The organism is Lysinibacillus sp. Bpr_S20 (genome assembly GCF_023337835.1).
Lineage (GTDB): Bacteria > Bacillota > Bacilli > Bacillales_A > Planococcaceae > Lysinibacillus.
This window is the reverse complement of sequence record NZ_JALNLQ010000001.1, coordinates 86,703-144,373: the sequence shown is the minus strand read 5'-3', so window position 1 is coordinate 144,373 and position 57,671 is coordinate 86,703. Positions and strand designations below refer to the sequence as shown.

Annotated in this window: 57 protein-coding genes and 6 pseudogenes (1 of these 63 only partly in view); 19 read left to right on the top strand and 44 right to left on the bottom strand. The window is 35.1% G+C overall.

The annotated features are described in order from the left end of the window. A protein-coding gene (locus MWJ95_RS00725) for a methyl-accepting chemotaxis protein (RefSeq protein ID WP_249103681.1) crosses the window boundary here: on the top strand, nucleotides 1-632 show its 3' end. The gene continues 1,030 nt to the left of window position 1, outside the view; the window shows 632 of its 1,662 coding nt (coding positions 1,031-1,662); the start codon falls outside the window, past its left edge; its stop codon occupies nucleotides 630-632. A gap of 175 nt (nucleotides 633-807) precedes the next feature. Here the strand turns inward: MWJ95_RS00725 and menC are convergent, their stop codons facing one another. Genes menC through MWJ95_RS00695 form a run of 6 tightly spaced genes read right to left on the bottom strand, consistent with a single transcriptional unit; the run spans nucleotide 808 to nucleotide 7,362 of the window. Next, entirely contained in the window at nucleotides 808-1,917 is a 1,110-nt protein-coding gene (gene menC / locus MWJ95_RS00720) for an o-succinylbenzoate synthase (protein WP_249103679.1), read from the bottom strand. Nucleotides 1,918-1,931: 14 nt separating this feature from the next. Beyond that, a complete protein-coding gene (locus MWJ95_RS00715; RefSeq protein ID WP_249074231.1) occupies nucleotides 1,932-2,906 on the bottom strand; it encodes an ABC transporter ATP-binding protein in 975 nt (324 codons plus the stop codon). Next, nucleotides 2,899-3,900 carry an ABC transporter ATP-binding protein gene (locus tag MWJ95_RS00710; RefSeq protein WP_249074232.1) on the bottom strand — a complete coding sequence of 334 codons (1,002 nt, stop codon included), beginning with the start codon at nucleotides 3,898-3,900 and terminating at the stop codon, nucleotides 2,899-2,901. The genes MWJ95_RS00715 and MWJ95_RS00710 overlap by 8 nt, the downstream gene beginning before the upstream one ends. Before the next feature lie 18 nt (nucleotides 3,901-3,918). Then, entirely contained in the window at nucleotides 3,919-4,815 is an 897-nt protein-coding gene (locus MWJ95_RS00705; protein WP_374110155.1) for an ABC transporter permease, read from the bottom strand. An 11-nt stretch (nucleotides 4,816-4,826) separates the two neighbouring features. Further along, complete coding sequence (locus MWJ95_RS00700) at nucleotides 4,827-5,777, bottom strand: ABC transporter permease (RefSeq protein WP_249103676.1); 951 nt, start codon at nucleotides 5,775-5,777, stop codon at nucleotides 4,827-4,829. 22 nt (nucleotides 5,778-5,799) lie between these two features. Continuing rightward, a complete protein-coding gene (locus MWJ95_RS00695) occupies nucleotides 5,800-7,362 on the bottom strand; it encodes an ABC transporter substrate-binding protein (protein ID WP_249074234.1) in 1,563 nt (520 codons plus the stop codon). Nucleotides 7,363-7,595: 233 nt separating this feature from the next. Between MWJ95_RS00695 and MWJ95_RS00690 the strand changes: the two genes are divergently transcribed. After that, nucleotides 7,596-8,456 carry a MurR/RpiR family transcriptional regulator gene (locus MWJ95_RS00690; protein WP_249074235.1) on the top strand — a complete coding sequence of 287 codons (861 nt, stop codon included), beginning with the start codon at nucleotides 7,596-7,598 and terminating at the stop codon, nucleotides 8,454-8,456. Beyond that, a complete protein-coding gene (locus tag MWJ95_RS00685; RefSeq protein ID WP_249074236.1) occupies nucleotides 8,446-9,552 on the top strand; it encodes a M20 peptidase aminoacylase family protein in 1,107 nt (368 codons plus the stop codon). The genes MWJ95_RS00690 and MWJ95_RS00685 overlap by 11 nt, the downstream gene beginning before the upstream one ends. A 289-nt stretch (nucleotides 9,553-9,841) precedes the next feature. On the opposite strand, the gene MWJ95_RS00680 is transcribed toward MWJ95_RS00685, so the two are convergent. Beyond that, on the bottom strand, nucleotides 9,842-10,414 hold the full coding sequence (locus MWJ95_RS00680) for a helix-turn-helix domain-containing protein (protein WP_249074237.1): 573 nt from the start codon (nucleotides 10,412-10,414) through the stop codon (nucleotides 9,842-9,844). Nucleotides 10,415-10,506: 92 nt separating this feature from the next. On the opposite strand from MWJ95_RS00680, the gene MWJ95_RS00675 reads away from it, so the two are divergent. After that, nucleotides 10,507-11,472 carry a DMT family transporter gene (locus tag MWJ95_RS00675; protein WP_249074238.1) on the top strand — a complete coding sequence of 322 codons (966 nt, stop codon included), beginning with the start codon at nucleotides 10,507-10,509 and terminating at the stop codon, nucleotides 11,470-11,472. Nucleotides 11,473-11,570: 98 nt separating this feature from the next. Here MWJ95_RS00675 and MWJ95_RS00670 read toward each other — a convergent pair whose 3' ends face one another. The 12 genes from MWJ95_RS00670 to MWJ95_RS00615 all read right to left on the bottom strand — a co-directional run bounded on the left by MWJ95_RS00670 (nucleotide 11,571) and on the right by MWJ95_RS00615 (nucleotide 22,493). Continuing rightward, complete coding sequence (locus tag MWJ95_RS00670; RefSeq protein WP_249074239.1) at nucleotides 11,571-11,867, bottom strand: hypothetical protein; 297 nt, start codon at nucleotides 11,865-11,867, stop codon at nucleotides 11,571-11,573. Next, on the bottom strand, nucleotides 11,849-12,841 hold the full coding sequence (locus MWJ95_RS00665; RefSeq protein ID WP_249074240.1) for an anti-sigma factor: 993 nt from the start codon (nucleotides 12,839-12,841) through the stop codon (nucleotides 11,849-11,851). The genes MWJ95_RS00670 and MWJ95_RS00665 overlap by 19 nt, the downstream gene beginning before the upstream one ends. Then, the gene (locus MWJ95_RS00660; protein WP_249074241.1) at nucleotides 12,834-13,322 is read right to left on the bottom strand and encodes a sigma-70 family RNA polymerase sigma factor; all 489 of its coding nucleotides are present in this window, start codon (nucleotides 13,320-13,322) and stop codon (nucleotides 12,834-12,836) included. Before MWJ95_RS00660 ends, MWJ95_RS00665 begins: the two co-directional genes overlap by 8 nt. A 389-nt stretch (nucleotides 13,323-13,711) precedes the next feature. Continuing rightward, a complete protein-coding gene (locus MWJ95_RS00655; RefSeq protein WP_249074242.1) occupies nucleotides 13,712-14,125 on the bottom strand; it encodes a DUF350 domain-containing protein in 414 nt (137 codons plus the stop codon). A 57-nt stretch (nucleotides 14,126-14,182) separates the two neighbouring features. Beyond that, a complete protein-coding gene (locus MWJ95_RS00650) occupies nucleotides 14,183-15,448 on the bottom strand; it encodes a glutathionylspermidine synthase family protein (RefSeq protein ID WP_249074243.1) in 1,266 nt (421 codons plus the stop codon). 2 nt (nucleotides 15,449-15,450) lie between these two features. Next, nucleotides 15,451-15,759, bottom strand: a complete 309-nt coding sequence (locus MWJ95_RS00645) for a hypothetical protein (RefSeq protein WP_249074244.1) — start codon at nucleotides 15,757-15,759, stop codon at nucleotides 15,451-15,453. Between the two features lie 16 nt (nucleotides 15,760-15,775). Beyond that, on the bottom strand, nucleotides 15,776-16,237 hold the full coding sequence (locus tag MWJ95_RS00640) for a hypothetical protein (RefSeq protein ID WP_249074245.1): 462 nt from the start codon (nucleotides 16,235-16,237) through the stop codon (nucleotides 15,776-15,778). Between the two features lie 325 nt (nucleotides 16,238-16,562). Next, on the bottom strand, nucleotides 16,563-17,000 hold the full coding sequence (locus MWJ95_RS00635; protein ID WP_249074246.1) for a response regulator: 438 nt from the start codon (nucleotides 16,998-17,000) through the stop codon (nucleotides 16,563-16,565). 33 nt (nucleotides 17,001-17,033) lie between these two features. Further along, nucleotides 17,034-17,891 (bottom strand): ethanolamine ammonia-lyase subunit EutC, encoded by an 858-nt coding sequence (gene eutC, locus MWJ95_RS00630; RefSeq protein ID WP_249074247.1) that lies wholly within the window; start codon nucleotides 17,889-17,891, stop codon nucleotides 17,034-17,036. A gap of 15 nt (nucleotides 17,892-17,906) precedes the next feature. Beyond that, the gene (locus tag MWJ95_RS00625; RefSeq protein WP_249074248.1) at nucleotides 17,907-19,268 is read right to left on the bottom strand and encodes an ethanolamine ammonia-lyase subunit EutB; all 1,362 of its coding nucleotides are present in this window, start codon (nucleotides 19,266-19,268) and stop codon (nucleotides 17,907-17,909) included. Between the two features lie 232 nt (nucleotides 19,269-19,500). Continuing rightward, nucleotides 19,501-20,595, bottom strand: coding sequence for a sensor histidine kinase (locus tag MWJ95_RS00620; RefSeq protein ID WP_249103673.1), 1,095 nt, complete (start codon nucleotides 20,593-20,595; stop codon nucleotides 19,501-19,503). A gap of 953 nt (nucleotides 20,596-21,548) precedes the next feature. Then, on the bottom strand, nucleotides 21,549-22,493 hold the full coding sequence (locus MWJ95_RS00615) for a DMT family transporter (protein WP_249074250.1): 945 nt from the start codon (nucleotides 22,491-22,493) through the stop codon (nucleotides 21,549-21,551). Nucleotides 22,494-22,627: 134 nt separating this feature from the next. Here MWJ95_RS00615 and MWJ95_RS00610 point away from each other — a divergent pair, with 134 nt between their 5' ends. After that, nucleotides 22,628-23,485, top strand: coding sequence for a LysR family transcriptional regulator (locus tag MWJ95_RS00610; protein ID WP_249074251.1), 858 nt, complete (start codon nucleotides 22,628-22,630; stop codon nucleotides 23,483-23,485). A 143-nt stretch (nucleotides 23,486-23,628) separates the two neighbouring features. Here MWJ95_RS00610 and MWJ95_RS00605 read toward each other — a convergent pair whose 3' ends face one another. Both MWJ95_RS00605 and MWJ95_RS00600 read right to left on the bottom strand, forming a co-directional pair. Beyond that, nucleotides 23,629-24,024: a VOC family protein gene (locus MWJ95_RS00605; protein WP_249074252.1), complete on the bottom strand. Its 396-nt coding sequence runs from the start codon at nucleotides 24,022-24,024 to the stop codon at nucleotides 23,629-23,631. Between the two features lie 138 nt (nucleotides 24,025-24,162). Then, entirely contained in the window at nucleotides 24,163-25,056 is an 894-nt protein-coding gene (locus MWJ95_RS00600; RefSeq protein WP_249074253.1) for a LysR family transcriptional regulator, read from the bottom strand. Nucleotides 25,057-25,160: 104 nt separating this feature from the next. On the opposite strand from MWJ95_RS00600, the gene MWJ95_RS00595 reads away from it, so the two are divergent. Continuing rightward, on the top strand, nucleotides 25,161-25,928 hold the full coding sequence (locus MWJ95_RS00595) for a sulfite exporter TauE/SafE family protein (protein ID WP_249074254.1): 768 nt from the start codon (nucleotides 25,161-25,163) through the stop codon (nucleotides 25,926-25,928). A 204-nt stretch (nucleotides 25,929-26,132) separates the two neighbouring features. Here MWJ95_RS00595 and MWJ95_RS00590 read toward each other — a convergent pair whose 3' ends face one another. The 5 genes from MWJ95_RS00590 to MWJ95_RS00570 form a co-directional block, all read right to left on the bottom strand. After that, on the bottom strand, nucleotides 26,133-27,185 hold the full coding sequence (locus tag MWJ95_RS00590) for a Fic family protein (protein WP_249074255.1): 1,053 nt from the start codon (nucleotides 27,183-27,185) through the stop codon (nucleotides 26,133-26,135). A 545-nt stretch (nucleotides 27,186-27,730) separates the two neighbouring features. Continuing rightward, nucleotides 27,731-28,627, bottom strand: coding sequence for a sensor domain-containing diguanylate cyclase (locus MWJ95_RS00585; RefSeq protein ID WP_249074257.1), 897 nt, complete (start codon nucleotides 28,625-28,627; stop codon nucleotides 27,731-27,733). Beyond that, complete coding sequence (locus tag MWJ95_RS00580; RefSeq protein WP_249074258.1) at nucleotides 28,620-29,249, bottom strand: hypothetical protein; 630 nt, start codon at nucleotides 29,247-29,249, stop codon at nucleotides 28,620-28,622. Before MWJ95_RS00580 ends, MWJ95_RS00585 begins: the two co-directional genes overlap by 8 nt. 8 nt (nucleotides 29,250-29,257) lie before the next feature. Beyond that, nucleotides 29,258-29,617 carry a response regulator gene (locus tag MWJ95_RS00575; protein WP_249074259.1) on the bottom strand — a complete coding sequence of 120 codons (360 nt, stop codon included), beginning with the start codon at nucleotides 29,615-29,617 and terminating at the stop codon, nucleotides 29,258-29,260. A 445-nt stretch (nucleotides 29,618-30,062) separates the two neighbouring features. Beyond that, entirely contained in the window at nucleotides 30,063-30,788 is a 726-nt protein-coding gene (locus MWJ95_RS00570) for an HAD-IIB family hydrolase (protein WP_249074260.1), read from the bottom strand. Between the two features lie 84 nt (nucleotides 30,789-30,872). Here MWJ95_RS00570 and MWJ95_RS00565 point away from each other — a divergent pair, with 84 nt between their 5' ends. Next, nucleotides 30,873-31,535, top strand: a complete 663-nt coding sequence (locus tag MWJ95_RS00565; protein WP_249074261.1) for a Crp/Fnr family transcriptional regulator — start codon at nucleotides 30,873-30,875, stop codon at nucleotides 31,533-31,535. 96 nt (nucleotides 31,536-31,631) lie between these two features. Further along, nucleotides 31,632-31,829 (top strand): annotated as a pseudogene (locus tag MWJ95_RS00560) (YjcZ family sporulation protein); the annotation flags it as partial. A gap of 202 nt (nucleotides 31,830-32,031) precedes the next feature. Here the strand turns inward: MWJ95_RS00560 and MWJ95_RS00555 are convergent. Then, entirely contained in the window at nucleotides 32,032-32,703 is a 672-nt protein-coding gene (locus tag MWJ95_RS00555; RefSeq protein WP_249074263.1) for a CPBP family intramembrane glutamic endopeptidase, read from the bottom strand. A gap of 241 nt (nucleotides 32,704-32,944) precedes the next feature. On the opposite strand from MWJ95_RS00555, the pseudogene MWJ95_RS00550 reads away from it, so the two are divergent. Beyond that, a pseudogene (locus MWJ95_RS00550) lies at nucleotides 32,945-33,396 on the top strand (hypothetical protein); the annotation flags it as partial. A 281-nt stretch (nucleotides 33,397-33,677) separates the two neighbouring features. Here the strand turns inward: MWJ95_RS00550 and MWJ95_RS00545 are convergent. Next, entirely contained in the window at nucleotides 33,678-34,193 is a 516-nt protein-coding gene (locus MWJ95_RS00545) for a DUF4871 domain-containing protein (RefSeq protein ID WP_249074264.1), read from the bottom strand. Nucleotides 34,194-34,886: 693 nt separating this feature from the next. Beyond that, nucleotides 34,887-35,186 carry a hypothetical protein gene (locus MWJ95_RS00540; protein ID WP_249074265.1) on the bottom strand — a complete coding sequence of 100 codons (300 nt, stop codon included), beginning with the start codon at nucleotides 35,184-35,186 and terminating at the stop codon, nucleotides 34,887-34,889. Between the two features lie 418 nt (nucleotides 35,187-35,604). On the opposite strand from MWJ95_RS00540, the gene MWJ95_RS00535 reads away from it, so the two are divergent. Both MWJ95_RS00535 and MWJ95_RS00530 read left to right on the top strand, forming a co-directional pair. Beyond that, nucleotides 35,605-36,111: a DinB family protein gene (locus tag MWJ95_RS00535; RefSeq protein ID WP_249074266.1), complete on the top strand. Its 507-nt coding sequence runs from the start codon at nucleotides 35,605-35,607 to the stop codon at nucleotides 36,109-36,111. Nucleotides 36,112-36,370: 259 nt separating this feature from the next. Continuing rightward, nucleotides 36,371-37,210: pseudogene (locus MWJ95_RS00530) on the top strand (tyrosine-type recombinase/integrase). 161 nt (nucleotides 37,211-37,371) lie between these two features. Here the strand turns inward: MWJ95_RS00530 and MWJ95_RS00525 are convergent. From MWJ95_RS00525 to MWJ95_RS00500, 6 genes and pseudogenes are all read right to left on the bottom strand, one after another. Continuing rightward, complete coding sequence (locus MWJ95_RS00525) at nucleotides 37,372-37,917, bottom strand: GNAT family N-acetyltransferase (RefSeq protein WP_249074267.1); 546 nt, start codon at nucleotides 37,915-37,917, stop codon at nucleotides 37,372-37,374. 176 nt (nucleotides 37,918-38,093) lie between these two features. Then, complete coding sequence (locus tag MWJ95_RS00520; protein WP_249074268.1) at nucleotides 38,094-38,798, bottom strand: class I SAM-dependent methyltransferase; 705 nt, start codon at nucleotides 38,796-38,798, stop codon at nucleotides 38,094-38,096. A gap of 1,297 nt (nucleotides 38,799-40,095) precedes the next feature. Further along, a complete protein-coding gene (locus tag MWJ95_RS00515) occupies nucleotides 40,096-40,629 on the bottom strand; it encodes a VanZ family protein (protein WP_249074269.1) in 534 nt (177 codons plus the stop codon). A 152-nt stretch (nucleotides 40,630-40,781) separates the two neighbouring features. Beyond that, complete coding sequence (gene vanY / locus MWJ95_RS00510) at nucleotides 40,782-41,681, bottom strand: VanY-A/VanY-F/VanY-M family D-Ala-D-Ala carboxypeptidase (RefSeq protein WP_249074271.1); 900 nt, start codon at nucleotides 41,679-41,681, stop codon at nucleotides 40,782-40,784. 656 nt (nucleotides 41,682-42,337) lie between these two features. After that, nucleotides 42,338-42,555 (bottom strand): annotated as a pseudogene (locus MWJ95_RS00505) (helix-turn-helix domain-containing protein). Between the two features lie 10 nt (nucleotides 42,556-42,565). Then, nucleotides 42,566-43,051, bottom strand: a complete 486-nt coding sequence (locus MWJ95_RS00500; RefSeq protein ID WP_249074275.1) for a DUF2975 domain-containing protein — start codon at nucleotides 43,049-43,051, stop codon at nucleotides 42,566-42,568. A 609-nt stretch (nucleotides 43,052-43,660) separates the two neighbouring features. Here MWJ95_RS00500 and MWJ95_RS00495 point away from each other — a divergent pair. The 3 genes and pseudogenes from MWJ95_RS00495 to MWJ95_RS00485 all read left to right on the top strand — a co-directional run bounded on the left by MWJ95_RS00495 (nucleotide 43,661) and on the right by MWJ95_RS00485 (nucleotide 45,054). Further along, on the top strand, nucleotides 43,661-43,810 hold the full coding sequence (locus tag MWJ95_RS00495; RefSeq protein ID WP_249074276.1) for a YjcZ family sporulation protein: 150 nt from the start codon (nucleotides 43,661-43,663) through the stop codon (nucleotides 43,808-43,810). 217 nt (nucleotides 43,811-44,027) lie between these two features. Beyond that, nucleotides 44,028-44,417 (top strand): spore coat protein, encoded by a 390-nt coding sequence (locus MWJ95_RS00490; protein ID WP_249074278.1) that lies wholly within the window; start codon nucleotides 44,028-44,030, stop codon nucleotides 44,415-44,417. 320 nt (nucleotides 44,418-44,737) lie between these two features. Then, nucleotides 44,738-45,054, top strand: a pseudogene (locus tag MWJ95_RS00485) (YkvA family protein). Nucleotides 45,055-45,247: 193 nt separating this feature from the next. Here the strand turns inward: MWJ95_RS00485 and MWJ95_RS00480 are convergent. After that, a complete protein-coding gene (locus MWJ95_RS00480; RefSeq protein WP_249074279.1) occupies nucleotides 45,248-45,562 on the bottom strand; it encodes a hypothetical protein in 315 nt (104 codons plus the stop codon). A 720-nt stretch (nucleotides 45,563-46,282) separates the two neighbouring features. On the opposite strand from MWJ95_RS00480, the pseudogene MWJ95_RS00475 reads away from it, so the two are divergent. Next, nucleotides 46,283-47,248 (top strand): annotated as a pseudogene (locus MWJ95_RS00475) (hypothetical protein); the annotation flags it as partial. A 106-nt stretch (nucleotides 47,249-47,354) separates the two neighbouring features. Then, nucleotides 47,355-47,906: a GNAT family N-acetyltransferase gene (locus tag MWJ95_RS00470; RefSeq protein ID WP_249103670.1), complete on the top strand. Its 552-nt coding sequence runs from the start codon at nucleotides 47,355-47,357 to the stop codon at nucleotides 47,904-47,906. Nucleotides 47,907-47,946: 40 nt separating this feature from the next. Here the strand turns inward: MWJ95_RS00470 and MWJ95_RS00465 are convergent, their stop codons facing one another. The 6 genes from MWJ95_RS00465 to MWJ95_RS00440 are packed head-to-tail and all read right to left on the bottom strand — an operon-like array spanning nucleotide 47,947 to nucleotide 52,543. Next, complete coding sequence (locus MWJ95_RS00465) at nucleotides 47,947-48,327, bottom strand: GntR family transcriptional regulator (protein ID WP_249074281.1); 381 nt, start codon at nucleotides 48,325-48,327, stop codon at nucleotides 47,947-47,949. Continuing rightward, on the bottom strand, nucleotides 48,324-49,910 hold the full coding sequence (locus MWJ95_RS00460; protein WP_249074282.1) for a hypothetical protein: 1,587 nt from the start codon (nucleotides 49,908-49,910) through the stop codon (nucleotides 48,324-48,326). The genes MWJ95_RS00465 and MWJ95_RS00460 overlap by 4 nt, the downstream gene beginning before the upstream one ends. Next, entirely contained in the window at nucleotides 49,900-50,601 is a 702-nt protein-coding gene (locus MWJ95_RS00455; protein ID WP_249074283.1) for an ABC transporter ATP-binding protein, read from the bottom strand. Before MWJ95_RS00455 ends, MWJ95_RS00460 begins: the two co-directional genes overlap by 11 nt. Before the next feature lie 20 nt (nucleotides 50,602-50,621). Continuing rightward, the gene (locus MWJ95_RS00450) at nucleotides 50,622-51,401 is read right to left on the bottom strand and encodes an ABC transporter permease (RefSeq protein WP_249074284.1); all 780 of its coding nucleotides are present in this window, start codon (nucleotides 51,399-51,401) and stop codon (nucleotides 50,622-50,624) included. A 4-nt stretch (nucleotides 51,402-51,405) separates the two neighbouring features. Beyond that, entirely contained in the window at nucleotides 51,406-52,308 is a 903-nt protein-coding gene (locus MWJ95_RS00445; protein ID WP_249103666.1) for an ABC transporter ATP-binding protein, read from the bottom strand. Next, nucleotides 52,292-52,543 carry a PLD nuclease N-terminal domain-containing protein gene (locus MWJ95_RS00440; RefSeq protein ID WP_249074286.1) on the bottom strand — a complete coding sequence of 84 codons (252 nt, stop codon included), beginning with the start codon at nucleotides 52,541-52,543 and terminating at the stop codon, nucleotides 52,292-52,294. The genes MWJ95_RS00445 and MWJ95_RS00440 overlap by 17 nt, the downstream gene beginning before the upstream one ends. A gap of 176 nt (nucleotides 52,544-52,719) precedes the next feature. Between MWJ95_RS00440 and MWJ95_RS00435 the strand changes: the two genes are divergently transcribed. Continuing rightward, the gene (locus MWJ95_RS00435; RefSeq protein WP_249074287.1) at nucleotides 52,720-53,256 is read left to right on the top strand and encodes a helix-turn-helix domain-containing protein; all 537 of its coding nucleotides are present in this window, start codon (nucleotides 52,720-52,722) and stop codon (nucleotides 53,254-53,256) included. A 34-nt stretch (nucleotides 53,257-53,290) separates the two neighbouring features. Continuing rightward, complete coding sequence (locus tag MWJ95_RS00430; protein ID WP_249074289.1) at nucleotides 53,291-54,151, top strand: YitT family protein; 861 nt, start codon at nucleotides 53,291-53,293, stop codon at nucleotides 54,149-54,151. Between the two features lie 81 nt (nucleotides 54,152-54,232). Here MWJ95_RS00430 and MWJ95_RS00425 read toward each other — a convergent pair whose 3' ends face one another. Both MWJ95_RS00425 and MWJ95_RS00420 read right to left on the bottom strand, forming a co-directional pair. Continuing rightward, nucleotides 54,233-55,078 (bottom strand): hypothetical protein, encoded by an 846-nt coding sequence (locus tag MWJ95_RS00425; protein ID WP_249074290.1) that lies wholly within the window; start codon nucleotides 55,076-55,078, stop codon nucleotides 54,233-54,235. A gap of 125 nt (nucleotides 55,079-55,203) precedes the next feature. Beyond that, complete coding sequence (locus MWJ95_RS00420; RefSeq protein WP_249103664.1) at nucleotides 55,204-56,400, bottom strand: YbfB/YjiJ family MFS transporter; 1,197 nt, start codon at nucleotides 56,398-56,400, stop codon at nucleotides 55,204-55,206. A 103-nt stretch (nucleotides 56,401-56,503) separates the two neighbouring features. On the opposite strand from MWJ95_RS00420, the gene MWJ95_RS00415 reads away from it, so the two are divergent. After that, nucleotides 56,504-57,382, top strand: a complete 879-nt coding sequence (locus MWJ95_RS00415; protein WP_249074293.1) for a LysR family transcriptional regulator — start codon at nucleotides 56,504-56,506, stop codon at nucleotides 57,380-57,382. Nucleotides 57,383-57,671: the final 289 nt, after the last annotated feature.

Here is a 57,671-nt window from a genome sequence, read left to right as displayed (position 1 = left end):
TCGCGAATGATATTTCATCCACTTCGATTAGTATCAAAGAGGCTGTTACGCAATTCTCTCAATTCACAACAGAAATTGAAGGTGCCGCGAATGCAGTCCACGCTATTGCGGATCAAACAAACCTCCTAGCATTAAATGCTGCCATCGAAGCGGCACGTGCAGGAGAAGCCGGAAAAGGATTTGCCATCGTAGCAAAGGAAGTCAAAAAACTATCTCATGAAACAGAAAAAGCTACTACTTTAATCTCCTCGATGGTGACGCATATACATGATGGCATTACGCTCATCCTTTCTACCGCTGACCGTGGACATCAGCTTTCAAAAGAACAATTACAATCGATGACCGATACAGAAAAGTCATTTGAGGCGATTGCCACACATGTTTTAGACATTAATGATCAGTTACAGCACCTTACGAGGGATATGGAGCAAACTAGCGCAATGAGCCAGCAGATGAACAGTGCCATTGAAAACATCTCCGCTATTACGGAAGAAACCGCAGCAGGAACAGAAGAAATATCCGCATCTACACAAGAACAGCTAGGATCATTCGAAAAAATTAGTGAAAAGGTTTCAGAACTTCAAGACATGACAAACACATTGTCTGTAGAACTTAAAAAATTCAAATTATAAAAAACAGCGCCTCTATTACTACAGACTAATAGGGGCACTGATTAGCACCTTTTATTAATAACAAGTTTGGATTCCGATTAGAATGAAGTGATTGTAACAAAAACTTTTGCTCATAAAACCCTTACTATTTTTAGATCTACTAAAGCCACCCATCTTTATAGCTGGGTGGCCTTTGTTATGCTTCATAAATAAATTTTTCTAGCGTGTATTTTTCTAATTTATCTTGCACTACATTATACCCAATACCAGGTAAGTCGGAAACTTGGATATGTCCTTGGTCATCCATGACGATTTCTGGCTCGACAATGTCCTCATGCCAATAACGGGCAGAAGGAGCTGTATCACCAGGTATTATAAAGTTCGGCAGTGTTGTAATCGCAATATTATGAGCACGACCAATCCCTGATTCTAGCATCCCCCCACACCATACCGGGATCTGATGCTGCTGACATAAATCATGAATCTTTTTAGCCTCAGATAAGCCTCCAACACGCCCTACCTTTATATTAATCACTTTGCAGCTACCAAGTTCAATTGCACGTCTAGCATCATCATATGAATGAATACTTTCATCTAAACAAATCGGTGTATTGAGTTCGCTTTGTAATTTTCGATGATCGACAATATCATCATGCTCAAGCGGTTGCTCAATCATCAATAAGTTTAATTGATCCATCTCTTTAAATAATGGTAGATCTTCTAATGAGTAGGCAGAATTGGCATCTGCCATTAAAGGAATATCACCAAAGCGCTCACGGATTACTCGCAGTACTTCAATATCTTTTCCGGGCTTTATTTTAATTTTAATTTTTTTAAATCCTTGTTTTAAATAACCTTTAATGCTTTCCAGCAACGAATTCGTATCATCTTCAATGCCTATGCTAATGCCAACTGTAATTTCTTTTTTCTCTCCGCCAAGTGCTTGTGCTAAAGGTATGCCCTGCTCTTTTGCATATAAATCCCAAATAGCCGCTTCCACAGCAGATTTTGCCATATTATTACGTCGCACACGGGCAAATTTCTTATTTACCTCATCTGGGTGGTTAAATTCCTGACCAATAACAAGTGGTATTAAAAATTCATCAATAATAGAGAATGCCGTTGAAGCTGTTTCTTCTCCATAATAAGGATAGGCACTAACTACACATTCTCCATAACCAACATGCTTCTCACCATACGCTTCAATAATTAAGAAAATACGTTCTTGCTGCGTCATAAAACTTGTTTCAAATGGTGATTTCATAGTCATTTTCATTTTACGGACTATTATTTTTTCAATTTTCATTTCTCAACACTCCCCTATTTGTAATATAAATGGCAGGCCGTCTTATGGTCGGGTGAATGTTCGACCAACTCTGGCTCCACCGTCCTGCATTTTTCCATTGCAAAAGGGCATCTCGTCTGGAAAACACAGCCTGACGGTGGATTCAAAGGAGAAGGGATTTCACCTTGCAACTTAATCTTTTCACGTTTAATTCGTGGATTAGGTACAGGAATTGCCGATAATAGTGCTTTCGTGTAAGGATGCATCGGATTGCTAAAAATTTCATCTGTCGTTGTTTCTTCTACTAGCTTTCCTAAGTACATTACGCCAATTCGGTTGGAAATATGGCGTACAACACTTAAGTCATGTGAAATAAACAATAATGTTAAATTAAATTCTTTTTGTAAATCCTCTAATAAATTCAGCACTTGTGATTGAATGGATACATCTAAAGCTGATACAGGTTCATCACAGATAATAATATCCGGATTCATGATGAGCGCACGTGCTAATCCTATACGCTGACGCTGCCCGCCTGAAAATTCATGTGGAAATCGAAAATAATGTTCATTTTGGAACCCTACTTTATTTAAAATATCCATCACTCTTTGCGTACGCTCTTGCTTTGTGCCAATATGGTGTATTTTCAAGGTTTCTTCTAGTATTGTCCCGATACGTTTACGTGGATTTAACGATGAATAAGGATCTTGAAACACCATTTGTAAACCACGTCGAATTTGCAGCATTTCTTTTTGGTTTAGCTTATTAATTGTCTGGCCTTGGTAAATTATTTCGCCATCTGTAGGTTCAATGAGTCGCAAAATAGAACGCCCTGTGGTACTTTTTCCGCAACCAGATTCTCCAACTAAGCTATATGTCTCTCCTTTAGTAAGCTCAAAGGACACATTATTTACTGCTTTGACATATCTTTTTTCTCGCCCAACGCCACCATTTACAGGAAAGTAGGTTTTTAAGTTCTTTATTTGTAAAATCGTTTCTTTGTTATCCATACATTGTCGCCTCCCGCTTTCCTTGAATTTCTTCAAAGTGCCAGCACCGGACTTTACGCTCTCCGTAGCTTTCAAGCTTTGGTATAGATGTGCGGCATTCTTCTGTCTGGAATTCACAGCGTGGAGCAAAACGACAACCTGCAGGAATTTGATTTAATGTCGGCACCTTTCCTTCAATCACATATAGCTTTTCCTCACGATTTCCTTCTATAGTAGGAATTGATTTTAATAAGCCTTGTGTATACGGATGAAGAGGCTGATCAAAAATCGATAATACATCACTTTCTTCAATGACTTGTCCTAAATACATAACAACCACTTTTTCACAAACTTCAGCCACAACTCCTAGATCATGTGTAATCATGATTGTCCCCATATTAAATTGCTCTTTTAAGTCTTTTATTAAGTCTAAAATTTGTGATTGCGTTGTCACATCTAAAGCTGTTGTAGGTTCATCAGCAATTAAAAGTGCTGGCTGACAGCTAAGTGCCATCGCTATCATGACCCGTTGACGCATTCCCCCTGAGAGTTGATGTGGAAACTCATCAACCCGTTTCTCCGGTGCTGGAATACCAGTCAATTTCAGCATGTCAATCGCTTTCGCACGCGCCTGTTCTTTTGAAACATTTTGATGAAGAAGGAGAGCCTCCATAATTTGATCTCCTACCGTGTAAACTGGATTTAATGAACTCATTGGATCCTGAAAAATCATAGCAATATCATTACCACGAATTTCTCGCATCTCTTTTGCGGATTTCGCTAATAAATTTTGACCTTCAAGACGAATTTCACCTTCATACTTCGTATGCTTTTCATCGAGAAGTCGTAAAATAGACTCTGCTGTAACACTTTTACCACAGCCAGATTCCCCCACCACACCAACGATTTGCCCTTTTTTAACAGAGAAAGAAACGTCATCGACCGCTGTTACTTTCTTTTCCTCTGTATCAAAATGAACTTTTAAATGCTCAATTTCAAGTAAAGTATCTGTCATCGTATTAACACCCCCTTACTACTTCTTCGATTTATTATGCGGATCTAGCAAGTCTCGCAATCCATCACCAAATAGATTTAGTCCTAAAACTGTTAACATAATTGCAATACCTGGAAATATTGTCATCCACCATGCATTGAAAATAACCGTTTTGCCATCATATAATAAGTTGCCCCAACTCGGTTCAGGTGCAGGAATCCCGGCTCCTAAAAAGCTAAGTGCAGCCTCTACAATAATGGCATCTGCAAAAATAAAAGTAGCTTGAACAATTAATGGTGAAATGACATTCGGGAAAATATTCGACCAGATGATACGCGTGCTATTTGCCCCCTGTGCCCGCAATGCCTCCACATATGTTTGCTCCTTCACGATTAAAGCAGAGGAGCGAATAGTTCTTGCAACGAGTGGCGTAAATACAATCGTTAAAGCAATAATTACATTGATCAAATTTGCACCAAGTGATGCCATAATCGCAATCGCTAGTAGGATGGCTGGAAATGCCATAAGACCGTCAGAAGTTCGCATCAATAAACTATCAAGCTTTTTAAAATAAGCTGCGTATAATCCAATAATTGTCCCGAAAATAGAAGTTAACAATGCGACAGAAAAGCCAATGACTAATGAAACACGCGCTCCATACATAACACGACTAAATAAATCCCGACCGTAGTTATCTGTGCCAAAAAAGTGTTCAGCACTTGGTGGTAATAATCGATTCGCCGTATCTAATGTATATGGCGAAGTCGAGACGATAAACGGGGTCAAAATTGCGAACATCATTATCACGGACATAATAATGGTGCCTGTCAAAGCCAATTTGTTGCTAAAAAACTTCTTCCTAAATAGCGTTCGCTGTCTTTGCTTCATCTGCTTCTTAATGATTGACAGATCATTCATAAAATGTTCTTGACTCAATTTACTCCCCCCTATCTCTTCCCAACTCGTAAGCGTGGATCAACAATCCCATATAGTAGATCAATAACTAAATTGATAGTTACATAGCTAACGCCGATTAACAAAACAACTCCTTGAATTACTTCAAAGTCACGTCTTTCCACTGAGTTAATAATCAATTGACCAATACCTGGAATATTGAATACTGTTTCAACGACAGCTGCACCGGCTACTAAAGTTCCAAAAGTTTGACCGATAATCGTTAAGATTGGAATAAATGCATTTCGTAATGAATGTTTTATTGTAATGATAAATTCCTTTACCCCTTTTGCACGTGCTGTCTTAATGAAATTGGCTGATAAAACATCTAGCATCGAAGATCTTGTCATACGGGCAATAAGCGCAGCCTGCATTGAACCTAATGCAATGGCGGGTAAAATTAAATAGCGGATATGTACATCTAAACCCGCTGCTACCGGTTTATAGCCTGCAACAGGCAACCAGCGTAACTCCACTCCAAATAATAAAATTAAAAATAATCCTAGTAAAAAGCTTGGAACTGATATTCCAACAAGTGAAACGCCCATAAATGTTTGATCTAATAAAGATCCTCTGAACTTAGCTGAAAGCACGCCAAGTGGAATAGCTAGTACAATAGCAAACAATTGAGCCATAATAGCCAATGAAAACGTTGGACCTAAATGCTCCAAAAAAGCTGTTAATACGGGTTGTTTCATAAACAGTGATGTTCCTAAATCGCCCTTAAAAATATCTCCTACCCAAGTCACATATTGTTCCAAAATAGGACGGTTGAGGCCAAGCTCCTCCTGAAGCTTAGCCACCTCCTGAGGAGAGGCTTCAGGACCTAGCATAACTGAAGCTGGATCACCAGGCGTTATATGAACTAATAAAAAGACGACAACTGATACAACAAATAGTACAGGTATAAGTGACAGTATTCGTTTCAATATAAAGTTCAACACAAGCTCTTCCCCCCTAATGAAATTACTTCAAATTCCATAAAATGATCCCTTGCAAGAAATCATCGCCCTCAACGGACGCATCGTATGCTGTTACTGTCGTTTTGTTCCCAAATTTAATAATTGGTACATAATCATATACTTCAACCATTAAGTCACTGTAATAACCTGTCGCTTCTTCCTGTGTTGCAGCACCTGCAATTTTACCTAATAAATCATCAATTTTAGGGCTATTTGTCCAACCTGCCCATTCTCCTTTGGAATCCAAGAACACATATTTATTAGGTACAGGCTCTGTTGGAAAACCAGTAATGAAAATATCATATGCCTTTTCATCTGTACGTCGCTGCTGAACAGTTGGCCAATCATAAATATCAAGCTTCACTTTCATGCCAAGACTTTCTAATTGTTGTTGAACTACAACGGCTGCATTGTAATGGTCTTCATAATCGCGTGTTGATAAAATAACGATTTCTTCCCCATTATAGCCAGCTTGTTTTAGTAGAGCCTTTGCCTTTTCAGTATCCTTTTGATTGTATTGATCACTACCTGCATCTGTATACCAGTCTGTTTGATCTTTAATCATTAAATTATGTTCTAATTCATAAAATTCTGGGCTCGAAAACGCCGCCCTCAAAATTGCTTCTTGATCAAGCGCAGCATTTACAGCTTGACGCGCTTCCTTTTTGGCAAATAATCCTGCTCGCTTGTTAAATACAACCGCATTAAAGCCATTATGATTGATAGAAGTTTTAACAGTATCAGACGTTTTTAATTGCGCCACATTATCGAATGGGATCGCATTGGCTACTTGATATTCCCCTGTTTGAATGCCAGCAAAGCGCGTTGAAGCATCGCTTACAATATTAAAATAAATATTTTCATAATGCGCCTCTTTTTTCCCTGACAATCCACTCGCAGGACTATCCACAGCTACATAGTCATTAAATTTTTCCAAATGAATATATTGGTCATTTTTCCACTCTACGAATTTATATGGACCTGTCCCAATAAATTCTGTTAAACCCTCAGCTGTCGTTGAAGCATTTGCTTCTTCCGTTGTAATAATGGCGATTTGACTTGGATCTGCCAACAAATGGAGCGCAATAAATAGTCGCTTAGGCGTGACTAATCGCACGGTAGTATCATCCACTTTTTCAAATGTTGCATCCGCAAAATAAGTTTTTCCCAAACCTGTTGTTGTCATCCAGCGGTGCATAGATGCTACAACATCTTCGGCTGTAACATCATCATCATTATGGAATTTAACACCTTGTCTCAATTTAAATGTAATAACTTTACCATCTTCACTTTCTTCCACTGATTCCGCCAACATTGGCACAACCTTCGAATCTTTATCTAGTGTCACTAACGATTCATAGATATTACGAGCGACATCACGTGTAGCTACCGCAGTTGTCATCAATGGATCTAATGTTGGCGGCTGAGCATTATAAGCTATCTGTAATTCTGAATAATCTTTATTACTTTTTGCTCCTTTACCACCAGCACTATCATCTGAAGAACATGCTGCTAAGACGAAAAGCACACCCACAATCATTAAAAATAGCCAATTCGCTTTTTTCATGTCGATCCCCCCACAACTTTGTGATTTTCAATCTAAAAGTATTTGCTTTATTTGCAAATAATTTAAAGCGAATACTTCAACATATATTAAGCTAACAAATATTTTTTAAAAATTCAATTATTTTTTCAGAAAATATTGAAAATAAAATTTATTGTGAATATGATATAATAAAGTAAACACTTATTTTATTAAGAAAAAAAAGAGTTTCCTTCAAACTCAACGGAGGTATCAACTTGTACGCATATGAAACTAAAATCCAAGAAAAATTTGATGATTTATCCCCTACATTAAAACGTGTTGCATTATTTTTAAAAGAAAACCCGAAACTTTTTGCTTCAAATTCCGCGACGAAAATCGCCAATATGATTGGAGTCAGTGAAACGAGCGTGATTCGATTTGTTTATGCCCTCAATTATGGGAGTTTTACTGACCTACAAAATGAAGTACAGGATTCTATTTTTGATTTAAAAAATTCATTAATGAGCTTGTCGCAAACATTTACAGAACAAACGAATCATACAGGCATAGAAGAAGTTATGATTCGTGATCAAATCAATATAAAAAAAACGGCTGAAAATATAGACCCCGAAGTTTTTAAAACGGTGGTTAAGCGGATTGCTCTTGCAAGGGAGATTGTTGTATTAGGGAGTGGAGCCTCTTATGGTTTTGCACATTGGTTTAGCTTCACATTAAATACAATAAGAGGAAATAGTCGGATTTTAAATTTATATATGGATGATTTTTCTTACATTAATAACTTAGATGAGAATAGTGTCGTTGTTACCTTTTCTTTTAATCGTTATATGAAACATACACTTGAAATTACGCAAGAATTAAAGGAACGTGGCGTTTATGTGGTGGGTATTACAGATTCAGATATAGCTCCCATAACTCAAATTGCTGATTCTACCTTTGTTACTAAGATGTCCCATATGTCTACCATTGACTCTGGTCCTGTCATTTCCTCGTTATTGAATACAATCTTGAATCAAATGATTCAGGACTATCCAGAGCAATATGAAAGACAAAAGCAACAATATGAGACTACTTATAAAGACCTATTTTGGAATGAGGGATTACATCATGAAAATTAAGCAAGAACTATTACAACATTTTCGTTACTTACATGAAATTGCAGAAGTAAGCTGGCAAGAGGTGAATACAACACAATATTTGAAAGACGTTCTTAATGAGCTAGGCTATAAGGTGACTACTTTTAATGATTGTACAGGGCTTTATGCAGACCTTGGCCAAGGCCAGCCTATAGTAGCGGTCCGTGCAGATATTGATGCACTATGGCAGGAAGTCGATGGCCGTTTTAAAGCAAATCACTCATGTGGTCACGATGCCCATATGAGCATGGTTATCGGTGTGGCAAAATGTATGCAGCATGAAAATTTCAAAGGCACGCTACGTCTCATTTTTCAACCAGCAGAAGAAAAAGGCAATGGCGCTTTAAAAATGATTGAGAAAGGTGTTATACGGGATGTGGAATATCTATATGGCATCCACTTGCGACCAATCCAAGAGATCCCATTAGGTGTAGCGTCACCGGTTATTATACATGGCGCAGGGCAAATGATCGATGGACAGGTAAAAGGAGACGATAGTCATGGAGCACGCCCTCATTTAACAGTCAATGCTATAGATGCTATGACGATGATTAATGAACATTTAAATCAAATTCGCATGGATCCACAAATACCACATTCCATCAAAATGACCTATATTCGAGCTGGAGGCGACAGTCGTAATATCATCCCTGGGAATGGACAATTTGGACTAGATTTACGTGCACAAACGAATGAAGCTATGCAGGATCTGGTACAAAAATTTAAACAAATCATAAACGGTGTACGTACAACCACGGGTGCAACCATTCATTATGACATCGTGACAGCCATGCCTGCTGCTGTTCAAAACGAGCAAGCTATTCAATTTGCACATAAAGGCATTGCTGAAGTCATTGGCGAACAAAATATTATGCCTGCGCTCATCACCTCTGGTGGAGACGATTTTCATTTTTACACTATCAAGAAACCAGAATTAAAAGCAACGATGATTGGCCTAGGCTGCAACCTAGCTCCAGGTCTCCATCATCCATATATGAGCTTTAATACAGATGCCCTTGAAATCGGTACCAATATCTTAACTAAAACCGTGTTAGCCACTTTACGTGCTATACAATAGATTGCTAGTTTTAAGCGTAATTGGATACCGTGGCTAAATCATTTTGATGACCATAAAACAAGTATTTGATTCTACTCCCAGCTTAGAAGATTTTAAGATAAATTAAAAAGACAAGATAAGAAAAAAAATCCCGAATTAACATTCCATATTCGGGATTTTTCATAAATATAAAGTTACACCACCGTCAACTAGAACGATTGATTTTTGTCCACTGTTTGCTCCGCCAATACCGCCTTCGATCTCCAGCTTGGTTTCAAGCCCTCCGCATAGACTAGCGTGATTACTTATTTCAAGATAAGTATTTCATTGTTAAATGGAGGACTGCAACTTCATCTCCTGTGTTTTCATAGCTATGCTTTCGATTTGCTTCAAATTGAATAGAATCAAATTCGTTTAATGCATATATTTCTTGTCCAACTTGAATCGAAATTTCCCCTTTCATCACTGTTACATATTCGATAGCTCCTTCATGATGAGGTTCTGCCTCATATATACTATTCGGTTGCAAACAAGCACGATGCATTTCCAATCCTGTTTCTTTTTTGTAACGAAATATAGTCTCTAATCGCCACATTTGATTTTCTTCAATAGTAAATCCTTCCCCACAGCGTACAACATTTACTATATCTTCTATAGCCATTAGCCGTGACAACGGAATAGATAATCCTTTTGTAATCTTCCAAATGACACCTAATGTAGGATTCGTTTCTCCTCTCTCAATTTTTCCTAGCGTTAATTTACTAACACCCGTTATTTTCGCTAACTCTTCTAAACTTAGTTTCTGTTCATTTCGTATTTGTCGTAACAGTTGACCAACTTGCAGAATTACTTCTTTTGTTTGCATATCCTCTTGTTCTTTCATATGAACCCCACCTTTGATATACTATACTTTACTTTTTAATAAAATAAATATATTATGATATATATATATATATTCAGAAAGGAGCGAACGAAATGCGCGCTATCTTATTAGGTATTTTATCATCTGCGTTTTTTTCAGCTACATTTATTATAAACCGAATTATGAACGTATCAGGTACAAGCTGGGCTTGGACTGCTTCCTTCCGATTTTTATTCGCTTTACCCATTTTATTCTTTATCGTCCTATTTCGCAAAAACCTTCGCCCGCTATGGGTAGAAATGCGTAAACATCCTTTGGCATGGATTGGTTACGGTACATTAGCCGGTGTTGGATTTTATTCCTTATTAAGCTATGCTGCTGTATTTAGTCCTGCATGGCTCGTAGCAGGTACATGGCAAATAACCATTTTAGCGGGTTTGTTATTATCTCCGTTATTTTTTATTACACTGGAGACGAAGTCAGGCGTTAAACGAGTTCGCGGTAAAATTCCAATGCGAAGCTTACTTGTTTCCTTATTTATTTTAACGGGTGTCATTTGTATGCAATTGACAGAAGCTGGAGATATTACTGTTTCTCAATTTTTATCTGGCTTCCTCCCTGTAGTCATCGCTGCATTCTTATATCCATTCGGTAATCGAAAAATGATGGAGGTCGTTGCTGGTCGCCTAGATACATTTCAACGCGTGTTAGGCATGGCCATTGGTAGCCTTCCTATCAGTATTATTTTAGCGATTTATGGTTGGACTACAACTGGCATACCAACATCTGGGCAAATCATGCAAGGTTTCCTATTGGCATTATGTTCAGGTGTTATCGCCACAATGACATTTTTCTTCGCTACTGACTTAGCAAAAAATAACCTTTCTTTATTAGGGGCAGTGGAGGCAACACAAGCTGGAACAATGATATTTACTGTTCTTGGTGAAATCCTTTTATTAAATGGTTCTTGGCCTGTTGGAGTATCTTTAATCGGTATGATCATTATTATGATTGGAATGATAGCCAATAGTATTTTAAATCGTTCTGTTCCTATATCCAGACAAAAGAAAACAGCATAGTTTTACTTTCTCCAAGTAGCATTTTAGATTGTGTAAAATGCTACTTTTTTATGTTGTCATAGATTTATAGTTGTACTTCATGCTGTTGGAAAGTTTTTTTAAGGAAACGGAACTACTATCCATCCTATGATGAAAATAATTCCTGTAAATATCATGATAAATAAGACAACACTTAATCCCCATAGCCCTAATGAGCGACTTTTTTTAGAAAATAAAGCAATGACGCTTAAAGGCGCTGTCAGATACATTAACAAATAAAAGTTATTATTCGTTAAATCAATATTCGTTAATAGCGTAATATTAAGTAATAAAAGTAGACATAAGCCACCAATCACCCCAAACCATCCAGCTGTGACGAATCCTTTTTCAAATCGTTTTAACGTGACCAGTTCCATAATTTCACCTCACCTACTTTTAATGACCGTACAATATCCAGTTTTTCTAATGCAAGGACTTCCTTTTTCGGTCCTGTTACAACAACCCCATAAGTCTTTATGCCATGTTTATTCATGTAAGCAATACGCTCCGGCAATGCTAAATTTTTTGCGCTAGAAACCGCTGTCGCAAGTTCTTCGTGCTTTTCCATAGTTTTCAAAATAGCTTTAAACACTTCTTCATTTGACGTTGCATCTCGAAATGGTGACCAAGTGGAATTATCAGGTTGCACAGGATAGCCAATTGGTGAAACAACTTTACCATCTTTACTTAAATTGGTTTTATCAATACCGGTATCGACAGCAGCCCACACAACATCGACATTAGGCATTGTATCTTTAGCTTCTTTAACTGTCATAAGATCATTAAAAGAAATATAAGCTTCCACAACAGTTTCATCAGGTAAGCCGCCAAGGATCCTCCATTCTCGACCCGTATCCAGTTCCGAATTCCTGTTTTTAGGATGTATTAACCAAGGATTCGTTTCTGTTGGATGTTTTGGTGCTACTCTTTCTAGAGATGTTGTCACTTCTTTTTTAGATAAGCTACCAAGGAAAAAACGTAAATCATAAGTGTTCGCTTTATAGTCTTCCTCTCCTATACGCTTGTATTGATCAAAAGCAAGCTTCATTGAAAATGGCGAAAAGGACATATCAAACTCTATTTCTTCCAGTGATGTATTAGGTTCTGTAACGTAAAGCGTTTGACTTGCCACATCCATTAATGTTGTAGATTTTGTACCAAAGGCGTAATACATTAATGTCAACATATAACTAATTGGCGCAATCAATAATATCACCGTTAAAGTTGCAAAAATCAGCTTCGATTTCGACGTGAAAATTGTTCTTTTAATTGCTTTTTGATATTTACTTTGATCTTTTATATTTGCAATTTCTGCTTTGGAGCTAGCTATTAATTTTTCATAATCATCCATATTGTTGTCTCTCCTTTTCTATTAAGGCTCTCATCTTTTTTCGTCCACGTAATAAATGACTTTTGAGCGTATTTATTTTTAAATCTAAAATATTTGACGCCTGCTCATAAGTACAGTCATGCACATCACACAACATAATTGCCTGCTTTTCATAAGGCGATAATTGATCAAGTAAAGAAATTAACGAATGAAAGGATTCTTCATTTACCGCAATGGTTTCAGGTGTTATACATGTCGATTGTTCAAGATTATTTGTTAGGTCCACACGGCGCTCTTTTCTTATGTAATCGATATGTGTATAATAAGCTACTTTAAATAACCATGGCTTAATATCTTGGACTGTATTAGAAAGTAATGTAATGTGTGCTTTATAAAAAGTATCTTGCGTTAAATCCTCTGCTAATGTTTGGTTTTTGCATAAGGAATATAGATACCGATAGATATCGTTTATATAGCGTAAATAAAGCTGTTCAATGTCCATCTCTTCCCACCTTTCAATCTATCCTCGTTTTACAAATAGAAAAAGTTGCACTAATTTAGTTTTTTTGTATTTTTTAGTCAAGTATGTATTACAAAAATAAAGAAACGACACGATAATGTGAAGAGGTAAAATGGAAGTGCAAAAATTATATCAATAAAAAATGGGATGTTCTTATCGTCATTTGTAGACTTTGAGAACATCCCACGTAATCATTAGTTACGCAATATTTAATACTCTTATAGAGATTCTAATGAAAACTATATATGGCTAGCATATCGTTTTTTGCTTGCTCATTGTCCGGCTGATACCTTCAAACAAAGAAAGAGCATGTCTTTTCATTAATAAAAAACATGCTCTTTTTAATGTATTATTATAAATTTATTAAATACTTAATATGACAAACTTCCTGCTATAATTAATCCTACCGTAATGCCCACAGCAAATAAGCTGAAGCCCACTGCAGTATTTCCTTCTTCAACTTTTTTCGCCAAGCTTGTTTTTGGTGTTAACACGTATTCAATAATCAAATACACAACTATTTGTGTGGCAATTCCGATTAACCCCCAAATAAATGCATCTAGTATATGAACACTTGAAGACCACACTGTATATAAGGTGATGCCTAATCCAATCACTTTTCCCCATAGCTTTAATGCAACCGCTAAATTTCCTTCTTTAATTAATTTCCACTCTGAAAATTTTGTTGTACAAGCAAATGCAACAATACCAATCAAAATGAGAATAAATCCGGTTCCTATATATAATAAAAAATTTAAAAAACTATCTAATGAGAAAAATCCCATTCCTTTAAACACTCCTTTTATGATAACTTTAGTTTGATCCAATCTCTTAAAAATTTTCTAATAACCTATTGGTAAAAAATAAGATTCGTTATCTGTAATTTGTCCCCCTGCGCGAATGCCCATTGCACTTGCCTTACCATTTATATAAAAGCAACCATACATATAATGTACTCGTTTGGTGCCTCGTTCTGTTTGAATAGTAGTTTGAGGTAGCTCTATAAACTGTTGATATACAGGAAGTTCATCTTTATAGGTTTTATGAATATCTTCCGCAATTTTTTTACCTGTATTTGAAAAAATCTCGACAGTATCTCCTTCACGGCCAAATGCAGGCTTTTTTACAAAACTTTGTCCCTGTTGTAAAAACACATCTGGATCTAGATATGTTGGTAAAAAATATTTATGTATCGCGTTATGTTCTTCACGTGTATAAAAAGAATGCTGTTCCTCGTGTAGCCCCCAAATAAGCGCCATTATTGCCTTCGATTGTAGTAAAAAAGCAGAAGGAGGATTTACAATGGCTAAGTCTTGTTGTTTAACTAGCTTCATTAACGATTGACCTACTTTTTCTTTCGTCAAGGGATCTTCATCATATATTAAATGTTCAATTGGATACGTTTGTCTATATAAAACATCGATTTTTTCTCCGTATATATCATACAGACCTTGTGGTAAGACAACTTCTTCATTTTCTAAAATCGGCTTATCTAAAAGTTGTAATTGTTGAAAGTCCATATACTGACTTTTTAATCCAGTGAGTTCTTTTAAATACATCGTTGTCAGTTTATCTTCTTCATGCTCCGAGTGTGCAGCGAAAACAATATTGTTAGCTCCATTCCTTCCCCTCGAATGAAGCGACGACGTTACAGCTTTCAAAATTGCTTGTTTTAATTGATCTTCGTATCCGTCGTTTGGATTTTCCATCTCAAACTGTTTACACACTTTCCCATTCACAAAAAAAGTTTCTTTTATAAACGTAGGTGTATCTGCGTTTATTTCAAGCACTTTTACTTGTTCCTCTGTCACTACTAAATCTAAACGAGCGATGACACTTTCTACTGGAAGTGTTTGTAAACGGATGAAAGAGTGAGTTTCAGTGGGAAATCCAAGCCCCAAAAGTGTGTCATCATCTACCATACGCAACAAAGCAGCAGACTTATAAAAAATATGACCAATCTCGTCGGTTGCTTGACGGATCTTCTGGATCGTTTCAGCACTTTCTTTCTTAATATCAAAGAGGGCATATTCCATACCATATATATCATGCCAAAAATCTTTTATCTGGCTAAAAAACTGTTGCCGATCCTCACGGAATTTGTTCATCTTTACCCTCCAAAACCGCCTTTTGAACCACTACCTATACCTGATTTGTAATTCGATGCATAACTTTTGTAATCAGCACTTTCTTGTAACGAATTTTTTGATTTATAATAATTTCCTCCATAATAGTAACCCCCGGCATGTGTTGAATGACTATCATCGCAATAATACGTACCCGTCTCACTATCCCAATCCCAATCATCGCAATCCGTTCCAGTTGGCTCTTCATATCCCCTTTCGTCCCCACAAGCTGACAGTGTTACTAAAGCCGCAGCTGCTAATGCACCTGTCATCATTTTCTTTGTCTTATTCATTCTAAAAATCCTCTCCCTATGTTACAAGCGTATATCCTGTTGGCTTAACATATAAAACATATACGCCTCGGTCTTCATCAATTTCAGCTGAGTCCCGCTCCCATTCCTTGTCCTCGATATATGTATATATACTGCCGATAATACTTAAAATATCTAAATGATTCGCCATATATTCAAATGTTATAAGCGGATGATTTTTATAGGCATTTAATTCACGAAATTCTAGTTTAATACCTTCATTAAAGGGTTCATTCATGTCCATTGGAGTTTCTTCATACAATTTCACATAAATTACAAATAATCCATCCTCAATAGCAGAAGACAGTTGTTGATAAGTCTTCCCTTCTTTAATAAAAAATTCACATTCTCGTCTAGTTAAAATTTGTGGTAAATCAATATTAGTATAATAATAGATTGGTTCAAATATGTCTTTCTCTTTTTGCAAACGATATTCTAACATTGCACCTTCAAAATGCATAACACACTTCCCTTTATAAATATTGATAGCTATTCGAACCGCCATTTAAATGGCTAAAACTAACTATCGTATGTAGATCTTCTTATCCATAGCTCCTTATACTCTATACGACTGCGAATTATAATTAGTTTCATATTATTCTACTAAACTGAACTTACAGTTGTGTTAATTTAGGAAAAAGAGGTTTATTATTTAGCGATATATAAGGATTTTTGAATATAAAAATCTCACTTATAACAGAAAGATTTAATCTTTCTATTATAAGTGAGATTAAGCTTGAACATTTATTACTATAAACTTAAAGCCCTTGATGTAGAACGCTTTTTTATTTAACCATCTTTCGCTTTTGAATCTGTTCTTGAGTGAGTTGTAAAGATTGTTTTATCGTCTGTGTCCTCTTAGCTTGTTGAAGCGCAATCATCATCGCTGGGATTAAGTTAGCTTCAGAAACGGGTTTAATGAGATATCCTAAAATATTATCTTGCCTAGACTTTTCTATAATTTCTTTTTGGCTGTATGCCGTAATCAACAATACGGGTATATCTAGCTGACGACCAATCACCTCACTTGCTTTTAAACCATTTAGTTTTGGCATTTCTATATCCATTAACACAAGATCCGGTTTCAACTTAAAAGCGAGTTCAATCGCACGATCCCCATCTCCTGCTACCCCTACCACCTCAAAGCCGTTATTCAGAAGCATCATTTTTAAGTCCAGTCTAATAATTGGTTCGTCCTCAGCAATCAGAATCCTTTTTTTCATAGTACATCACAACCTTTCTGAAACGGAAGAATACTACATATGCAAATTCCTTTGTTGCGTAAAGGACACTCCTGTACACTTAGCAAGAAGCATTTGTTCAATTAAATCGGATAGATAGGCACCCGCTTCAACGGATGTCAATCCATCTTTATGGATATTTGAAATGACCGTCCGATCAGCTTCAACTGTTTTTTCAGTAGGCCTATATATCATGTAGGCACTCAAGCTTTCATCTGTATTTAGACCGGGCCTTTCACCAATCAATGAAATGACAAGGTTACAATTAACAATTTCAGCTACTTCGTCTTGCACCCATACACGCCCTCTCTTAATAAAAAACGGCTTTGCGACACTTATATTTTTTAATTTTAACCCTTGTATTAAAGCAGGCAGTAAATCCACTACATTGGCCTCTACAGCAGAGGAACTCAATCCATCACAAACTATAATTTGAACATCTTTGCCTTTATCCCCGTTGTTCTCAAGATATTGAATAGATGCATCGGATAACTTTCGACCAGCATCTAAATCCATTAAGTAAGATTTCATATCACTAGCTTTCGTCTCAAGCTTATGCAAACCCATACGCTGAAGAAAATCATCACTTACATCTCTTAATACAGCATCCTGTGCAGCTGCATGATCAATTAAAAATTGTAAATAGCTTGTCGTTAACATACGGGTTCCAGATCGACCAATACCAATACGAGCGGGTGTAATACTTTGTGCTCGTTCAATAGATGCAGCATTGTGTGGCTTATCTACCCCTTTTATACGATCCTCTGGAAATAATATAGGTTCTTCTTTATTTTGATTGGTAATAGTTTTTGGCGAATTCATGTTTTTCTTCACTTCTTCTACTACTCGTTGAACAATTTCTTGAATATCCATTTTGCCCCACCCTCCTCAATCAAAAATTGATAAATCGCCTGCACGTTTTGTCAGCCTTCCATTTTCCATTAGTCCCATTTTCTCCAACCATTTTTCAAATTCTCGAAGCGGTCGTAAGCCAAGCATCTCACGCAAACTAGCATCATCGTGATAGCTTGTATCTTGATAATTCAGCATGACATCATCTCCGCCCGGTACCCCCATGTAAAAATTCGCTCCTGCAACTGCTGTTATGATACCAGAAACTTCCTGATCATTTTGATCGGCATCCATATGATTTGTGTAAGTTGGAGCCATCCCCATTGGCAAGCCATGCAATTTCCCCATAAATCCATCTTCAAGATCCGCTCTAATTAATTGGCGCCCATCATAAAGTGTTTCCGGTCCAATAAAGCCAGAAACGGTATTCACCATGAATGGCTTCCAGTGTCGTGCAAAACCATAACTTCTTGATTCAAGCGTTTGCATATCTACCCCATAGGCAGCATTTAAAGATACTTCCGAACCTTGTCCTGTTTCAAAATACATAAAGTTCGGACCTGCAGATGTACCATATCGAGCCATCATCTCATAGCCCTCATCAAGAATTTTTTTAGATATACCGAATGCCTCATTTCCTTTTTGTGTACCTGCTAAACTTTGAAACATAAGCGCGATAGGCGCCCCCTGCTTTAATGCTTCCATTTGTGTTGTTATATGGGCTAAAACACAATTTTGTGTTGGAATTTGCCATTTCTCAATAAATTCATGTGAAAGGGTCAACAGCTTTTTGACGGATTCAATCGTATCCACATTCGGATTGATACCAATAACTGCATCACCTGCCCCATAGGACAACCCTTCCTTTATTGAATACAAAATTCCTTCTGGAACATCATTTGGATGATTGGGCTGACAACGAAATGCTAAACGGCCAGGCTCTCCGATTGTCGTATTGCAATGTGCTTGATATTTCATTTTCTGTGAAGCAAGAACAAGATCGATGCTTGACATCAGCTTGGCAACTGCTGAAATCATTTCACTTGTAAGTCCCCTCGAAAGCTTTAATAACTGATCTCTACCTGTATCAGATGACAAAATATAATTTCTCAGCTCACCGACCGTCCAACTTTGAATATCCTTGTAAATCGTGTCGCTAATATCATCATAAATCAACCGTGTTACTTCATCGATCTCATACGGAATAACCGGATTTTCATAAATATCTTTCAGCTGCATCTCACTAAGTACTACTTTCGCAGCCATGCGCTCCAGCGACGATTCCGCAGCTATACGTGCCATCACATCCCCCGACTTTGCTTCACTTGCTTTAGCAAGTACCTCCCTTACCGACGAAAACGAATAATGAGTTCCTTTTACCACACAAGACAATTTCATTACTTCACACCCCTTTTATATGGTTAAGATTCCTACCAAATGAAAAAAAGCGCTTTCACTTATCCCTGAAGAAAATATTCTTCGGGCGTGAAAGGCGCCTTTGCCTAAGATATTATTTTAGTTCATTCTACACTACCCGCAAATATTTTGTAAATAGTTTGAAAACAATATCACCATTTGTTTTAAACTTTATTTGGGGCCTTTGGTAATAAGCCGTAATCTATTTTACCAACTAGTATTCATTTTCTTGGGTAGCGATTATCGGAAAGGTTACTGAAACTTTTGTCCCTTTGTCGCACAGAGGGAATGAAAGAACCCCTTGCATACTCTCTTCAACTAACATATTGACAAGCTGAAATCCTAAAGAAGAAATATCGCCTATAGAAAAAGAATCACCCATTCCACAACCATCATCCGTTACAGTAATCGTAACCATTTGTTTTCGTCGCCTCAAATTTATATCAATTTTTCCGACATTTTGTGATGGAAAAGCATGTTTAATGCTATTTTGAACTAACTCATTAACAATCAGGACGATAGCTGTCGCTTTATCTGAAGGACAGAATACAGATTCCCCTTCAACCGAAACAGTAATATGTTGACCTGGAATAACTGACGAAGAAATTAACAACGTTGCAATTTGTTGTATTAAAAGTTTAATATCCGCTTCCTCAATTCCCCGATGGGCCAAATAATCATGTACTAACGCCATACTAGATATACGCGATATGCTATCGTGAAATACCTCAGCTACTTCTTCTGATTGAGTGCGTAGCATTTGTAACCGTAGCAAACTAGAAATAACCTGTAAATTATTTTTAACGCGATGATGCATTTCCCGAACGACAATAGCTTGGAATACACGTTGCTTGTCTTCACTATTAGTTGCTTTCATAAAGTGTTCTATATTTTTTTCATTCCGAACTTCATGTGAAATATCTCTTTCCTTAATTAGTACGGCTATAGTGTCCCCTTGCGAGTCTTTTATCGGAACAATATCTTGCTGCATGATTCCGCGCTCTTCCGTAATGCCTCTTGATCCAAAAATGGGTTTTCCCGTTTTTAAACTAAATAAAACACCCGGCTCCATTTCTTCATATGCTATCAGCCATAACATACTTTTTTTATATAAAGATGCTATAGTAGTGGGCTTTGCTTCAGCTACAACTAAAGATGCGTTCTGTTCTTTCAACAGACAATTAATAAAAATATCTGCTTGAGAAAGATCAGCTATTATTTGAAGATTTTTAGCCATATCAACGATAATTTCACACTGTTCGTTTGATAAACTTGTCATTCGTTCTAAATCTAAAAGTCCCAACATCATATGCGTCCCCCCTGCGTTTTCCAAACACTATAACTAAAAGTAAAATGGGTACAACATGACAAAAAAATCTGGATAGATTACGTAGTATGATTAAACTCTCCTTTTTTAGTTCCATCATTGGCTTGTATATATAATTAAAGACAATTAATCGTACATGATCAAAACTATCCCACTTGACATATCTGATTATTTCATTTTTTCCCACTATTCATAATATTTTATAACATTTACATGAAATAAAGAAAGAGCATGTTTTAAATTGAGGGCACTGAAAAAGTCCAGATCTTCTCACTTCACAGGGTATTCAAGATGAAATCGTTGAATACCTCGCTTTTTTCATTTGCCACTGTGACCCTACTGTTGTTTTCCGAAGCATTTCGCTCGCTTTCCGCGGGCGAGCGTCGAGCCTCCTCCTACGCTTCGCTTCGTGCGGGGTCTCGTCTGTCTCGCTTTCCCGCAGGAGTCGAGCGATGCTTCTACAAACAACGCAATGTATCCTACTATTATTTTAATCACGCTTTCCTTTAAAAGAATTGTGCAGGTGATGCCCCTGATGATTTAAATCAAGAAACCCTTAATTTAAGTCCATACATGGCAAATTACGAGATAATATAAGAAGAGTTAAGAACAGAATTAGACAATGGACGAAATGTCATTCCTCCAATTCGCAACTTTTATTTGAATTAAATTGCAATTTACATCTTTTGTTGTTTTCCGAAGCATTCCGCTCGCTTTCCGCGAGCGAGCGATGCTTCTACAAACAACGCAATGTATCCTACTATTATTATAGTCACGCTTTCCTTTAAAAGAATTGTGCAGGTGATGCCCCTGATGATTTAAATCAAGAAACCCTTAATTTAAGTCCTTACATGGCGATCTACAATATTGTTAAGCCAAAAAATAAAATGCTTCGCCAGATTGGATGCCTTTATTACAAATTATTTTAGCAACAATTATTGCACAACCTGCGTATTCATGTTTTCTTCTCTGCGCTGACATATGTTATTCCAAATAAGAGCCGAAATAACAAGTAGCGTTCCTACTATATCAAAGATTGTTATGTTATATCCTTGTAACATCATAATCACAAATGTAGTAATTGGAACGAAATTAATAAATAGAATGCCATTAATAGATGATAGGATTTTTACACCATAATTCCAACTAAGCAATGCTACAATACCTGGCAGTATCATCATAAACAATAAATCATATTTTATCGCAAAAATCGTTTCCGAACTTGGGACTGATACATATCCTTGCATCGTAGTAATCATTGTAATGATACCTGTGACAGCTGTACCAAAAACACATGTTAATGTAGAGTAGCGGAGAGTAGACCAATCTTTAAATGTTTGACCGCCCATTGTATATACCACCCATCCGACAACACCTATTAAAACGAATGCTAGCGAAACTAGATTGTGTTTCAGAGTAAGAAAGAAACTCATATCGCCTTTTGTAATAACAAAAATAGCGCCAATAAAAGCAATGATCATACTATTAATCATATACTTCTTCGGTTTCACTTGTTTATACCCCCATAGAATAGCGATCGAAATCATCGGCATGAGTGCCTCCATAATCGACGCTACCATAACACCCGATTCCCCCATTAACATCTGGCCTAGAAAAACAAGCACATTGTAAACAGTAAACGCCATGATCCCAAAAAAGACGAGTAGTTTACCTTTCCCTTCTAATCGAAACGCTTTTTTACCTTCCTTCATCCATAATAAAATGACTAATACAATCGATACCGCGCCATATCGAATAGTTGAAAAATAGAGCGGATTTATATATTCAAGTGCATGATCTGCTACTGGGAACATGGCTCCCCATGACATACTTGCAATTAAACAAGCCATCATGCCTATTATTATTTGACTTTTTCTCACTGTTTTTCCTCGTTTCTATATAACTACTATGAAATTCACAATGAGAATTATAAAAAAGAAAATACATCACGTAAAATGATTGAAAGTGATATTAACTATCATTTATAATGATAGTTTTTAAGGGGGAGTGCTCGATGGAACTACGAGATTTACAGATTTTCAAAAGCGTCGCAAATCACCAAAGCGTTAGCCATGCTGCAAAAGAATTAAATTATGTACAATCCAATGTAACTGCACGCATTAAACTATTAGAAAAGGAGCTCAAAACGCCACTTTTTTATCGTCATAAAAAGGGGATGACCTTGAATCCAGAAGGGCGCAAAATGCTTACATACGTTAATAAGATTTTGCAAGATGTTGAAGAAATGAAACAAGTATTTTTAGATAGTGATACGCCGACTGGTACATTAAAAATCGGTACAGTCGAAACAGTGAGTATATTGCCAACCATTCTAGCTTCTTACTATAAAGGGTATCCAAATGTCGATTTAACGCTGAAAGCAGGTTTAACTGAGGAACTCATTAAAGAAGTAGCAGATCACCAATTAGATGGGGCTTTTATAACTGGACCCATTAAACATCCAGTTTTAGAACAATATGATGTATATACTGAAAATCTCGTTCTCATCTCACAAAACAAATCCTTTCGTATAGAGGAATTTATGACTACACCAATCCTTGTTTCTAATAAAGGTTGCGGCTATCGTTCCAAGCTAGAACTTTGGCTTCAAGATGAAGGTTTACTACCAAAAAGAATCATGGAATTTAATATATTAGAGACAATTTTAAACAGTGTTGCCATCGGTCTTGGCGTGACACTTGTACCACAATCAGTTGCTGAACACCTTTCTACTACAGGCAAGGTTTATTGTCATCCAATTCCTAAAAAATACGGTACAATTTCAACCGTCTTTATACGACGAAAAGATGCATATATGACAAACTCGATGGACTGTTTTTTAAAAACAATTGCGGAGCATCAGCGTATATAGGGTTATTAAGCCCGGAGAAGAACCAACTCGGAGTGATAATAAATAAAGCTGTTTAATTTTCAGTTAAACAGCTTCTCGCAGTCTTAGTCAGGCTTTTAAAATTGCCGCTCCTAAGACTGCATATTTTTTACCTATCGTGAACTTTATTTTGCATTTTTGTCTGGTTGATGAATACCGAATAGATTACCCTCAGTATCAATATAGTATCCTTGCCAAGCCATTCCCGGTAGAGCATATTTTGGCATTGCAACCGTGCCACCATGCTCAAGAATTTTTGCTTCCGTTACATCATAATTTTCCACACCCATTGTACATGCAAATCCATTTACAGCTTGATTTGGTTCCGGAGAAGCACCTTGACGTTGCATTAAAGCGCCATTTACTCCAGGTTCTTCTTCATTACCAGTCACTGCACCAAAGTAAGGCATACCTGCATAATCACTCCAATCTTGAAATGACCATCCGAATACCTCTCCATAAAATTCCTTTGCTCGTTCCATATCACTTACATGAATTTCAAAATGAACTAATCTGCCCATAATACCCTCCTAATAAAGAATTAAATTACTCACTGTGTTTGAGTACAATTACTATATATTATTATTACAAAGAATGGAAATAAAAAAAAATTCTATGAAAAATTCCAATGCTTGTTCCCGATTTTGGTTCTATTTCTTTTAAATTGGAGGATTTATAGCATTTAAATAATCTTTTAAATACTGAATAAATGGATGTTCTTCTATATCTGATTTGCGTGTACATATAAATAAACTTTGCTGAATATCTGCATGTTCTACATACACCCGAGCTAGTTTCCCATTTGTTATACTTTCAGTGACACTGTAGGACGGTGCTAAAGTCATACCGTACCCTGCTTCCACTACTTTAATCGATTCATGTAAGCCCTGCATTTGAAGTCCTAATTTAGGTAATGGACTGTTAAACGTATAAAAAACGGCCTCCAATAAATCAAGTGTCGAGCTACCACGTTCCCGATAAATAAAGTCCTCATTCGATAATTCATAAATGGAGACAGTTTGATTTGCCAAAGAATGCAATGGGTGAACTACAAACCAAAACGGGATATCTAGTATTTTTTCAAACTGTAAATCAGGGTGACCCATTTTATTTTGCACGACAAAACCAAGATCTACTTCATAGCTCAGAACTTGCTCTTCCACAGATTTTACATTGCCTAATGACACGAAAAATTCAATGTGAGGATTAGCAAGCTTATACGCTGCGATCATAGGCGGGAGTATATAGTTTATTGGTATATAGGAAGAAGCAATATGTAATTTTTCTTCTTTCGCTAAAAATTTTCCGAGCTTTTCATCAATTTGTGCTTCTAAATAAAATAAACGCATTCCTTGCTCATACAAAAACTTCCCCTCAGGGGTTAATTGAATGCCTCGTCCTTTTCCTTCAATCAATTTTGTCCCTATTTCGCTCTCTAATTTCCGTATTTGAATTGTGACAGCTGGTTGACTAAGCAGCATTTTATTGGCTGCTGCGGTAATTCCCCCATGTTTTGCTACATTCGTAAAAATCCTTAACGCATGCAAATTCATTTTATTCACACCTTTCTATCCATAAATTAAATTTATGAATAAGCAATTATTATATATTTGTTTTATGTATTATTTAGCTGTAATTTAAGTTTAGAGGTGATTTGATGGAAATTTTACTACAGGAATGGTTTTCGATAAATGGATTTATCTTATTAACAATTGGCTTACTTGCAGCAATCATTGGTGTTCTTTTCGGCGCTGCAGGTTTTATCTTGTTGCCTGCCATGTTACTTATTGGCATTCCGGTACATACAACTGTAGCAGTTAATAAATTTGCGACAGGAATTTCTGCTCTATCAAATGTCGTATCATTTGTAATTAAAGGACATTTATCGTTAAAAAAATTCACATCTTTAATGATGATTGCTAGTTTTGGTGGTGTATTTGGCGCATATTTAGCCACTCGATTATCAGAACAAATCATGAATATTGCAGCTTGTATATTCTTAATTTTCTCATTTTTCATCGTACTTTGCAGTAATAAATTTATGGTAAAGGATATAAAAGAAACAGATGAACAACCAATTAATAAACTCATTCCGTTTGCAGTCTCAATATATGACGGTGGTTTTGGACCAGGCTCAGCTCTAATGAATGTAACCTATCATCTAAAAAAGCAATATACCTATATAAAAGCAGTTGAGTTAACAAGAATTATTACGTTTTCAAGTTGTACAGGTGCCTTTTTCTTTTACTACTTTACGGGCATTGTTAATTGGGGAATCGCCATTCCTGTTTCAATTGGCTCTATTGTTGGCTCGTTCTTAGGTTTAAAGGTCATTCCTTACATCAAAACAAGATGGATTCAAATTTTATTACCAATCATTTTTTTCTTACTGATTATTCAGGTCGTATCAGATTTGCTATTATAAATCACGCTATCTGTGCCTCACTTATTGTAAGTTTTATAGTTAAATGTCGCAATCATGCAAGAAATCGTTGCTAAATGGGTTTTCTTCAACGTTTTATTGTACAAGTTTCGGTACGCAAAGCAAGCGAGAAGGGGCTAACTTCTCGCTCTTTTATTCATCAGCAGGTTTAGTATAAACTTTTAGCCCGACCTGAAAAGGTATAGACTAAGATTGGACTTTCATCCAGCGCGCATTTCTCCCTTTTGAAATAAGTTTAATTTCACCTAATAATTGCAAATCAGTTAATGCTTTACTAATTGTGCTTTCGGCTATATCTGGATAAATGCTTCGAATACAATCTTTTGTAAAAGGTTGTTGTTGATTATGAATGAAATTCTGAATTCGATCTACCTTCGTTTGTTTACATATTGAATCTAGTACTCTGCTATGTAAATCTTTATAAGCCTCTAATATAATCATTAAGAACTCTTTTAACCAGAAGTTAATATTATGCCCATTACAATACCAATGCACCGAAGATTTAAAAATGGCTTCATAGTATTCTATTTCTCTTTTTTTTATATATTCATCTAAACATACATATTTTACAAATGTATGTCCGCTTTTTACTAAAAGTAATTGCATGAACATTAGTGTTAATCTACCATTACCTTGATTAAAAGGGATTATGCAATAAAGATTCAATATAAAACGAGCTATCAATATAAGTGTAGGTAACTCTTTTTTGCGGATTAATAAATTGTACTGGTTGCATAATTGTTCTACAGCCTGTGGAATATTTTCTGATGGAAGAGGATGATAACAAATCGTGTGCATCCCATTTTCGGGGATTTCAGGTATTTCTGGAATGGAAAACGGTTTTTGGCGCCATTTTGCACTATCAGAGGTATGATAATGAATTAATTGAAAATGCAATTCTTGTATAGTTTCTGGACTTATAGAAAAAGTACAGGATTTTTTATGTACAAGTGTCAATGTTTCATAATAACAATATATCGCATCTTCCGAAATTGATTGGGGTATCCTATCATCTAAAATAAGTTCTTTTAATCGCTTATTTGAAACTTTTATATCCTTATAAACCGAAATATAGTTTTTTATGTATTGTAGGGGTATAGCGTTTTCAAGGCTAGTGAATATATCCGGCCTTTGCTCTTTATAAGCTGTCAACATCCCTTTATATTCACTAATTTCACTGACTAAGTTTATTAGTTGCTGATCAATATATCTGTACTGATCTTCGAAAAAATCCCTCATTTTGTTCCTCCTGTTACTATCTCTTAATGCTCTATTACAATAATATTTATCCCTAATATTATTCGAAATTACCATTCAAATAACATCCGATTTAATAGAGCTTTTACTTTCTAAAGAAAGAGGATTATATTCTTTTTATTCCAATGGATCTATCGTAAATGGCCTTAGATACTATTGAATATCGGAATAGTATCTTCTAAATGTACTGCTATTTTTATTATTTTTGTGACATTTCTGTGTAATTTTCCTATATTTTTATCACATTCATTAATTAGATAACTATTATAGAATTTTAAATACTTATATCATTCAACCTTTTCCCCTTTTTTTCGTAACCCTGATCTCAAGCAAAACAAAAAACACTCTTGTTTTGGTACAATACTTATATCCAAAACAAGAGTGCCATTTATTTGATTACTCCAACACTTTATACTATTTTTATATCAAATCGCTACAATTTTACTACGAAAGTGGGAGAGTTCCCTAAAAACAGGTCAATTTGTGCCGCTTTACACCAAAATGAAGTTCGGCAATATTCATTAATGTTATTTCTTTGCTTTTTGAAGATACATTTGATAATCCGCAACACTTAATAATTGCCTCGCTGTAGTCCCATCTTGTGGAAAACATGCACAGCCAATACTTGCTGAAATGACAATTTGATGTTCCTCAATGATAAACGGCTCTCGTAATAACTCATGTATTTTGGCTTTATACTGTTCCACCGCATTTGCAGTGGTCATATGTTCAACTAATAACACGAATTCATCTCCGCCAAGTCGTGCAAAGACTTCCTGCTTTTGAGTAAAATGTTTGCACCGTTCTGCAAACATTTGAAGTAATAAATCCCCCTGTAGATGTCCATATTGGTCATTTACAGCTTTAAAGCCATTCAAATCTATGAAAAATAGCGAAAATAGCTTAGCCTCTTCTTCGATTAAACGCTCCAAACGGTCCAATACAAATTTTCGATTCGGTAAATTCGTTAAACTATCATAATAAACAAAGTGCTCCAAGCTTTTGGAAAAATCAACTGAACTTTTTATATGCTTATTTAAGTTTTGAATGCGCTTAAAGTGATTCGATACATCATATACTTCTATCATTAAATACGATGTATGCTCTACTTGTATATGTTGAATTAATATATTTTGACGAGGCGGCTTCATCTTCGCACACTTTCTTTCAACAAAATATTGATGCATTGCTGCTGAACAAAAGCTTTTTTGTTCATCTAGCAAAGCCTTTTCAAACATATAGGCATAAATCTTTTTATCCAAGCGTGGAACAACTGTTGTTATAGGTAACCCTTTAACCTCTTCTTCACTTTTACCTGTGTACTTGACTAACCATTTATTCCATAATTGAATGTTCAATTTTTCATCCAATAATATAATGCCATTATCTAGCTGATTAACGATCGCTATATATAAATCATTCATCCAAATCCCTACTAATCTCATCCACTTTTCGAATTAAAAATTCGATTGATTCTAATGAAAACTTAATTAAAATGATGCCTAGCACCTTCGAGTTGTCTATATCAAAACTTACATAAAGTAATAATACATTGCTATCCCCTGAGCTCGTAAGTGTTTTATAAAACTCTCCTGCATTATGTAAAATCACCTGCGGCACATCATACTCAAGCTTCATCTCCATCAGGCTTCCCATACCGCCCATAATGGAATTTAGAATAATATTACCTATTTCCTTTACAACATCAAAATCCTCATCATTAAATGAAAGCTCTTCATTCTCTTCTGTATACTCTTCCCCTAAGCAAAGTGCAGTCAAATATTTAATTTGCTCTGCTGGAAAAATAAAATCTGCTCTACCAGAAAAGACATTACCAAACCTTAAAGAGGTAGATAGTACTGTACCATTTATGACAGGATTCAGCACTTCTTGCTCGCCAGACTTTAATTCATGTAACCCTAGTAACTTTATCTCTGGAACTGACAAAAAAATTCTTTTTTGAAGAATTTCTGATAATAAGTTAGCTGCCTCGCCCACAAATACATTATACAACTCTTTCAGAATATCCTCTTGTGTAGTTGTCAACAACTAAATCACCCTTTTATCAATAATTCAATTTCCTTCAGCTTCGCAACATTTATTGGTTTATTAATAAACGCTAACGCTCCAGCAGATAAAACCTCATCACGAACCGCCAATTGCACATCAGCTGAAAGCACGATAATTTTAGCCGTTGGGTATTTCTCTAGTAATTGTATAATTGCCTCTTGTCCACTCATCTTAGGCATTAATAAATCCATAAATACAAAATCAGGGAGAAAGGTTGCAAATACTTCAATACATTCAACCCCATCATTTGCTGTTTCATAGACAGCATCCGGGTAAATAGATTTTAATGTTTGGATCGTTGTTTTTTGAGAAAACTTGGAATCATCTACTACAAGTACTTTCATATTAAAATATATCCCCCGCTTTTAATAAACTGTTTCTTAAAATAATATCATAATTATTTATTAATTGGAAAATATTTAATTAGTTCTCTACAAGATTCATATGAATGAAAGAAAGAACTGTTAGAATAAACTTCTAACATAGTACCAGCTTGAATTAGACTAAAGACAGTCGTTTCAATATTGACAAGATCAAACATCCCTCTTTGGCTTCTCTTTATCCAGAAAATACACTGATTTACTGATAAACCGTCTCTACAGTATTACACTTGGGGTTTTTTGTAACCTTTTTTACTGTAATAAAAAAATTCTTTCTTTCACGAAAGCATTCAAAAAGGCTTAGGAATAGCTCCTAAGCCTTTCAAATTTTCTATTACTTTTATAAACCCTTATATTCTAAAAAGGAATCAGAAAATATTTTATAACATAAAACGATATTTTTATTATTTTAATCATATTTACTCATTAGTTCACGAATCTTCTTCGCTACATCTAAACGTTCAATATTTTCATTCGCATAACTTTTCACATCATTACTCCCCACGCATACACTATGCACAGCTTTTTCAAACAAACATTGGTCGTTGCTATCGTTCCCAAAAGCAACAAACTGTTGAATGTTCAGCATACGTAGTCCCCTAACTTTATTAATTCCTAAAGGGCTAATGTCGACAGCATCCTCAGTTTTGTAGTGTGTGACTACGACTGAGATTGATTGAAGCTCTTTTAACACTTCCTCATTCGCTTGGAATAAAACTAATTTGCATACTGGTAATAATTGTTCCAAAGGAATATTTGTTGAATTATTTTTATCGATATTGTGATAAATAGGATGCGTAATATCACCAGTATAGGAGTAATCCCACTGACCATCTGCTAAATATTTTAACTGATGTTGATGAATCAGTGTAATGAGTTTATCTAAAAGTTGTTGTTCAAAATGTTTCACTTTTATTCGTCCATTATCATATGTAAATGTACCATTTCCTCCGACCAATAGCCCTTCATGAAAATCCTTTGGTATGATAGGTACTAAGTCACGAATAGGTCTTGCTGAGGCAAAAATCACTTGATGCCCTGCTAATTTTAATTCTTGAAGTGCTTCAATAATTTCTTTATCAATACTTTTACCATCAAAGCAAAGTGTTCCATCTAAATCGAATACAAAGTTCATTTGAATCCCTACCTCTTTATTAATTAACTATAACTATATTAAAATGAATAATATTAATACAGGACAGATGTCTCGGAGGAAAAAATGAATCAAAGCCTATTTAAATCTATTTATGACTACACTTTTACACAAGATCTAACTTCATCCCTTATCGTACGTCCTTTTCAACCAAATGAATATATTCTAAAAGCTGGAGATCAAATAGACGGAATTTATTTTTTACTTTCAGGAAGGTATATGGTATCTAGTTTAGAAGTGACTGGTAAAGAGTTACTATTAAGGTACTGCCAACAACCATCGATTATGGGCGATATTGAAATATTTACAGATTGTTTAGTTGTATCAAACTGCATCGCCGTAGAGCCATGTGAGGTTTTAATTATTCCATTAGAAGTGTACGAAACTCATTTAAAAATTGATAGTAAATTTAATCAATTATTATTGAAAGAGTTAGCATATAAGCTCCTAACTTGCACAATTTCATCTAGAGTTAATGCGCTTTCCCCAGTAAATGTACGTTTAGCAGCTTATTTATGTACTGTCGAATCCCCAACACATGTAAATCAATACATAAAAACAAATTCTTTAGATGATGTTGCCTCATTAATTGGTACTACAAAAAGACATATAAATCGTATCCTAAAAGACTGGACAGAAAAAGGAATTATCAGTCGAGAAGATGATGCGATAGAAATTTTGGATTGGTCTAAGATGAAAGAAATTTCTGAAAATGTACGCTTTGAATAAACTAAATGTTTTTGGAAATATTTTTTATCCATAATAAAGCTTTCATACTTGGTAACTTCGATTTAGAAGTGATCATATGAACGCCATCAAAAAAAACTAATTGTAGTTCTATTTGTTCTTTTAATTATTGTTGGCGCTACTGCCAATAAACTTCATGAAGCTGGCGTTCCAGTCACTGCAGTACGTTTCCAAGGTATCATTCACGATTTCGTGATGCTCAACGCCTTAGCTAATACTGAAGCTGCACGCGGAGCAATTGATCTTGCCACAACCTGGTTGCGTAAAGGGTTTTAATAAATCTATCGTTTCGTCACATAGAAACTACTGCAAATAAATAAAAAAACAAACAGATCCACTCAAATAATTGACTATTTGAGTGGATCATATATTTATTCAATCAAACATTTAACTAAAGCCCCTCAATTAAAAGAAGCGTCTTCACTTACTTTTAGAAGGGTCCATTTACGTGAATTAAATTTATTACCTGTTTTATTCATTAAATAATGGTTACGAAAAAGTTGTGAAGTGCGTGCAATATAATAACCGACCATATTGACCCGGTCTTTTTGTACACAAACCCAAAGAGTAAGCCGAGAAAAAGAACATATAAATGCGACCCAAAATGAAAGATTTTTTCATCGTAAATCCAAATTGGATAGTGAACCACTAAAAATAATAAAGCTGTTAAAATATTTGCTTTCCAAAAAGTCATTTTTTTATTAATCTCTTGTAAAATCAATCCCCTAAAAACAATTTCTTCGGCAAGCCCTGCCATAAGAATACCATTAAGGTAATCGTCAAAGGATAATGAAAATTGAAATGATTGCTGATTAATTATATAAGTTTCCGAAGTAAAATATAAGCCAACTAACAGTGAAAGAATTACTCCCCAAAATAAACCTTTCTTAACATTTACGTTCATTTTTAAGTAGTCAAATGGATTAGTATGTAAATAATATTTTATGTATAACGAAGTTGGAACAATCCAAACGAAACTTTTAACCAATGCCTCTAATAAAGGAGAGATTATTTCACCGAACGAATAGATGTATTCGATTAACCATAATTCTTTAATTGTCCATACAAAGTAAAAAATGAGTAGAAACCCTATCATTGTTTGTACATCATTATTTTTCACTTTATTTTCAAAACTTAATTTAAATGCCATTTATACCTCCAAAATGCAATACTTTATTGCAATTATACCTAATTATTGAAATCCAGTATAGATTCGGAAACTACGAGTTTCAAAAGAATGCTATAACATGTTCATCATTAACTTAAGTAATGTAATAAAAACCTGTGTTTTTATTTTCACTACTGATTAAAGCGAAATTTTTCAAAACCATCACCAACTTTTTCCCTCTTCATATTCTATAGAATCAGATTTCGAATTGAGGGGGAAACGTATGGGGATTGAATTCACAGCTCTCCATTGGATTTACGTTATTTTTATTGTCCTGATCATTGGCTTTATGGTTAAACGTCGCGATACCACCCTCATTTGTGTACTAGGCATTTTCATGTTAGCAATTGTTACTACAGGCGATTTAACTTCGTCCATTAGCAGTGTTTTTAACAGTTTTATTTATGTCATCACTGAGCTGTTGTCAACTATTCTCATTATTTCTATTATCGTAGCCATGAGTCGGGTCATGATGACTTCGGGTATTAATGAGGTCATGATTGCTCCTTTTACAAAAATCATAAAACACCTGCATTAGCTTTTTGGACGATTGGTCTGTTAATGATGTGCATCTCTTGGTTTTTTTGGCCATCCCCGGCTGTTGCACTGTAAGGGGCGGTTTTACTACCAGTTGCTCTTCGTGCAGGATTACCAGCACTCGGTGTAGCGAACGCCTACAAAGGAAACTTTTTGAATACATAAAACCAATGCAATATTCATAACTTTTCTTTCAGTTACAACCTCAAAAAAGCTTAGGAAAACAACTCCTAAGCTTTTTTGAGGTTGAGTAATGCTTGAAATCAGATTTTTTTAATAGCTAATTAAACAAACTCCATTCTGAAAAATATTAATCAAAATTGAGTTTAACCTTTTTTATTTAGTATTAGATTTTTTATATTGTTTGATTATTTTTGTACTCCTTATTTCATTAAATCACCTATTAGTTGAATATAATTTTAACTTTCTTCGACGTTTATAACAATTTCCCCAAATAATTTCTCATTAAAATATATTTCTAATTTCCATAATCCACTTGTAGGGAACATCATATTCGATGGGATATGGGAATCGGCACCATTATTAGGGCTAATGGAAGTATTGGAATATTGCCATACTGTATCATCGCCAGATACCAACACGGGATGTTCTTTCCCTTCATTGTCAGTTCCAACAACTTTAAAATTACCACTGATACTATCTTTATCTCCCCAAAAATACCACATATACTTATTTACTTTATTAGCAATAATCTTTTCTTCTACTACCTCACCTTTTTTACCCGTACCAACCAAAAAACCAACTTTCCCTTCTTCGCCAATCAACAAATACTCTCCTTCAGTCCCATCACCCAAAGTAATGGGCAATGAAAAAGTAGAACTTACCTCACGTGTTTCTTTCTTATCAATATTGTTACAACCGACAAGTGTCATTAAAAATAGCATAGAAATCAACATAATCATTTTGTTCCTCATATTTCTCCCCCTTATCAATTAGGCATTACCTGTTATTAAATAATATAGATAAATTCTTCTTAGATGAACGATATTTATAGTACTACTTCAACATTCTTATAAATATCCCTTCTTCTTCAACTAACCTGCCTGGTTAGCCATCCATGTAGCGCAAGAGCCAGCGCTACACCACAGAAAATGAAAAATGATTAAGTTCTTTCAGGGAGTTTAAGTACATTTCTTCACAATTTCCAAAGAGTTAGGGGCCGGGATCCTGTAATGGTGTTACTTTAGGAGTTATTTTGCACTATGAATATAATTAGGCTTTTTTCGTTGCTCCATTAAAGCCCCCGTTAGTTTAATAAGAACAGCGACGCTTCTTCCGCAATCGCGCCCGATTGTGGAAAATTGTTTTTCAACTATAGCCCCTGTAATTGAAGTATAGAAACGATAAAAAAATGCTGGTATACAGCTTAATAAATTGTCTCTATATACAGGTTTATAACACACTATGAAAAATCTCGAAAAGTCCTATCGTAGCTATGTTTATATAGCTTTGCATAAAAAGCTGTATAAACAATAGTTCTCGTAAATAGGCACGAACGTTGATTTAACAACATTCGTGCCTTTTTGGTGTTTCCAAACTTTTATTTGGGAACGTTTATTTTGAATGAAACTGCATACTCTATAAATTTTTACTACACTACACCACCCTTAAAACCAAATTGTTTTTTTAGATAGTGTCTTTGGAACTTCTATTAACCTTGCTACATTCTTGCCTTTATTAAATCTCACCTTGTTTAACCAATAAACAAAAGCATCTGTTCGATAAAAAACACCATATGTAACAGTTCCATCTTCCTCTTCTTCAAACCAATAAGGATGTTGGTTCTTTCTATCAAATAGCCAATCCCAAAATTCCTCTTGTAATCGATTAATATTTCTCCCTACTTTTGCAGGACAAATCATATACTCTATATCATCTTCATAATCAAATCCGACTTTAATAATCATAATCCATTCTCCCTTTCTATTTAGTAAATTTTACAAGACGTAGACTATTATAAATTTCTGGCACACCTATAATAACATATATATTTTATTGAAATTTTTGCTAAGTATTAACTTTCCCAAAGCGTCGTTTGGTCATAACTTAGCGTTGTAAATCCCTATAATTTTGAAGGTACTCCTTGTTGCACTAAACTGCCTCGTTAGTTCAATAAAGAAAAAAAGAGCTGCATTATGCAACTCAATGATTTTCAAGTAAAGCACTACGTTAGCGACAGAAGGATGGTCATGGAATTCGTCTGAAAGAACGTTCGTGCATAATGGTTGAAAGATCCATTTTATCGTGCATAATAGTTAAAGGATTCATTTTGATGTATGGAACACCATACTATTGGAAAAAACATCAGGATCCAGGAGGTATATAATGAAAGATACGCTTGAACTATTTCGTTACCATGTTTGGGCTAATAAAAGAGTTTTTGAACATTTAAGGAAACTTCCTGATGATCTGTACCGTAAACCACTAAATAGTGTATTTCCTACCATTGGCGATGCATTAGCACATATCTATTCTGTGGATAATACTTGGCTCAGCATAATGTCCCATGAAAGTCCTGAGGACATCTATGTTGCGATGACGAGTTCACTTGAAGAGGTTAAAGATGCCACGCTCGACTCTTTTGAGGCTTATTTTGCTAAAATTGCGGCTCGATATGAAGAGTTTATCTTGAACCACCAAGATGATTTAGAGGAAATATCTGAGTATCCGCTTAAATTCGGTGAGTTGCGGGCTAATTACAAAGATCTCGTTAGGCACGTGGTTAATCACGGTACATATCACCGTGGTAATATTACCGCAATGCTCCGACAAATGGGTTATTCCGGTGTTTCCACAGACTATGGCTTTTACCTTTTTGAACTAAAGCGGTGAGCACTCCTTCGGGAGTGTTTTTTTGTAAAGGTCGTTTTCGATTTGTTGCCGACAGATTTTCTCCTGTATTGTCTTTCCATTTCTAATCATCAAAATGTAAATGTTGAATGAAGTGATGCCTGTCTATGATATCCGTACATTTAACCCTTAGCTTTCCTGTCTTAAAAAACCTGCTCCGTTAGTAAAATCACTCCTTATGTCAGAATTCTATTAAATTGGCAATAATCCCTTTTATATTACTATTTTAGGGGGAATGGAATTGTTACTGTCAAAAGCATGGACTTTGTTTGAAGCTAATAAACGAATAGAGGGCTTTTCGCCACAAACGCTGAAAGCCTACCGGTTGCAGTCTTTTCTATTAATTGGTTATTTTAAGGATATAGAGATGGAATTACTTGACACCAATCAACTGAAGGAATATCTTGCTATATCCGGCAAGCACTTAAAATCAGCCAGTCTTGCACACCGTATTCGCTTTATGAAATCATTTTTTCGTTGGTCTCATGAAGAAGGATACCTAAGTAAGAATCCAACTTCCAAAATTAAAGAACCGAAAGTAGGAAAGCGGATACCCAAGTATTTAACCGAACGGGAAATTGAACACCTCCGTGAATCCTGTCATTCCGCAATGGAAAAAGCAATTTTCGAATTCATGTTTTCTACTGGTTGCCGAATTGGAGAAATAGTTGCATTAGAAAAGAACCATATTAATTGGTCCAATCAATCCGCAATCGTTAGAGGAAAAGATGATAAGGAAAGGGAGGTTTATTTTAATACGCGTTGTGACATATGGCTTAAACGATATATTGAAAGCCGTACTGACAATAATCCTGCCATCTTTGTGACAGTAAGGCAGCCACATAAAATGAGTGTTGCCCAAATGCGATACATCATCAAGCGGATATCAAATCGTGCTGAAATCAATAAAGAAATTCATCCACATCAATTTAGACACAGCTATGCAACTCATTTGTTGAACAATGGAACCCCCATAGAAGTCATACAAAGTCTTATGGGGCATTAGAAAAGCGAAACAACTAGGATCTACGCTCAATTAAGCGGGAGGCTAAGGAAAGAATATTATCAGAAGTACTTTTAAATGTAAAAGGTGCAATGTCTTAAAAGACTTTGCTCCACTTGACTAAAGCACTCCGTTAATTTAAGTGAAACATTACTAAATCTTCGATAAAAAAAGAGAGCTGCTCAGCAGCACCTTAGATAAGTACCAAAATCTCGTTTACATAATGAAGTGAAAAGAGCTTACATATCCAAGCTGTTGATGATAGCCAATATTTGATGATCTGTCCATTTGCCATTAATCTTCAGATTTTCTTTAGCTATACCTTCTTTTTCAAACCCTGCTTTTTCTAATACACGAATAGATGCTATGTTGTCAGGCATAGCTCCTGCTTCAATTCTGTGTAGTTTTAATTCTTTAAAAGCAAAGTCTACAACAAGTTTAAGAGCTTCCGTTGTATAGCCCTTTCCATTATACTCCTTATCTAAAGTAAATCCCGTATAACAGCTTTGCAGGTCTCCCCTTGAAATTTGAGTTAATGAAATGTCTCCAATAAGTTTATCAGTCACTTTTAAAAAGATTCCAAAAGGATATAATTGCCCATCATCTGTTTTTTCCAATGCCTGTTGAAGGCGTTGTTTTTGATATTTCTCTGTATAAAAGGTTTCCGGGAGTAATGGGCTAACTCGTTGAAAAAATTCGCGATTTCTACTATGCAAGCTAGCTAACTCGCTAGCGTCAGAAATTTTGTAAAGTCGAAGATATATTTGTTCCCCTACAAGCTTCATAGAATCCCTCCGATTTCTTTTTACTACTATTTTATTTCACTTTATAAAAGAGTATGATATATATTACTATTTTAATGTAAGTTCGTATTGTACTAATCTGCTCCGTTAGTTTAAGTGAAATGCTTCACAATCTCACAAATTGGTCGCATAAAAAATGGCATGACAAAGAAGAATTATTAATTTTTTTGAAATAGAGCAGTCAAAAAGTCAGGTACACCGAAAACAACATTTGGCTGTTCTATTACCTTCATTTTTCTTATTTCAATTTCCTTAAAGTCCCTAAATATAAGCCTCAATTTTTCCTCTGTATATCCTAAACCACCATTAAGGCTTCGTAATCTATAAACTTCCCAATCCGATATTTCTGCTCCACCTAACTCCCCACCTTCAATAAAACAGGTGATTGCAAAGAAGCCATTAGGTTTTAAAGCCCTTTTCACTATATCTATGTAATTCATTCTTCTATGAGGAGCAACATGGTGAAAACAACCTGAATCATATACAATATCGTAAGTGCCTTCTTCTATATTTAAATCAAAGATATTTTCATTAATAAAGTTTATACTGACATTTTTATAGTTTGCTCGTTCTTCTGCCCATTTAAGTGTTTCTTCGGATAAATCCACTGCATCAATCGTACAGCCTTTTTGAGCAAAATAAATAGCATTTCGACCAGGACCACTTCCCAATTCCAATACTTTCCCTGGTTTAAAAACGTTTTTTTCAAAGTAACTAACTAAATTTTCATCGGGAGAATCTATAAAAAAAGGAACACCTTTATTGCGGTCGGAGTAAAAATTATTCCAAAATTCCGTAGGTTCTCTCAATAACGAGTCTAACATTTCCAATAAATCATTATAATCATAAATAGTTTCTTTCATAACATACCCCTTTGTATAATTATTGACCTCTTTATAATTATACAAAATTATACAAAATCGTTTGTTAAAGCAATATTAAAAATATATTATTTCGCATCGTAAACAAACTCCTAAAAATAGGTTTTTTTCGCCTTAAGCGTATTCTAAGGTGGTTAATTTTCAATTGTTTATATCAAATAATAGTATCCTACTTCCCTTTAATAAAACGTTTATAATAACCCTGTACATTGTTAGAAGGGGACAAGGAATTCAATTTTTTATTTCTTGTGTTACGAATATTACAATTACGTTACAACGTTATTCTTATTGAATTAACCTGCACCGGTTAGTTCAATAAAGAAGCTGCATATGCAACTAAATAATTTCCAAGTAAAGCTCTCCGTTATTTCAATAAGTACATACTTTCCTCAAAGTGTTCATTAGTTTGCTATAGCGTGTAAAGACGTTACGTCTTGTTTATGATATAATTTACATAAATTTCATAATGAGGTGACAATGTGGGGAATGATAAATTAGTTTGTAAGGTTTGTGGTAATGATTCCTTCGCACAAGGTGAATTAGGCGGATCTATGGCAAATGTAAAACCCGTTAAGCTCCGATATGCTCCATTTTTCGAGTTCACCACTAATTTTGACTATTTGTACGAATTGCGGAGAAGTAGCTTCAATGAAAGTTAAGAAACCTCAAAAGTTCCAATAGTACTTTATATTTCATATAAAGGTTCACCTTCCAGCGGAGTGAACCTTTATTAATTTCTTCCCTCAGAATGAAATCCCTTACTGAACACTTTGTTTCGTTTGATCCTTACAATGTTCAGGAGTCACATTTGGAATTTAAAATAATGGAATAGTGAAGATAATTAATATAAAACAAAAAAATTAGGTACTCACTTTTATAGGGTTTTCAAAAAAAAAGATTCTTTTGATACATATCCTTGGTGTACCGAACGCCAATAAAAGAATCTTTCTAAATACATAAAATCAATTCTATATTCATAACATTTCTTCCATTTAAAATCTCAAAAAAAGCTTAGGAACGACTCCTAAGCCTTTCTATTATTGAGTAATGCTTGATTCGAAACCAGATTTTTTAAATAGCTAATTTAAATAAACTCATTCTGAAAAATATTAATCAAAATGGAGTTTAACCTTTTTTATTTAGTATTAAATTTTTAATAAAGTTTTATTATTTTTGTACTCCTGATTTCACTAAAGCCTCCGTTAGCTTAAGTGTATCCATTCACAAATGTGCAAATAAGAGTGCAGAGCAAGGTCTATCAAGCAAGAGTATAAGAATATTAAAGAATGCGAAGTTTAATACCGAAAACACCTGATGAAAAACAAATACTCAAAATCAAGAATGTGATTCCTGTTATAATTGAAATTAATCCAATAGCATATTCGACTTTATCTTTAAAAATTTTGCATAAGATTTTATAAAAAACAACTCCAAAGAATCCTCCTAATCCATTCAAAATTATATCATCAATGTCAGTAGCACCTACTTTAAATGAGTATTGGAAGATCTCAACTGCCACACTAATAAGAACGCTCCATAAAGTGTTAATGAATATCCTTTTATTGTGATTGAACAAAATCAAATAGATACCTAATGGTATAAATAAAACAATATTACCCAGTACATTAATTAATGAAATAATACCACCATTAGATAAGTAATCCGTTATAGTATAAAACGGTATAAGATTTACAGATTGAAATGAATTTGTTTTAAAAAATAAAAATGCAAATAAAATAAAAATATAAAATCCTAATCCTATAATTAACAAAATATAGCTGTGTTCTGTTTTTTTACTTTCATTAATCTTCATAGAGTATTCTCCAAATTCTAATTTATTTTCTTATAAGATATCTGCCTATATTATTATAATCCCCTATAAACATTAATATTTACTTAATTTAATCCCTATTTTGGCCGTGTGGTAATACCGTTCATCAATTTCGTTCGGTTTATTCCGCACCCTCACCTGAGTTTATACGTGTTATCAGGAAATAGTGTCACAACCACACCATCCGTATTATTGCCCGATACCTCAAAACGAAGATTTGCTGGCACATTAATAGTGGTATTTTCTGTAACAGGATAATATATGACCTCATATTTTTGACCATTTATAGTAGCAGAAATATGTTTTTCTTCTTTTAGATAGTCTAAATATTCCTCTAAAACATAATTCTTTTCTTTCATAATCGCACTATGCGGTAAACCGACATAGCGGATATGCCATGGTTCATTCATAATTCCCGTTATGTCCGTTTTATCCTTTGGATAACGTAGAGTAAACCCGTATTTCCAAGCGTTCTCTGCAATCCACTCTCCCTCAGGTGCTACCTCCATCTTCCCTTGGGTACTTCCCACATCAAGCGATAAACCTAAATTGTGTTCGCTGTAGCCTGCTGGCAAGGCACGAATGGAACCCATTTCTTTATAAAGTTTAGATTGCTCTTTAAATCCTCGAAAACCACTCGTAATTAAAAAACTAGAAACTTCATCTTCTTCCGCATCAAGAACCATATCCGAAAATTTCCTTGCTATATCTTCTGATAAATATGTTTCGCTATTAAACAATCTGTATCCTTTTACCAATTCTTTGCGAGCATTTAAATTGATTACATCTGATTTTATACTTTCATTGTGAACTGGGTACTTATTGTTGACCAAAAGTAAATTTCCTTGAAAAATTTGTTCTACTGGAATTTCTACTTTTGTTATATTTCCAGAAGAAAACTTACCCTCCACTACACCATTCTCATTATTGGCATTTCCTATTACACCTTTTTCCTCTTGAAAAAACGGTACTATCTTAAAGGCTGTCACACCCAAACATATTGAAAAAATTAATAAAAAGCCCCACTTTTTCATTCTTAACTTCTCCCTTATTCTTCTTTACTTAAAAGATTATAAGTAAAACTAATTAAGAAAAAGGTAGGATGAATCTTAAGTTTTTCTTAAATTATTTACTTAAAATATGATGCTATCTTAACTATTTTGTTTACTTACCTCTTGTTGAAATAAAACCATCAAATCAACTATTTCGAAAACAATTTCTATGTTAAAATTAACTTCAATATGCACCTAAAAATACTCTTTTCTTCAACTAAACTCCACCGTCAGTTCAAAACAGCTAGGTTTGCTTTGCTAAAACTAATGGAAATCATTAGCTTTTTTTATCCACTATCTGATGCAAAATGGATCTCTGTGATATTTATGACGACGACGTACCGTACCAAACGTCAACAAAGGAATATTTTTAAATACATAAAAAACCAATGCTATATTCATAACATTTCTTTCATTTAAAACCTTAAAAAAGGTGATTCATTTTTTCACCAAAATCCTTAGACATAAGTTCATCAAAAAGGTCCCCATCTCACCGTTGGACCTTACCCTTCTTCTGTTATGTTTCTTAGAATTTAGGGTATTACCTTTATTTATCAATTTATTAGATGATTTCTAGAAAAGCAAAAAAACTCTTAAGGATAAGACCCAAAGAGGTTAAATAAATTTGTTGTCTGTTTTTATTGAGTGTCTTCATCACCTTTGCACTCCAAAATATCACCTGGCTGACAGTGCAAAGTCCTCATATCGCTTCTAAAGTTGAAAAACGAACCGCTTTTGCTTTCCCATTTTTCAGAATAGAAAGATTCGCCATAGTAATTCCAACCTTTTCCGAAAGCTCCGTTACGCTCATTTTTCGTTTTGCTAACATCACATCAATATTAATAATAATTGCCATATCATCCACCTCAGACCGTCAAATCGTTTTCTGATTTTATATTAATCGCTTCTTGTAGAAGTCGTTGGAGGATAGCAGCAAAAACGGCGATAATTAACGAAGCAAAAATGATGATGAGTCCCATTATTCCAATAGGAGGGTCAACTTCCTTTGCTATAAAATGGAAGAGTGGCAAACCTAATATATACAAGCCACTGATTATAATCGCACAGCACTTTATGTTCTTTAACGCCTTTACAGATAATTCCGAGAACGCTGTGTTCCAGTCAATGTACCGTAAAAGATTAAAAGCCTGATAGAGAGCAAAGTAAAAAGCCACAGCCGATCCATACATCACGATGAAAATGAGATATTTCATTAGGGAAAAATGTGGATATAATCTTGATGCGAAATTAGCCATATTGGGTACTAAAAATATACATAAAGCAAGAACTGCAATTCCAGCCAGAAAAATAATTACCTTTAAGAAAATTGTTGAACCTCGTTTAACATTCATATTAAGCACCTCACTTATTTATAAATTTAACATATTATTTATCGTTTAGCGATAAATTTGTATTGTTTTTTATTATATTATTGTTATTTATATATCCTTTTAATTTTGATATTCATTAAAAAATTCACAATAAAAAAACTCGAACCATAACTTATTTTTGGGGGAATGTATTTTGTTAATGTCAAAAGCATGGGAAACATAAGGTTTTTCCTTATTTGGTTGTTGTGTTGGTTGACCTTCACAGCCTCCCTCAATTGTTACTCATGGTCACTTTCATCCGAGTGACCCTTTTTTAGTTTCTTTATTCATATTGTTCATTAGTTTACTGTAGCGTGTGACAACGCTACGGCTTTTTTATTTTAATTCTATTTCACAGGCAGTTCACTATACAAACATAGCTATCACATCATAATAATAGTAAGGTAAAGCTAATTTAGCCTTACACCTCCGTAACTTTTTACTAAGGGTCACTCCTATCCCAAGTGACCCTTTTTTTATGGTCTTATCTCACAAAAATATATTTTGTAATGCCTATAGCTGAATGGTTTACCCCCCCATCTTCTTCTTTGCAGACAACATATTATAGAATGTAAAAAGGAGGTGTTATTTATGGGATACTATGGTGGAAATGTTGGTGGCATTAATAACTGCGGCTATTACGGCGGCGGTTATGGTAGCGGTTCATCATTTGCCTTAATTGTTGTACTATTTATACTTCTAATTATTATCGGTGCTACTTTCATGAATACAGGGTATTAACATTTCCGATTTAAGGGCCGCCAATCAGCCTGGTGACCCTTTTATAGTTACTTTACTCAAAAGTACCCTATAGGATAGACTTCGATCTAGAAATGGAATGGCTTATTACAAGTATTGAAAATATAAAATTCAATATTCTCCACTCACCCTCCTTATTGTCCAAACAATTGAATTCTATATGAATAAAATATTATATAGAATAGGAGGTGAATATAAATTGGCATCATTTGAAATTGGAGCGAGAAGTCTTTTCAATTTTCGAAACGAACGCTTTTTCCTATTAGTTGAAGATGAAATTACAATTCCAGATAAAGGTGTGGAGATTGATCCAGTTAATATCTATGAGATTGACCAACAAACTTTCAATTTTATCAAAGATGAAGGAGATACTCCTGTAGTTGTACCACGTTTTAACCTTCCTCCTATACCACCTGGATTTAAATTAGAACGCAAATGTATTTTTACAGTCGATAATTCATACTTTGTAATCTATGATTTAGAAAATGGCACTGATAACAATGTTATTTTAAGAATCAGTGCAGCTTTATTTAACTCCTTGAGAAATTCTGGTGTTCGTGAATGTATTCCTCAAGATTTCATTAATTAGACGGGTATTGTTATATATCCCTTCAATAATATTTTTATTTACCAAACAACTGTACAAAAACAAGTGATCAATTTTATTGGTTGCTTGTTTTTTATTTTGAAGGTATTTACGCATGTTTAACACTTCAGTACACAGTTTACAAATAACACACTCGATGTTGCCCTTGTTTTGATATAGCTTTTCATTTGTGCTGTCGTCATATACTGCAAACATATTTTCTTACCTTCTTTCTGACACGATTCTTAAATTGTTCATTAGTTTTTATTTCCCTTTTTACTTAGCTAACTTATACATCATAGTAACGAAAGGGAAGGTTTTCAATGAACAACAGTTTAATATCAAAATTAAAAGTATTTGCAAAAAAATTAAAACAAAATTTATTCCTACTTTATCTGTCTTATAAAGATCCCAGAACACCTGGTATGCAAAGCTTTTGGCTATGCTTGTAGTTGCATATGCTTTTAGCCCTATAGACTTAATCCCAGATTTTATACCTGTTCTAGGGTATCTTGATGATTTGATAATTGTTGTCATGGGTGTGTCAACTAGAGAAGATATTGGATTAATGTATGGTCAAATCCATACAGCAAAAGCTCAACTTGACGCTAAAATACTACGCCATTACATGATTATCTAAAAAGTAAAAATGATTTATCTGACTAACCTTCTCCTGTATTTTGACGCACAATTTCGGAGTACCGAAAGCCATCAAATTTTAGAGTGAATACTAAAAAAATATGTAGAGTCAATTGCTATGAATACATTCTGATGAATAAACTGTTTCCATCAGAATTCTCCCATTCATAACAATTGTTTATTTGTAAACATTATTATTTTGATGAATTACCACTTGAAGAGTTAATGGCTGTATTTTGTAATGATTGATTCATTTGTTGTGAAGATTGGTTTGCTTGTTGTTGAGGTTGCTTCGACTGTTGTGAAGTTTGGTTCATCTGTTGTAAAGGCTGAGACATTTGCTGCAATGGTTGTGCCATTTGTTGTATTGGCTGCATCATTTGTTGAGCATTCTGTAGATTTAATTTATTCGAAATATTTTTTGTGAACCGTTGAAGAGTCCCATTTTGAAATCCTCTAGCTACTCCCAAAATAACGGCTCCAATTACACCCCATGTTAGAAATCTCACTAATAAAAGCCTCCTTTCTTAAGGCAAAATATTTAAACACGTTTAGTATTGGAAATCAAGCTAATACTATACCTGAACATTTTTGGGATTATTATTATGTATCAACATAGTTCCTACATAAAAAATGAAGTTGCTCCACGTATTCAAAATGATCTATTCTCCCTACGTATAAAATAAATTTGATACAAACATACTTAATAATATGTAATTCCCTTCAGCCGCTATAAATTGCTCATGACTAAACCCACATAACTCCGAGCATTTATAGTAGCTATTCTTATTTCTACCATTCAATCAAATTTGATAGCCAACCTGTAGCATTGCATCGCCCCAAGTTGTTTTGCAGAACGCTATCCCACTATTACATAATCAGCCTTCCAAACATTTTTCTGAGCTTTAGGGTGTGATGATGCGGCTTTTTTAATGTATAGGTAACCTTAATTTGCATACATTAAAATTGAGTGTATCGTACGCACTTAACTCGGTTGTGGCGTTAGTTGACCGTCACAGCCTCCCTCATTAAGATCACTTCACTCAGTGACCTTTTTTAAGGTTGGTTAGTGCCACCGCCATTACATGCAGATTATCTAGAAAAGTAAAAATGATTTACCTGACAAACCGTCTCCCCAGTATTTCACTGGGGATTTTTTGTTTCCTTTTTAACTTCAAAATTATTATCGAAACCTTCTCCTGCAACTTAAAAAAGGTTCTTCGATACATGTCTTGGGTGTAGTGATGGCGATGAATTTATTTGGTCACGGAATTGCACTTTCTAGTGATTTTGTTATACAGGGAGCTCCGAAGCTAACTGCTGATGCTGCGGGAATTCCAGTAAGTGAGGTCATGTCTGCTAGTATCCCTCTTGTTATGACAATGGGCGTTGTGACTACGGTAGTCGCCTATTTCTTATTACGCCGTGATATGAAGCGTGGCTCAGCGGAATTATATGCTACAAACGACACAAATGAAGACGTAGAAAGAGTCATCCCTTAAAACCTCCTAACACTCGGACAAAAACGATTTTTCGCAGTACTTATTCCAATAGCCTTTGTACTCGATGTCATCGCCATGTCTATCTTAAAATTACAAGGTGGCGATGCAACTGCTTTAATAGGGGGCACATCTGTCTTTATACTCCTTTTGCTTTGCGTTGTAGCTCATAAAAAACAGGGGCTTGAAAAAACAACAAGCTATTTCATTCAAGGATTCCAATTCGGCTTTAAAGTGTTTGGGCCGGTTATTCCTATCGCAGCTTTTTTCTATCTAGGAGATTCCGGATTCACACAAATTATTGACGACTACTTACCAGCCGCTTCACATGGTATCGTCAATGATCTCGGTGTGGGTCTAGCTGCGGTAGTTCCATTAACAAAGGGAATTGCCGTCGTCACTTTAGCGGTCGTTGGTGCCATTACAGGCTTAGACGGCTCTGGCTTCTCAGGTATTTCCTTAGCAGGTTCCATCGGTAGTTTGTTTGACAAAGCTATTGGTGGAGGTACTGCAACTTTGACAGCTTTAGGGCAAATAACAGCAATTTTTGTTGGCGGTGGGACATTAATTCCTTGGGCTTTGATCCCGGCTGCTGCAATTTGTAACGTTAGCCCCTTCGAACTTGCAAGGCGAAATTTATTGCCTATGGCGATTGGTCTTGTGGTGACAACCATTGTAGCGGTGTTTTTACTATAACATTGTAAAAGTAAGGAACTCTTTTAGTGGTTTCTTACTTTTTTCTTTTCCACACAACGATAATGGTATAATTTAACTATGCAAATTAGAAAGGTAGATGATTTCAATGAAAGTCTCCTATTGGCGCGGGGATAAAATACTGTTAAGAGCGCCCAAATCAGAAGACATTCGTATGTTAGAAAATTTAGATGATGATATACTAAAAAACCTTGACTCCATCGCTTTTCCTCGGACAAATCAGCAAATTGAAGAATGGATCAACGAAATATCACAAGGGGCATCTACAGAGAGTGATAATTTTTACTGGATTGCAGAGGATGCTTCGAACAATGTCGTGGGGACCATTGAGGTTTCAGGATGTGATGCAAAGAATGGAACTTTTGATTATGCTATAACGGTATTTCCCTCACATAGAGGAAAAGGGTATGCAAAAGATATGATCTTAACGATTTTAAAGCACTATTTCTTTGAACTTCGCTATCAGAAAGCAACTATTTGTGTTTACTCCTTTAATGCATCATCGATAGCTCTACATAAAAAACTACGATTTGTGGAGGAAGGCCGCTTAAGAAATATGATTTATACAAATGGTACCTTTTATGACGAGGTCTATTTTGGAATGACAAAGGATGAGTTTACTAAAATACATGCTCATTAAAAAGAGATGGCTTCTGTACATTGCAGAAGCCATCTCTTTCTTAACGCTTACTATAATATTTAAGCAAATTTTCTTGGAACATCTGCTGTAGTTGGTGCTCGCTAATACCTAAAACAAAAGCTTCACACATTATTTGTTCAATCTTTATAGAAATTTGTTGAAGGTCAGCCCTCTTTGCTTCAGCAGACTTATTAACAATTGCTTTTGAGTTAGGTTTTATATCGATTATCCCCTTCATTTGAAGCTCCTTATAGCTTTTATGAACCGTATGAAGATTGAGATTTGTTTGAGCCGCTAAATCACGAATGGAGGGCAATGAGTCACCATTTTTCAAATTTCCCGTCGCTATTTCAATAAGTAGTTGCTGGGTTAACTGCTGATACAAAGGAATGTTACTTTTTGGATCTATTTTTACATTCAATTGTTTACGTATCCTTTCAAGTTCTTTCTTTCAAAAAACATTTTATAGATTACTGTAATTGTACATAAAGTGACAATGACCAAAATAATGATGGCTGTCATCGCTGGAGGAATTTTAATAGTAAGCAAGCTAAAATGGAGGAGCCCAACGATAATCAATAATGGTAAACCATATAGCAGGCTTATTAATACTGTAGGATTTGATTTTATGGCCTCCGATGGATTAGACCATTCGAGTAATGGATGCCTTCTATCATATACCGGAGACAATATATTATAAGTAATGATTAATAGTAATGAAATCAGTAAATGCAGTACTGATATAAAACTGCCTCTACCAAATAGCATATAAATAATATAGCTTATTACAACCGATATTGTCCCGATACATGATGAAGTCATAACTTTTGCCAAATAAATCTTTTGTTGATCAAATGGCAATGTCATGCTGGATGCATAGTATTTCCCCTCTCTTGAATAAGGAGTCCCACTAATATTGTTCACACAACTCATCAACAAAACCATATAGACAAATAGAAAAGATTCATTGTGCACAATCCATTCAGCCTTTAAAATATTCGTCTGTACAAGAATTAAGAAAATGATTGTACAAATAGGCGTTAATATCATCCCTAAAATAGCTTGCATTTTAAAGTACGGTTCAGACTGAATAATCCAATATTCACGCTGCAAATAATTGACCAAGCTGCTTTGAGTATCTCTCCCCCAAACTTTTGTCGTTTTTTCTATTCTACTTACAAGCATGCCATGTTCATAATACTTAGATGCAATCATTTTTATAGTTCCCTTAAACAATACATAACACAGTACGAATAATAAGAGTAAACTTATTGCCGTATTGAATGACAAAAATGTATCCACCAATGACTGTTGCATGGCAAAACGATAACCTATTGCTAGAAAATCAGAAATTGAAGCACTTAAGGATGATATTGTTGAAACATCTAATTTCACTAAAACAGTGCTGATTGCATGATAATTTTTTATGAGAAAGTACAGTATTGGGCTGATTCCGATACCTACTATAAGCGTCAGCCTAACAAGTAGATATACGGATGTGTTACTAAACCTACTGCGAAAATGATTCAAAATGGACAATATAAATAGAAGGAACAATACAATTAAAACGTCGACAACAAGTAAAAATGCCAGTGATTTTATAGCAACACCTAGCTTAAACTCAATCAGGAATATGAAAAATGTAGGTATTGATAAAATACTTACCGCCATGATCGGTAAAGTTACCCCACTTATAATTTTCGACATGACAACCTTCTTCGTAGAAATGGGTAAATGAGCCAACATAGAAAAATCACTTTGACTAAACACTACCGAAATAGCAAAATATGAAGTCAATATATATGTCACACCATTTGAAAGAAGTACATTGTAAAATACATACTCCGCTGGGGTCGCTATAAAATAAACAATGAGAGTAAGCACAAAGTACTGAACCGCTACATAAATAAATGCAATAATAAGAAGCACTTGAATGACTGGCTGCTTTGGCTTTGCATAAAAAGATGTTAAAAAGAATTTGATTAATTGCATATTATCCTTCATTGGCTTGTTTCTCCATAAAAATAGTCTCTAAGCTCCCATCGACTAGCAATTTCTCAACACGCTCATGTAAGACAATCTTTCCATCTTTTAAAAACGAGATGGATTGACAAATTTTCTCGGCAACATCTAATAAATGCGTGGAAAAAAGAACAGTCCCACCCTTTTCAACGTACTCTTTCATGCAATTTTTAAAAGCAACGACTGCAAGTGGATCTAATCCATTTAACGGCTCATCCATAATTAGGATTGGTGGGCTAATTGTAAAAGCAGTGATCAACGACATTTTATGAAGCATTCCATAAGAATACGTTCCCATAGGTTTATAAATACTTTTTTCCATACCAAAGACGTTAATAAATTTTTGTAGTTTTTCATCATCAGTTTTTTCATATAGTTTCAGAACGAAAAGTATCCAATCATATGCAGCTATATTTTTAAATACATGAATCGTATCAGGTATAAAATAAAATTGCTTTTTATAGTCGAGCGACTGTGATTTCACAACATTATTAATCGTGATTTTTCCGCAATTTTGTTCGACTAATCCAGCAATACAATTTAACGTCGTTGTTTTACCAGCACCATTTCCACCAACAAACGCCAGTATTTCTCCCTTTTCTAATTTTAACTCTACGCCTTTTAAAACCTCATGCTGGCCATACGATTTCTGTAAATTTTGTATCGATAACAAGTTTCCCCACCTGCTTTCATTTAAAATTTCTTTTTCGCAATGAAACTTTGCATAGTAATCATCATCAATACAACTAACAGTAGCGTTACGACAATATTAATGCCAACCCACGAATCCACATCGCCCGACATTAACATACTTGTTGCATACATACTATTACTAGCAGGATTAATAATGTCTATGAATGGATGTAGTCCAGCGACAAAACGGCAAATTAATAGGCTAACGATACTTATTAGTGCGATAAATGCAGGACTATTAAAAAATGTACTCATCATCGTAACAAACGTTATGATGAATAACAGCCAGACACAATAGAATGCTAAAGCCCACATAGCTTGAGGCACAGGAACAGTTGTAAATAAATATGCTGAATAGCCGTAAGATACCCAATAACCAAGAGCTATACAGATAACGGCCAAAATATAATGGATGATGATTTTACTATTTAAATAAGAAGATATCGATACTGGCCTTGTTAGGATAAATGCCATCATGCCATTTGCTTTTTCCCCTTGAATAATACTCATCGTAGCTACGACCAGAATAATAATACCTAACTGATCAAACTGAGAATTTAATGTTGAGGCAAGTACCTCCTGTCCCACAGGCTTTGCCATCGTAGGATCAATTGTTATGCCTTCAATACCACCCGCAGATTGTAAAATGACAGGTAAATAATACATCATGATCGGCTGAGTTAGTCCCAACAAGATAAATACGATTGGGAGCCAGAGTATTTTATATTCCCTTGCCATTTGCTGTACTTCTTTCTTGCTTAATGCCATAAAAGCATTCATTCTCTTACACCACCAATTCTAAAAATATTTCTTCTAGATTGTCTTGAATACCCACTTCAAATTTAGTAAACATCACTTTTGAATCTAATCCATGCTGTATTAATCGATTAGCATCTGTTTCCAAATTTTCAACATGAATTTTGAAGCCATTTCCACAGCTTTCGATTTTTTCCACATATGGTAAATGTTCAAGCATTGTTAACCATTGATAATCTGCTTTTCGAATCATTATAAAGATAGCTGATTCTTGATGGCGCTTAAGTAGCTCTGATTTTGTAGCATCTTCTATTTTATGACCGTTTTTAATCATCACAAAACGCTCACAAATTTCCTCCGCATCGCTCAATATATGCGTTGATATTAAAACTGTCGTTTCTTTTTTGATCCCTTTTAATAGATTTAACACTTCTCTCCGCCCTATTGGATCTAGCGCTGATACAGGTTCATCCATAATCATTAAAGCTGGCTTATGCAATAATGCCTGTGCGATGCCAAGGCGTTGTTTCATACCACCTGAAAAGGTGCCGACATGACTATTTGCTTCCTTCCCTAAACCGACCTTTTCTAAAAGTAATGGGATTTCTTTCTGCAATTCACTTTTTGCTATGCCAGAAAGTGTTCCCATAAAGGACAATGTTTCAAATGCTGTCATCCATGAGAAAAAATTAGGATACTGAGGTAAGTAACCAATTTGATTTTTTATAGATGAAATCTTTTGACCATCAAGAAGAATTTCCCCTTTGTCGGCATTTAGAATGTCAGCAATGATTTGAATTAACGTGGATTTCCCCGCTCCATTTGGTCCAATTAACCCGACACACTCATTCGCATCAATGACCATTGAAAAATCATTCACGGCTGTTTTTTGTTTAAACCTTTTCGTAATATTTTTAATTTCTAAGCGCACGTTTATTGACCTCCCTCCTGCCAATAACGAAGTATAGGACAGAACCAATTGAGTTAAAGAACAAAATAATAATTGTCCACATCAGTATGTTTTCTCGCGTATCTCGGTGCCGGTATAGATCGAATAAAGCAACAATGATTAGAACAAATCCTACGAATAAAAACGGCAAAATGATTGGGAGTATGCTTGCCCAATCCAGTTGGCCTAAATCATCAAAACTATAGTGCAATTTCATTCCTAAAACCCCCATTCATTATCATTATCAATAATGATAACATAAGCTGTAAAAAATTTCATTACCTTTTCACTGTACATCCTTTTTAAAAAACTATAGTATATTTCTTGAGAATGTTCTCATATTGATAATATTTGATTGCTTCCCTTGATTCCATTAGACAGGAGGATCGTTTTATGCGGAATAAAGCAGAAGTTTTAATGCACCCTGTGAGAATGAAAATTTTACAAGCTCTCATGCACAATAAAGAAGAAGGTTTAAGCACTTTAGAGATGAATTCTATTATAAAGGATGTGCCTCAGGCTACTTTATATCGACACATCCAAATTTTAGTAGATGAAAGTATCATAAAAATTGTGAAAGAGCGAAAAGTCCGTTCTGTTACAGAGAAATTTTATGCATTAAATGAAGGAGCAGAAATTCTTAGTAAGGAGGACTGGACACAACTAACGGTCAAACAAAAATTAAATTATGTTTCTAACTATCAATTAACTTTACTATCTCAATATCAAAATTATTTACATTCACTTGGTGAAGAAGAAAGACTTGCAGATTTATCAACTTTTTCATTTATTGATTTAACATTAACGACTGATCAATTTATGAGCTTTGAAAATGAATTAAACGATTTAATCATTAAATACTATAATATGGCCGACTCAAACAATAATGAGACAAAAACAATAGCTATAAATATTATCCCAAAACCTTAAGTATGATTTTTACGTAAAGAAATGGAGAAGATTTATGAAAAGAAGAAAGTCAGTTGAAAACACACGAAAATTTATCATGATTATTATTGGTGCCATCATCGCAGCATATGGACTAGAAGCGGTATTAATTCCGAACGATGTCATTGATGGTGGCGTGACAGGTATTAGTATTATGGGCGCACACCTCTTCGGTATTCCATTAGGCGTACTGCTCTTTGTATTAAACATTCCTTTTATTTGGATTGGCTACAAACAAGTAGGTAAAACTTTTGCATTGATGAGTAGTGCTGGGATTGCAGCTCTATCTATTTCCACAGTGCTTATGCATGATGTAAAAACAATTTTAGGTCCAAATGATCCACTATTAATTGTTTTATCTGGTGGTATGCTACTGGGTGTTGGGATTGGGATTGTCTTACGTAACGGTGGTGCTTTAGATGGCTCTGAGGTTTTAGCCGTGTTGCTGTCACGTAAAATTCCGTTTTCAGTCGGGGATATTATATTATTTATTAATGCCTTTATTTTCTTAGGGGCAAGCTTTATTTTTGGCTTAGAAAGTGCATTATACTCAGCATTAACATACTATATTGCGAAAAACGTTATCGATATTATTCAAGTAGGTTTAGAAAAATCAAAAGATGTACGTGTTGTTAGTTCAAAATCAGATGAAATTGGTGATGCTATTCAAGCTCGCTTAGGACGTGGTGTTACATATACTAAAGGGCGTGGCGGTTTCTCCAATGAACCTACTGATATATTAAACTGTGTCATTAACCGTATGGAAGAAAATAAACTTGTGTCAATTATTAAAGATATTGATGAAGGTGCCTTCGTCGTTATTTCTGATGTTTCAGAGGTTCGTGGCGGGAACTTTAAAAAGCGTGATATTCACTAAAGTCTATTCACAATCCAACTATAAAACGCACATTGCTAAATTATTTAGTAGTGTGCGTTTTTCTGTTGGTGAATACTTGTTTTATTGCCTATGCTTTCGTTTATTTTTTAGCTTTTCAGTTAAATCATTAAAGTCTTGAATTACCTCTTTCATTGATGATTTTTTAGCTAATGCCATACCCTTTTGAATAGATTTAGATGCTTCTTCAAATTTATTCGCTTTAATTTGGGCATCTGCAAGGCAATACCAATAAAACCAGGCATCCATTTCTGAAATTTTTTCTTGATAAAACTTTTCGATGATTGGATAATATTTGTGATACAGCTCCTCATCATAAACCAGCTTAGTACCATTCCATTTCAGTACATCCACTAAATAACTTTCGCCAATATACATTTCCCAAACCGCTAGACCAACTTTTTGTTTCCCATTCACAAAATCCATTTTATGATAAGGAATATCCGCAATCTTTTTGAACGAGTTATCAATCCATTGATAAATTTCAAGTTTGCTTCCTGCTGCTGCACCAATTGTCACACCAAATAAATATTCCTTTGTACCATCACCGGTTATATCTACCAGACCCGAAAAATCCAAATTGACCCCTTGCACTGTAGTTTCCCAAATATTTCGCCAATCCGAATTGTGTTTTTTTAGCACAATGAATCCAAACTGAGAAGGTTGATTTTCTGCTTTCACTTCAAAAGTAAAAATCATTTCTTTCTGTCCATCGTGGTCAAAGTCATAGAGTTGAATTGGCAGTGTGGAAGAAGGATTTTCTGGGCTTATAAGTGAGGCATCGGTTGGCATAAACCTACTAACAATTTTCAGTAAATCTTCTTTCTGATTCCCGTTAGCGTGAACAAATATTGGACGAAAACTAACTGCAAAGAATAGTAATAATATAGGCAGCATTATTTTCTTCATCAATAAGTCCCCTTTTGACAGCCAGATAACACTTCTAGTATTGACGTAATTTGAAAAGTAATTCTTTCATTCACTTGTTATTACGTGTTGATAAAGTGTTGCTCCAATTAGCTAGGCTTTCTTCTCTATTCACTTATGGCATCCAGCTCTCCGACTTTTTCTTTTTCATAGTTTAATCCACTAATTAGACAAAAAGCTCCAACTACTACAACAGCTGTTGCACCCAATAATGCATATTGATAACTGTTTGAATAATTTGCTAATGTCCCTGCAAGTGAAGGACCTAACATTTGTCCCAAAGCATAACCAGCTGTTAGATAACCTAATATTTGGTGACTGTTCACCGGCAATATTTGTCTTGCTAAAGTGGTCGCGACGGTTGTAATGCCCATAAAGGTTGCGCCAAAAATAAAAGCACTTATATAGAGTGTCATCGTATTTGTCGCAAATGCTGGCAAAACAATGCCTAGCCCTTGAAAAAGCATAGAAATTAATAATGTTCTCACATAGCCGTAACGTTGTGCCAATTTAGAGCAAACTATGCAAGATGGAATGGCTGCTATCCCAACAACAAACCAAACATAGGAAGCATCACCATGAAAGCTTGTTGATTCTTCTGCAATGGACACAATAAATGTCCCAGTAACTATATAGCCAAGGCCCTCTAAGCTATAAGCTATAATTAACCACTTCATCCATGCCTTAGGTGGGACTTTTTGGGACGATTTTGTTTGACCTGGTTTCTGTTGTGTATGTTGTGGAGTAATTGGCTTGATAAAAAGTATGATGAATACCAGCAATATGACACTAAACAACGCCAAAGCAATCCATGTTCCATTCCAATCAAATATTGCATGTATGGGTGATACAATAACTGCACTTAGAGCAATTCCGATACCTACCCCACTATAAAAAAGACCTGATACATGTGATTGACCATTTCGAGCTAGCTGATCGAGCACAAGGCTAGCAGCAATTACAAAGATTAAGGCACTCATAACCCCTGATATAAAACGAAGTATATACCATGCGAAAATGGCATCTGTAAAGCCCATCATAGCTGTTACCATAATACTAATAACGAGTGATATTTGTAAAAAAGGTATACGTTTATTGACCATTTGTAAGCGTCCCGCCACCAATGCCCCTACTAAGTATCCTAAATAATTACTCGTTGCTAAAAAGCCTGCTGTGGCACGACTAAAAGCAAAAGTATCTTGCATATACGGCAAAATAACCGTATAGGAAAAGCGACCAATGCCCATGGCAATGACTAATGCAAAAATGCCTCCTACTAAATATCGAACTGTTTGCTTATGCATATCTTTCCCCTCCCTCTTCTCACTATAACGAAAATTCAGTTATCACAAATAGCACGAATTCGTTATAATAGATATCAAATAAACTGATGACTGGAGGGAACATATGAATAGTAATGATCTCTTAATTTTTCGGACAGTCGTGCAAACAGGTAGCTTCTCCAAGGCCGCTACAAAGCTTAACTACACACAATCCAACATCTCAATGAAAATTCAAAATCTTGAGGCTATGTACGATACAACCTTTTTTTATCGAGGACATCGAGGCATCCGATTGACACCAAAGGGAGAACATTTTTATGACATCGTATTAAAAATGTTACATCTCTATGAAAAATCTTTTGAAATACTCCAGGATACAGAAGAAAATAGAGGACTTTTACGTATCGGTTCAATGGAAACGACTGCGGCACTACACCTACCAACGCTGTTAACAACTTTCCATAAAGCCCATGAACAAGTGGAAATCACAATATTGACAAGTCCATCCCAACGTAATATCGAACGGCTAGAAAACTATGAATTAGATGGTGCTTTTGTAACAGGACCTGTTTATAAAGAAAATATCCTCGCGAAAGAATTTGTTTGTGAGGAGCTTGTTATCATCACATCTAACAAGCATAAACGAATGGAAAGCCTACTAGATTTAGAAGACAATACATTTATTACTTTTCCACATGGCTGCTCATATAGAGCTATATTAGAGCAGTGGTTGCGTGAAGACGGTGTACAACCACAAAAACGCATGGAATTTGGCACCCTCGACGGAATCATTGGCTGCGTTGCTGCTGGACTAGGTGTAACATTACTACCCCGTGCAATCGCTGAAAGATATATGGATACACAGTCACTGTCGCTGCACATACTACCAACAAAACAAGCTCAAATTCCAACTTGGTTTATTTATCGCAATGACGAAGTACAATCACCTGTGCTAAAATATTTTCTCGAGACGATTGATGCATACGACTATCCGTCGCTTTGACGAGGCTATCCGTCGCTTTGAATTCTATCCGTCACTTTAACGGTTCTATCCGTCGTTTGACGGTTCTATCCATCGTTTTGACGAGGCTATCCGTCACTTTGACCATTCTATCCGTCGCTTTGAATTCTATCCGTCACTTTGACAGTTCTATCCATCGTTTTGACGAGGCTATCCGTCATTTTGACTATTCTATCCGTCGCTTTGAATTCTATCCGTCACTTTGACGGTTCTATCCGTCGCTTTGACGAGGCTATCCGTCACTTTGACTATTCTATCCGTCGCTTTGACG

What these genes read in the sequence shown, in the direction of transcription:
- MWJ95_RS00495 (WP_249074276.1), top strand. Translation starts at nt 43,661, where the DNA reads ATGGGATACTATGGTGGAAATGTTGGTGGCATTAATAACTGCGGCTAT.
- MWJ95_RS00525 (WP_249074267.1), bottom strand. Translation starts at nt 37,917, where the DNA reads ATGAAGCTTGTAGGGGAACAAATATATCTTCGACTTTACAAAATTTCT.
- MWJ95_RS00520 (WP_249074268.1), bottom strand. Translation starts at nt 38,798, where the DNA reads ATGAAAGAAACTATTTATGATTATAATGATTTATTGGAAATGTTAGAC.
- MWJ95_RS00545 (WP_249074264.1), bottom strand. Translation starts at nt 34,193, where the DNA reads ATGAGGAACAAAATGATTATGTTGATTTCTATGCTATTTTTAATGACA.
- MWJ95_RS00565 (WP_249074261.1), top strand. Translation starts at nt 30,873, where the DNA reads ATGAATCAAAGCCTATTTAAATCTATTTATGACTACACTTTTACACAA.
- MWJ95_RS00715 (WP_249074231.1), bottom strand. Translation starts at nt 2,906, where the DNA reads ATGGATAACAAAGAAACGATTTTACAAATAAAGAACTTAAAAACCTAC.
- MWJ95_RS00680 (WP_249074237.1), bottom strand. Translation starts at nt 10,414, where the DNA reads ATGAAAGAACAAGAGGATATGCAAACAAAAGAAGTAATTCTGCAAGTT.
- MWJ95_RS00570 (WP_249074260.1), bottom strand. Translation starts at nt 30,788, where the DNA reads ATGAACTTTGTATTCGATTTAGATGGAACACTTTGCTTTGATGGTAAA.
- MWJ95_RS00450 (WP_249074284.1), bottom strand. Translation starts at nt 51,401, where the DNA reads ATGAATGCTTTTATGGCATTAAGCAAGAAAGAAGTACAGCAAATGGCA.
- MWJ95_RS00650 (WP_249074243.1), bottom strand. Translation starts at nt 15,448, where the DNA reads ATGAACAAATTCCGTGAGGATCGGCAACAGTTTTTTAGCCAGATAAAA.
- MWJ95_RS00635 (WP_249074246.1), bottom strand. Translation starts at nt 17,000, where the DNA reads ATGAAAAAAAGGATTCTGATTGCTGAGGACGAACCAATTATTAGACTG.
- MWJ95_RS00440 (WP_249074286.1), bottom strand. Translation starts at nt 52,543, where the DNA reads ATGAAATTGCACTATAGTTTTGATGATTTAGGCCAACTGGATTGGGCA.
- MWJ95_RS00685 (WP_249074236.1), top strand. Translation starts at nt 8,446, where the DNA reads ATGAAAATTAAGCAAGAACTATTACAACATTTTCGTTACTTACATGAA.
- MWJ95_RS00670 (WP_249074239.1), bottom strand. Translation starts at nt 11,867, where the DNA reads ATGGAACTGGTCACGTTAAAACGATTTGAAAAAGGATTCGTCACAGCT.
- MWJ95_RS00555 (WP_249074263.1), bottom strand. Translation starts at nt 32,703, where the DNA reads ATGGCATTTAAATTAAGTTTTGAAAATAAAGTGAAAAATAATGATGTA.
- MWJ95_RS00675 (WP_249074238.1), top strand. Translation starts at nt 10,507, where the DNA reads ATGCGCGCTATCTTATTAGGTATTTTATCATCTGCGTTTTTTTCAGCT.
- MWJ95_RS00645 (WP_249074244.1), bottom strand. Translation starts at nt 15,759, where the DNA reads ATGAATAAGACAAAGAAAATGATGACAGGTGCATTAGCAGCTGCGGCT.
- MWJ95_RS00515 (WP_249074269.1), bottom strand. Translation starts at nt 40,629, where the DNA reads ATGAAGATTAATGAAAGTAAAAAAACAGAACACAGCTATATTTTGTTA.
- MWJ95_RS00435 (WP_249074287.1), top strand. Translation starts at nt 52,720, where the DNA reads ATGCGGAATAAAGCAGAAGTTTTAATGCACCCTGTGAGAATGAAAATT.
- MWJ95_RS00660 (WP_249074241.1), bottom strand. Translation starts at nt 13,322, where the DNA reads ATGGACATTGAACAGCTTTATTTACGCTATATAAACGATATCTATCGG.
- MWJ95_RS00500 (WP_249074275.1), bottom strand. Translation starts at nt 43,051, where the DNA reads ATGAATGTTAAACGAGGTTCAACAATTTTCTTAAAGGTAATTATTTTT.
- MWJ95_RS00640 (WP_249074245.1), bottom strand. Translation starts at nt 16,237, where the DNA reads ATGCATTTTGAAGGTGCAATGTTAGAATATCGTTTGCAAAAAGAGAAA.
- menC (WP_249103679.1), bottom strand. Translation starts at nt 1,917, where the DNA reads ATGAAAATTGAAAAAATAATAGTCCGTAAAATGAAAATGACTATGAAA.
- MWJ95_RS00600 (WP_249074253.1), bottom strand. Translation starts at nt 25,056, where the DNA reads ATGAATTTGCATGCGTTAAGGATTTTTACGAATGTAGCAAAACATGGG.
- MWJ95_RS00575 (WP_249074259.1), bottom strand. Translation starts at nt 29,617, where the DNA reads ATGAAAGTACTTGTAGTAGATGATTCCAAGTTTTCTCAAAAAACAACG.
- MWJ95_RS00610 (WP_249074251.1), top strand. Translation starts at nt 22,628, where the DNA reads ATGGAACTACGAGATTTACAGATTTTCAAAAGCGTCGCAAATCACCAA.
- MWJ95_RS00470 (WP_249103670.1), top strand. Translation starts at nt 47,355, where the DNA reads ATGAAAGTCTCCTATTGGCGCGGGGATAAAATACTGTTAAGAGCGCCC.
- MWJ95_RS00655 (WP_249074242.1), bottom strand. Translation starts at nt 14,125, where the DNA reads ATGGGATTTTTCTCATTAGATAGTTTTTTAAATTTTTTATTATATATA.
- MWJ95_RS00605 (WP_249074252.1), bottom strand. Translation starts at nt 24,024, where the DNA reads ATGGGCAGATTAGTTCATTTTGAAATTCATGTAAGTGATATGGAACGA.
- MWJ95_RS00540 (WP_249074265.1), bottom strand. Translation starts at nt 35,186, where the DNA reads ATGATTATTAAAGTCGGATTTGATTATGAAGATGATATAGAGTATATG.
- MWJ95_RS00710 (WP_249074232.1), bottom strand. Translation starts at nt 3,900, where the DNA reads ATGACAGATACTTTACTTGAAATTGAGCATTTAAAAGTTCATTTTGAT.
- vanY (WP_249074271.1), bottom strand. Translation starts at nt 41,681, where the DNA reads ATGAAAAAGTGGGGCTTTTTATTAATTTTTTCAATATGTTTGGGTGTG.
- MWJ95_RS00665 (WP_249074240.1), bottom strand. Translation starts at nt 12,841, where the DNA reads ATGGATGATTATGAAAAATTAATAGCTAGCTCCAAAGCAGAAATTGCA.
- MWJ95_RS00590 (WP_249074255.1), bottom strand. Translation starts at nt 27,185, where the DNA reads ATGAGGGATTTTTTCGAAGATCAGTACAGATATATTGATCAGCAACTA.
- MWJ95_RS00695 (WP_249074234.1), bottom strand. Translation starts at nt 7,362, where the DNA reads ATGAAAAAAGCGAATTGGCTATTTTTAATGATTGTGGGTGTGCTTTTC.
- MWJ95_RS00625 (WP_249074248.1), bottom strand. Translation starts at nt 19,268, where the DNA reads ATGAAATTGTCTTGTGTGGTAAAAGGAACTCATTATTCGTTTTCGTCG.
- MWJ95_RS00430 (WP_249074289.1), top strand. Translation starts at nt 53,291, where the DNA reads ATGAAAAGAAGAAAGTCAGTTGAAAACACACGAAAATTTATCATGATT.
- MWJ95_RS00620 (WP_249103673.1), bottom strand. Translation starts at nt 20,595, where the DNA reads ATGATGTTGGGACTTTTAGATTTAGAACGAATGACAAGTTTATCAAAC.
- MWJ95_RS00415 (WP_249074293.1), top strand. Translation starts at nt 56,504, where the DNA reads ATGAATAGTAATGATCTCTTAATTTTTCGGACAGTCGTGCAAACAGGT.
- MWJ95_RS00425 (WP_249074290.1), bottom strand. Translation starts at nt 55,078, where the DNA reads ATGAAGAAAATAATGCTGCCTATATTATTACTATTCTTTGCAGTTAGT.
- MWJ95_RS00535 (WP_249074266.1), top strand. Translation starts at nt 35,605, where the DNA reads ATGAAAGATACGCTTGAACTATTTCGTTACCATGTTTGGGCTAATAAA.
- MWJ95_RS00460 (WP_249074282.1), bottom strand. Translation starts at nt 49,910, where the DNA reads ATGAAGGATAATATGCAATTAATCAAATTCTTTTTAACATCTTTTTAT.
- MWJ95_RS00585 (WP_249074257.1), bottom strand. Translation starts at nt 28,627, where the DNA reads ATGAATGATTTATATATAGCGATCGTTAATCAGCTAGATAATGGCATT.
- MWJ95_RS00420 (WP_249103664.1), bottom strand. Translation starts at nt 56,400, where the DNA reads ATGCATAAGCAAACAGTTCGATATTTAGTAGGAGGCATTTTTGCATTA.
- MWJ95_RS00595 (WP_249074254.1), top strand. Translation starts at nt 25,161, where the DNA reads ATGGAAATTTTACTACAGGAATGGTTTTCGATAAATGGATTTATCTTA.
- eutC (WP_249074247.1), bottom strand. Translation starts at nt 17,891, where the DNA reads ATGGATATTCAAGAAATTGTTCAACGAGTAGTAGAAGAAGTGAAGAAA.